General features: G+C 36.6%; 52 protein-coding genes, 1 pseudogene and 1 riboswitch (2 of these 54 running past the window's edge). Of the genes and pseudogenes, 33 read left to right on the forward strand and 20 right to left on the reverse strand.

The genetic code is table 11. The features are described from left to right. From NG809_RS06265 to dusB, 6 genes are all read left to right on the forward strand, one after another. Nucleotides 1-33, forward strand: partial view of a hypothetical protein gene (locus NG809_RS06265; protein ID WP_262149046.1) — the end only. The gene continues 3,189 nt to the left of window position 1, outside the view; the window shows 33 of its 3,222 coding nt (coding positions 3,190-3,222); the start codon falls outside the window, past its left edge; its stop codon occupies nt 31-33. A 691-nt stretch (nt 34-724) separates the two neighbouring features. Further along, a riboswitch (TPP riboswitch) is annotated at nt 725-813 on the forward strand. A 69-nt stretch (nt 814-882) separates the two neighbouring features. Further along, nucleotides 883-1,605: a class I SAM-dependent methyltransferase gene (locus tag NG809_RS06270; RefSeq protein WP_262149047.1), complete on the forward strand. Its 723-nt coding sequence runs from the start codon at nt 883-885 to the stop codon at nt 1,603-1,605. Continuing rightward, nucleotides 1,602-2,651 carry an AIR synthase family protein gene (locus tag NG809_RS06275; protein ID WP_262149049.1) on the forward strand — a complete coding sequence of 350 codons (1,050 nt, stop codon included), beginning with the start codon at nt 1,602-1,604 and terminating at the stop codon, nt 2,649-2,651. The genes NG809_RS06270 and NG809_RS06275 overlap by 4 nt, the downstream gene beginning before the upstream one ends. Next, complete coding sequence (locus NG809_RS06280; RefSeq protein ID WP_262149052.1) at nt 2,651-3,283, forward strand: thiamine phosphate synthase; 633 nt, start codon at nt 2,651-2,653, stop codon at nt 3,281-3,283. Before NG809_RS06275 ends, NG809_RS06280 begins: the two co-directional genes overlap by 1 nt. A gap of 4 nt (nt 3,284-3,287) precedes the next feature. Then, nucleotides 3,288-3,554, forward strand: a complete 267-nt coding sequence (locus NG809_RS06285; protein ID WP_262149053.1) for a Trm112 family protein — start codon at nt 3,288-3,290, stop codon at nt 3,552-3,554. A 60-nt stretch (nt 3,555-3,614) separates the two neighbouring features. After that, complete coding sequence (gene dusB, locus NG809_RS06290; protein ID WP_262149055.1) at nt 3,615-4,616, forward strand: tRNA dihydrouridine synthase DusB; 1,002 nt, start codon at nt 3,615-3,617, stop codon at nt 4,614-4,616. 218 nt (nt 4,617-4,834) lie between these two features. Here dusB and NG809_RS06295 read toward each other — a convergent pair whose 3' ends face one another. Next, nucleotides 4,835-5,149: a hypothetical protein gene (locus tag NG809_RS06295; RefSeq protein ID WP_262149057.1), complete on the reverse strand. Its 315-nt coding sequence runs from the start codon at nt 5,147-5,149 to the stop codon at nt 4,835-4,837. A 72-nt stretch (nt 5,150-5,221) separates the two neighbouring features. Continuing rightward, nucleotides 5,222-6,109 carry a mechanosensitive ion channel family protein gene (locus NG809_RS06300; protein WP_262149059.1) on the reverse strand — a complete coding sequence of 296 codons (888 nt, stop codon included), beginning with the start codon at nt 6,107-6,109 and terminating at the stop codon, nt 5,222-5,224. 98 nt (nt 6,110-6,207) lie between these two features. Between NG809_RS06300 and NG809_RS06305 the strand changes: the two genes are divergently transcribed. After that, on the forward strand, nt 6,208-6,843 hold the full coding sequence (locus NG809_RS06305) for a peroxiredoxin (protein WP_262149061.1): 636 nt from the start codon (nt 6,208-6,210) through the stop codon (nt 6,841-6,843). Between the two features lie 130 nt (nt 6,844-6,973). Here the strand turns inward: NG809_RS06305 and NG809_RS06310 are convergent. From NG809_RS06310 to NG809_RS06320, 3 genes and pseudogenes are all read right to left on the reverse strand, one after another. Beyond that, nucleotides 6,974-8,540, reverse strand: a pseudogene (locus NG809_RS06310) (IS1182 family transposase). Between the two features lie 109 nt (nt 8,541-8,649). Continuing rightward, a complete protein-coding gene (locus NG809_RS06315) occupies nt 8,650-9,243 on the reverse strand; it encodes a hypothetical protein (RefSeq protein ID WP_262149063.1) in 594 nt (197 codons plus the stop codon). Nucleotides 9,244-9,319: 76 nt separating this feature from the next. Then, nucleotides 9,320-9,835, reverse strand: coding sequence for a hypothetical protein (locus tag NG809_RS06320; protein ID WP_262149065.1), 516 nt, complete (start codon nt 9,833-9,835; stop codon nt 9,320-9,322). 148 nt (nt 9,836-9,983) lie between these two features. Here NG809_RS06320 and NG809_RS06325 point away from each other — a divergent pair, with 148 nt between their 5' ends. Then, on the forward strand, nt 9,984-11,045 hold the full coding sequence (locus NG809_RS06325; RefSeq protein ID WP_262149066.1) for a Gfo/Idh/MocA family oxidoreductase: 1,062 nt from the start codon (nt 9,984-9,986) through the stop codon (nt 11,043-11,045). Nucleotides 11,046-11,062: 17 nt separating this feature from the next. After that, complete coding sequence (locus NG809_RS06330) at nt 11,063-11,221, forward strand: hypothetical protein (RefSeq protein ID WP_157844476.1); 159 nt, start codon at nt 11,063-11,065, stop codon at nt 11,219-11,221. Nucleotides 11,222-11,356: 135 nt separating this feature from the next. Here NG809_RS06330 and NG809_RS06335 read toward each other — a convergent pair whose 3' ends face one another. Then, a complete protein-coding gene (locus tag NG809_RS06335) occupies nt 11,357-13,276 on the reverse strand; it encodes an ABC-F family ATP-binding cassette domain-containing protein (RefSeq protein ID WP_262149070.1) in 1,920 nt (639 codons plus the stop codon). Between the two features lie 67 nt (nt 13,277-13,343). Here NG809_RS06335 and NG809_RS06340 point away from each other — a divergent pair, with 67 nt between their 5' ends. From NG809_RS06340 to NG809_RS06355, 4 genes are all read left to right on the forward strand, one after another. After that, entirely contained in the window at nt 13,344-13,955 is a 612-nt protein-coding gene (locus tag NG809_RS06340; protein ID WP_262149072.1) for a hypothetical protein, read from the forward strand. Between the two features lie 105 nt (nt 13,956-14,060). Continuing rightward, the gene (locus NG809_RS06345; protein ID WP_317619146.1) at nt 14,061-14,579 is read left to right on the forward strand and encodes a DUF1761 domain-containing protein; all 519 of its coding nucleotides are present in this window, start codon (nt 14,061-14,063) and stop codon (nt 14,577-14,579) included. A 41-nt stretch (nt 14,580-14,620) separates the two neighbouring features. Next, on the forward strand, nt 14,621-15,751 hold the full coding sequence (locus NG809_RS06350; RefSeq protein ID WP_262149074.1) for an 8-amino-7-oxononanoate synthase: 1,131 nt from the start codon (nt 14,621-14,623) through the stop codon (nt 15,749-15,751). A gap of 128 nt (nt 15,752-15,879) precedes the next feature. Further along, a complete protein-coding gene (locus tag NG809_RS06355) occupies nt 15,880-17,526 on the forward strand; it encodes an alpha/beta fold hydrolase (RefSeq protein WP_262149075.1) in 1,647 nt (548 codons plus the stop codon). A gap of 1 nt (nt 17,527) precedes the next feature. Here the strand turns inward: NG809_RS06355 and NG809_RS06360 are convergent, their stop codons facing one another. Together NG809_RS06360 and NG809_RS06365 are read right to left on the reverse strand one after the other, a co-directional pair. Further along, nucleotides 17,528-18,391 carry a glycoside hydrolase family 25 protein gene (locus NG809_RS06360; RefSeq protein WP_262149076.1) on the reverse strand — a complete coding sequence of 288 codons (864 nt, stop codon included), beginning with the start codon at nt 18,389-18,391 and terminating at the stop codon, nt 17,528-17,530. A 233-nt stretch (nt 18,392-18,624) separates the two neighbouring features. After that, complete coding sequence (locus tag NG809_RS06365; protein WP_262149078.1) at nt 18,625-19,230, reverse strand: hypothetical protein; 606 nt, start codon at nt 19,228-19,230, stop codon at nt 18,625-18,627. 204 nt (nt 19,231-19,434) lie between these two features. Between NG809_RS06365 and NG809_RS06370 the strand changes: the two genes are divergently transcribed. The 5 genes from NG809_RS06370 (at nt 19,435) to deoC (ending at nt 23,782) form a co-directional block, all read left to right on the forward strand. Further along, nucleotides 19,435-20,697 (forward strand): NAD(P)/FAD-dependent oxidoreductase, encoded by a 1,263-nt coding sequence (locus NG809_RS06370; protein ID WP_262149079.1) that lies wholly within the window; start codon nt 19,435-19,437, stop codon nt 20,695-20,697. Beyond that, complete coding sequence (gene trmD, locus NG809_RS06375; protein WP_262149081.1) at nt 20,694-21,365, forward strand: tRNA (guanosine(37)-N1)-methyltransferase TrmD; 672 nt, start codon at nt 20,694-20,696, stop codon at nt 21,363-21,365. The genes NG809_RS06370 and trmD overlap by 4 nt, the downstream gene beginning before the upstream one ends. Before the next feature lie 220 nt (nt 21,366-21,585). After that, the gene (locus NG809_RS06380) at nt 21,586-22,518 is read left to right on the forward strand and encodes an endonuclease/exonuclease/phosphatase family protein (protein ID WP_262149083.1); all 933 of its coding nucleotides are present in this window, start codon (nt 21,586-21,588) and stop codon (nt 22,516-22,518) included. Nucleotides 22,519-22,564: 46 nt separating this feature from the next. Beyond that, on the forward strand, nt 22,565-23,035 hold the full coding sequence (locus NG809_RS06385; protein ID WP_262149084.1) for an Lrp/AsnC ligand binding domain-containing protein: 471 nt from the start codon (nt 22,565-22,567) through the stop codon (nt 23,033-23,035). A gap of 3 nt (nt 23,036-23,038) precedes the next feature. Continuing rightward, nucleotides 23,039-23,782, forward strand: a complete 744-nt coding sequence (gene deoC, locus NG809_RS06390) for a deoxyribose-phosphate aldolase (RefSeq protein ID WP_262149085.1) — start codon at nt 23,039-23,041, stop codon at nt 23,780-23,782. A gap of 65 nt (nt 23,783-23,847) precedes the next feature. On the opposite strand, the gene NG809_RS06395 is transcribed toward deoC, so the two are convergent. Together NG809_RS06395 and sucC are read right to left on the reverse strand one after the other, a co-directional pair. Then, nucleotides 23,848-26,043, reverse strand: a complete 2,196-nt coding sequence (locus tag NG809_RS06395; RefSeq protein ID WP_262149087.1) for a reprolysin-like metallopeptidase — start codon at nt 26,041-26,043, stop codon at nt 23,848-23,850. A gap of 294 nt (nt 26,044-26,337) precedes the next feature. After that, nucleotides 26,338-27,528 carry an ADP-forming succinate--CoA ligase subunit beta gene (gene sucC / locus NG809_RS06400; protein WP_262149090.1) on the reverse strand — a complete coding sequence of 397 codons (1,191 nt, stop codon included), beginning with the start codon at nt 27,526-27,528 and terminating at the stop codon, nt 26,338-26,340. A gap of 282 nt (nt 27,529-27,810) precedes the next feature. Between sucC and NG809_RS06405 the strand changes: the two genes are divergently transcribed. The 4 genes from NG809_RS06405 to NG809_RS06420 are packed head-to-tail and all read left to right on the forward strand — an operon-like array spanning nt 27,811 to nt 32,872. After that, nucleotides 27,811-28,485 (forward strand): TetR/AcrR family transcriptional regulator, encoded by a 675-nt coding sequence (locus NG809_RS06405; RefSeq protein ID WP_262149092.1) that lies wholly within the window; start codon nt 27,811-27,813, stop codon nt 28,483-28,485. Nucleotides 28,486-28,490: 5 nt separating this feature from the next. Next, the gene (locus tag NG809_RS06410) at nt 28,491-30,158 is read left to right on the forward strand and encodes a peptidase domain-containing ABC transporter (protein WP_262149094.1); all 1,668 of its coding nucleotides are present in this window, start codon (nt 28,491-28,493) and stop codon (nt 30,156-30,158) included. A 13-nt stretch (nt 30,159-30,171) separates the two neighbouring features. Next, nucleotides 30,172-31,485 (forward strand): HlyD family secretion protein, encoded by a 1,314-nt coding sequence (locus NG809_RS06415; protein WP_262149096.1) that lies wholly within the window; start codon nt 30,172-30,174, stop codon nt 31,483-31,485. Beyond that, a complete protein-coding gene (locus NG809_RS06420) occupies nt 31,469-32,872 on the forward strand; it encodes a TolC family protein (protein WP_262149098.1) in 1,404 nt (467 codons plus the stop codon). The genes NG809_RS06415 and NG809_RS06420 overlap by 17 nt, the downstream gene beginning before the upstream one ends. Nucleotides 32,873-33,136: 264 nt before the next feature. On the opposite strand, the gene NG809_RS06425 is transcribed toward NG809_RS06420, so the two are convergent. The 4 genes from NG809_RS06425 to NG809_RS06440 form a co-directional block, all read right to left on the reverse strand. Further along, entirely contained in the window at nt 33,137-34,414 is a 1,278-nt protein-coding gene (locus NG809_RS06425) for a chloride channel protein (RefSeq protein WP_262149099.1), read from the reverse strand. A 170-nt stretch (nt 34,415-34,584) separates the two neighbouring features. Further along, nucleotides 34,585-34,971 carry a DUF423 domain-containing protein gene (locus tag NG809_RS06430; protein WP_262149101.1) on the reverse strand — a complete coding sequence of 129 codons (387 nt, stop codon included), beginning with the start codon at nt 34,969-34,971 and terminating at the stop codon, nt 34,585-34,587. A gap of 28 nt (nt 34,972-34,999) precedes the next feature. Continuing rightward, nucleotides 35,000-35,662 (reverse strand): hypothetical protein, encoded by a 663-nt coding sequence (locus NG809_RS06435; RefSeq protein ID WP_262149104.1) that lies wholly within the window; start codon nt 35,660-35,662, stop codon nt 35,000-35,002. 7 nt (nt 35,663-35,669) lie between these two features. Further along, entirely contained in the window at nt 35,670-36,998 is a 1,329-nt protein-coding gene (locus tag NG809_RS06440; RefSeq protein ID WP_262149106.1) for a hydroxymethylglutaryl-CoA reductase, degradative, read from the reverse strand. Nucleotides 36,999-37,356: 358 nt separating this feature from the next. Here NG809_RS06440 and NG809_RS06445 point away from each other — a divergent pair, with 358 nt between their 5' ends. The 8 genes from NG809_RS06445 to recA all read left to right on the forward strand — a co-directional run bounded on the left by NG809_RS06445 (nt 37,357) and on the right by recA (nt 46,167). After that, nucleotides 37,357-38,616 (forward strand): putative DNA modification/repair radical SAM protein, encoded by a 1,260-nt coding sequence (locus tag NG809_RS06445; protein WP_262149108.1) that lies wholly within the window; start codon nt 37,357-37,359, stop codon nt 38,614-38,616. A 2-nt stretch (nt 38,617-38,618) separates the two neighbouring features. Further along, the gene (locus tag NG809_RS06450) at nt 38,619-39,050 is read left to right on the forward strand and encodes a hypothetical protein (RefSeq protein WP_262149109.1); all 432 of its coding nucleotides are present in this window, start codon (nt 38,619-38,621) and stop codon (nt 39,048-39,050) included. A 197-nt stretch (nt 39,051-39,247) separates the two neighbouring features. Then, nucleotides 39,248-40,006 (forward strand): TIGR03915 family putative DNA repair protein, encoded by a 759-nt coding sequence (locus NG809_RS06455; protein WP_262149111.1) that lies wholly within the window; start codon nt 39,248-39,250, stop codon nt 40,004-40,006. A 303-nt stretch (nt 40,007-40,309) separates the two neighbouring features. Then, nucleotides 40,310-41,296 (forward strand): 6-phosphofructokinase, encoded by a 987-nt coding sequence (gene pfkA, locus NG809_RS06460; protein ID WP_262149112.1) that lies wholly within the window; start codon nt 40,310-40,312, stop codon nt 41,294-41,296. A gap of 31 nt (nt 41,297-41,327) precedes the next feature. After that, the gene (gene gap / locus NG809_RS06465; RefSeq protein WP_262149114.1) at nt 41,328-42,338 is read left to right on the forward strand and encodes a type I glyceraldehyde-3-phosphate dehydrogenase; all 1,011 of its coding nucleotides are present in this window, start codon (nt 41,328-41,330) and stop codon (nt 42,336-42,338) included. 314 nt (nt 42,339-42,652) lie between these two features. After that, complete coding sequence (locus tag NG809_RS06470) at nt 42,653-43,426, forward strand: response regulator transcription factor (protein ID WP_262149116.1); 774 nt, start codon at nt 42,653-42,655, stop codon at nt 43,424-43,426. Nucleotides 43,427-43,668: 242 nt separating this feature from the next. After that, nucleotides 43,669-44,865, forward strand: coding sequence for an oxygenase MpaB family protein (locus NG809_RS06475; RefSeq protein WP_262149118.1), 1,197 nt, complete (start codon nt 43,669-43,671; stop codon nt 44,863-44,865). A 294-nt stretch (nt 44,866-45,159) separates the two neighbouring features. Further along, on the forward strand, nt 45,160-46,167 hold the full coding sequence (gene recA, locus NG809_RS06480; protein WP_262149121.1) for a recombinase RecA: 1,008 nt from the start codon (nt 45,160-45,162) through the stop codon (nt 46,165-46,167). Nucleotides 46,168-46,323: 156 nt separating this feature from the next. Here recA and NG809_RS06485 read toward each other — a convergent pair whose 3' ends face one another. The 3 genes from NG809_RS06485 to NG809_RS06495 form a co-directional block, all read right to left on the reverse strand. Further along, nucleotides 46,324-46,896 (reverse strand): hypothetical protein, encoded by a 573-nt coding sequence (locus NG809_RS06485; protein WP_262149123.1) that lies wholly within the window; start codon nt 46,894-46,896, stop codon nt 46,324-46,326. Nucleotides 46,897-46,987: 91 nt separating this feature from the next. Continuing rightward, the gene (locus tag NG809_RS06490) at nt 46,988-50,650 is read right to left on the reverse strand and encodes a hypothetical protein (RefSeq protein WP_262149125.1); all 3,663 of its coding nucleotides are present in this window, start codon (nt 50,648-50,650) and stop codon (nt 46,988-46,990) included. A 37-nt stretch (nt 50,651-50,687) separates the two neighbouring features. Continuing rightward, nucleotides 50,688-51,329, reverse strand: a complete 642-nt coding sequence (locus NG809_RS06495) for a hypothetical protein (RefSeq protein ID WP_262149127.1) — start codon at nt 51,327-51,329, stop codon at nt 50,688-50,690. Nucleotides 51,330-51,990: 661 nt separating this feature from the next. Here NG809_RS06495 and htpG point away from each other — a divergent pair. After that, complete coding sequence (gene htpG, locus NG809_RS06500) at nt 51,991-53,886, forward strand: molecular chaperone HtpG (protein WP_262149128.1); 1,896 nt, start codon at nt 51,991-51,993, stop codon at nt 53,884-53,886. Between the two features lie 416 nt (nt 53,887-54,302). On the opposite strand, the gene NG809_RS06505 is transcribed toward htpG, so the two are convergent. After that, nucleotides 54,303-54,599, reverse strand: a complete 297-nt coding sequence (locus NG809_RS06505) for an MGMT family protein (RefSeq protein WP_262149130.1) — start codon at nt 54,597-54,599, stop codon at nt 54,303-54,305. Nucleotides 54,600-54,810: 211 nt separating this feature from the next. Between NG809_RS06505 and NG809_RS06510 the strand changes: the two genes are divergently transcribed. Both NG809_RS06510 and NG809_RS06515 read left to right on the forward strand, forming a co-directional pair. After that, a complete protein-coding gene (locus tag NG809_RS06510; RefSeq protein WP_262149132.1) occupies nt 54,811-55,602 on the forward strand; it encodes a glucose 1-dehydrogenase in 792 nt (263 codons plus the stop codon). A gap of 245 nt (nt 55,603-55,847) precedes the next feature. Further along, complete coding sequence (locus tag NG809_RS06515; RefSeq protein WP_262149134.1) at nt 55,848-55,994, forward strand: hypothetical protein; 147 nt, start codon at nt 55,848-55,850, stop codon at nt 55,992-55,994. Nucleotides 55,995-56,173: 179 nt separating this feature from the next. Here NG809_RS06515 and NG809_RS06520 read toward each other — a convergent pair whose 3' ends face one another. After that, on the reverse strand, nt 56,174-57,262 hold the full coding sequence (locus NG809_RS06520; RefSeq protein WP_262149135.1) for an acyltransferase family protein: 1,089 nt from the start codon (nt 57,260-57,262) through the stop codon (nt 56,174-56,176). 67 nt (nt 57,263-57,329) lie between these two features. After that, nucleotides 57,330-57,671: the 3' end of a deoxyhypusine synthase family protein gene (locus NG809_RS06525; RefSeq protein WP_236853006.1), read on the reverse strand. The gene runs 630 nt beyond the window's last position; only the last 342 of its 972 coding nucleotides appear in the window; its start codon lies off the right edge, out of view; its stop codon occupies nt 57,330-57,332.

A 57,671-nucleotide genomic window follows, 5' to 3' on the forward strand; every position in this document is an offset into this window, starting at 1 on the left:
ATCGGAAGCATGCAGGTGAAGGCGAGTTTTTGAGTTGGAGAGGATTGTGCCTTCCCATGTGTTCTTGAGTTTTTTTTATATAGGCAAATCTATTATTGATAATTTTTGAAATGATTTGTGAGGAATTTAAAAGTGATTTCCGACGAGTTTTGAAATGCTTACTGATGAGTTTAAAATTGCAGGCGTGCATTTTCAAAATGCAGGCGAGGATTTTTGAAATGCAGGCGAGGATTTGCTGAAGTGTACGCCAGCATTTGCTTTAAAGGTCTCGTAGATTATTTTTTTTTCCGAATTTTAGACTTTATTCTTTTCCCATTTACCTTGGTTCTTCCCCATGGGTTTCACCCACGGCTACTAAAATTGAACCACTTCGTGGTTCGCAAAACTTTAATGTATTCTTACCCTTGTATTTAAACTTGGTTCTTTTTCCTTTTACCTTGTTTCTTCCCCATGGGTTTCACCCACGGCTACTGACATTGAACCACTTCGTGGTTCGCAAAACAGCAAAACTTTAATATTTTATTACCCTTATCTTTAAAATTGGGTCATTTTCCTTTGACCTTGGTTCTTCCCCATGGGTTTCACCCACGGCTACTAACATTGAACCACTTCGTGGTTCGCAAAACTGCAAAACTTTAAATATCTTCTTACCCTTATCTTTTACCTTGGCTCTTTTTCCTTTTACCTTGGCTCTTTAAAATCCTTTTCCCTATATTTGTTCAGTAATAAATACACGGGGTGCCGCAAGGCTGAGATCATACCCGATGACCTGATTTGGATAATGCCAACGTAGGGATGTCTGCTTAAAATATTTTCATTTTATGCTTTATTCGTTCGCATGCTTATCTGTGGTCTGAACTGAATAAATCAACATAAAATAAAATGGAAGTAACAAAGTATTCCGGAGAACTTATCCCCCAACAAGACAAAAACTGGCAGGGAAGACCCGAGTGGTTTTTCAACCGAGAACATACCGACACCTACGAACTGTGGTACGAAGGCAGATACAAACGTGCCGAAATCTGGCAGAAAAAAGTAATGGAACAGCTCGTTTCCAAAGATCAGCGGGTCAAAACGCTTTTAGAATTTGGTTGCGGCACTACCCGATTTACCCGTTGGTGGAAAAACATCGGGATTGAAGCTACGGGTGGAGACATTTCGCCATTGATGCTCTCTCAGGCAATTCATCTTTTTGAAGGCGATCTGGTAATGGCAGATTCTCATTTTATGCCTTTTAAAGATCATACTTTCGATTCACTGGCATTTATCACAACATTTGAATATTATAAAGATCCTGTAAAAGTCATTCGGGAAGCAGCGCGTGTTGCGAAGTATGGAATCGCCATGGGAATGATGAACAGAAATTCTCCAAAAGTTGCAAGAAGAAGAGTTCAGCAATTGTTTGGAAAGAATCCTTTCTACGTGACGGCGACTTTCTATACTCCAAAAATGCTGACTGAAATTATCGAAAAGGCTTTGATTGGAAGAAAATATACGATCGAATGGACCTGTACCGGACTGCCAAAATGGTTCCCCGTTCAGCAGTGGAATGTTCCTGTGGGTGATTTTTTTGGGCTTTACATTCAGTTAAATGATGTGGAATGAGGGAGACATTAGGCAAAATAAATCATTCTCAATTTGAAGATTTTCTAAAGCAGCGATGCGGAAAAGAACGTAGTGAAGTGTCCATAGGTCCCAATTTTGGCGTCGATGTTTCGGTTGTAGATCTGCATGACGGAAAAGCAATGGCTATGACGAGCGATCCGCTTTCTCTGATTCCGTCTCTGGGATTGGAAGAATCTGCGTGGCTTTCGGTGCATCTGATGGCGAATGATATCGCGACGACGGGCTTTGCACCGATGTTTGGGCAGTTTGTATTAAATCTTCCGGCACAACTTTCAAAAAACGATTTCGAAATCTACTGGAATTATGTTCATCAGTTTTGTAAAGACATTGGCGTAAGCATTACGGGTGGACATACCGGATTTATTGAAGGTCAAAACTCTACGATTGCAGGTGGAGGAACTTTTGTTACCATTGCTCCAAAAGATAAAATTTTAGTTTCAAAATATGCAAACGCAGGAGACTCAATTTTAGTAACCAAAACCAGTGCACTTTCATCGGCAGCCATTTTAGCGATGAGTTTTCCTGAGACCGTTAAAAATAAAATCGGAAAAGAATTTTACTATTCGGCCTCTGCCTCATTTTTTGAAACATCATCTTTAAAAGACGCTTTGACTGCAGTTCAAACTGAAAACTCAAGAGTCACAGCAATGCATGATGTGACGGAAGGCGGCGTTTTAGGAGCTATTTACGAATTGGCAGTAGCATCAGGAAACGGTGCTGAGATTTTTAATGAAAAACTTCCGATTGGAGAAGTACAGTCGGCGGTTTGCGAACTGCTTTCTTTGGATCCGAGATATTGCATCGGCGCCGGTTCGATGATTATTACCTGTAAAAAAGAGAATGTTTCTGAGATTATTTCAAGATTAGAATTAAATCTAATTCCATGTGTAGAAGTGGGAACGATTACAGAAAAATCAAATGGAATTAAATTAATTGAGAACGAAAAAGAAAGCGATTTAGTTTATTTCGATGAAGATCCATATTGGAAGGCATTTTTTAACGCTTATAAAAAAGGGTGGAAATAATGAGAATAAATACAACCATAGATTCGGGAATTTATCTGATTATTGATCCTTCAATGGACGAGAAAATTCTTTTATCTAAATTGAATTTAATTGTAAAAGAAAAAATAGCAGCAATTCAGATTTGGGACAATTTTAAAGACAATCAGAATATTGAAGAACTGCTTTTAAAGATTTATGAAAAAACTTCTTTAAACAATATTCCTTTAATCATTAATAATCGCTGGGAATATTTAAAGCAAATGCCTTTGAACGGAATTCATTTCGATGAAATTCCTGAAAATTTTAAATCAATTAAAAAAGAAATCAATCGTGATTTTATCATCGGAATCACCTGTAACAATAAGCTTTCAACTGTTAAATATGCTGAAGATCATCATTTCGATTACGTTTCTTTCTGTTCAATGTTTCCCTCTACAACTGCAAACAGTTGCGAACTTGTGAATTTTGAAACCGTACAGCAATCAAAAAGTATTTTCAGTGGGAAAATTTTCTTAGCCGGAGGAATTGATTTAAATAATATTAAAAATTTAAATCAATTAAATTACGACGGAATTGCTGTTGTTTCAGGAATTATGAGCTCAGAAAACCCATCAGAAACCATTAAAGATTACCATCAAAAAATAAAAAAGTAAAACAATGAGAATAAAAACCATAGAAAAATTATGTTGTCCGTTTGACAAGTCAGATTTAAATTTAACCATCATTTCACAAGTTGAAACCGAAAATATTATGGAAGGTTTATTAATTTGTGACAACTGCAAAAGACTCTACCCGATCATCAGCGGAATCCCGATTATGTCACCTGACGAATACCGTGAATTCAAGCTTGAGCAACCCGTTTTAGAACGCTGGGAAAAACATTTAGATGGAAAAAAAGTGGAGAATTTCAGACTGATTTCGTAACGATAACAGCAATAGATAATTTCAAAATGCTGAAAGTTTAGAATTTCGTAAATTTGCGCCATGATAAAAATTGGCAACATAGAACTGCCGGAATTTCCGCTTTTGCTTGCTCCAATGGAGGATGTCAGCGATCCTCCATACAGAAGACTGTGCAAACTGCACGGTGCAGATATGATGTATTCAGAATTTATCTCTTCTGAAGGCTTGATTCGTGATGCGATGAAGAGCAGAAAGAAGCTGGATATTTTCGATTATGAAAGACCCGTAGGAATTCAGATTTTTGGTGGTGATGAAGAAGCGATGGCGATGTCTGCAAGAATTGTGGAGACTGTAAACCCCGATTTGGTGGACATCAATTTTGGTTGTCCGGTAAAAAAAGTGGTTTGTAAAGGAGCCGGAGCGGGAGTTTTGAAAGATGTTGATATGATGGTTCGATTGACGAAGGCTGTGGTAAGCTCAACAAGCCTTCCTGTAACGGTGAAAACCCGTTTGGGATGGGACAGCAACTCAATCAACATTGATGAAGTGGCTGAACGTCTTCAGGAAACCGGCATTAAAGCGTTAACAATTCACGCAAGAACCCGCGGACAGATGTACAAAGGTGAGGCCGATTGGGAACACATCTCAAGAATCAAGCAAAACCCGAATATCGAAATTCCAATTTTTGGAAACGGTGATATCGATTCTCCAGAAAAAGCTTTGGAATATAAAAATAAATATGCCTGCGACGGCATTATGATTGGTCGTGCTGCAATCGGTTATCCGTGGATTTTTAATGAAATCAAACATTTCTTTGCCACCGGAGAACATCTTGCTGCACCAACAATTTCAGACCGACTATTGGCAGTTCGTCAACATGCAGAATGGAGCGCAGAATGGAAAGGCGAAAAATTGGGATTGATCGAAATGAGACAGCATTACAGCAATTACTTCAGAGGAATTCCTCATTTTAAAGATTTCAGAAGGAAGTTTCTTGAGGTTTATTCTTTGGTTGAAATGGATGAAGTGATTAAAGAGACGCAGGATTTTTACGAGGAGTTTCAAGTTAAGGCTGAGGTTTAGATCTAGGTTTAGGTTTAGATTTAAGTAAAATTAAATTAAAAAAGTTTGATAATTAATTGAGTTTCGCTTCAAAAAAATATCTGAACTGAAATTTATTTATTTATCTTTATAATATAGAATCCTGCCAACGTTTTGAACACTGGCAGGGTTAGAGGATCAAAAACAAACCCATCAAGATTTTGATGGGTTTGTGCTTTTCTAAATTGTTTTCAGGAAAATTATTTCTTGATATCAGTTTTTACATCCTGATAGGTTTTTTCTACAGCTTTTGCACCTTTTTTAGCAGTTTTTTCTGTCCAGTTTGCTCCTTGCTTCACTCCTTTTTTAGTTGCATCAGCGCCTTTTTTGGCTGTTTTTTCTGTCCATTTTGCACCTTGCTGAACTCCTTTTTTGGTTGCGTTTGCGCCTTTCTTAGCAGTATTTCCTACAGCCTGAGCATCTTTTTTTACTGTTTCTTTTACAGTTTGTTTTTCCTGTGCACTGGCAGAGAATGTAATCATTAAAACTGCCAGAATTGAAATTAAATTTTTCATCGATTTAAAATTTTTAAATTTTACTGAAGGAAACACAGCATTTTTTAAGCCAAATTTAAAAAATCAACAGTCCTATGATTCGCCGGATAATGAAGTAATATCGGTATTTGGATTGGAAATCTGAATGCTGGTGGGCGTTACAAGATGTACCCCATCTGCATCGAATCGGTCTTTTATTTTTGTTAAAACTTCGTTTTTTACCAAAAGCATATTTGATCCCACCTTCATCCAGAATCTCACCTGCAGATTGAAAACACCCTGTTTTAAATCTGTGTAGACCACATCTACATTTTCAGGGCGGTCGAGTTCTTCGATGTTCTGCACGATTTCTAAAATTCCTTGTTTGGCTTTGCTAATGTCTTCATCTGCCGGAATTTCAAAATTCAAAATAATTCTCCGCTGTGGCGAAGCTGTAATATTATAAAACGGAGCATTAAAAATAACCTGATTGGGTATGAAAACTTTCTTCCCGTCGTCAGTCGTCATTTTTGTAGTAAGAAGTCCGATGTCGAGAACTGTTCCGGAATGATTTCCTATGGTAATATAGTCGCCCACTTTGAAAGCTTTATCGATCCCAATCAGCATTCCGGAAAATATACTTGATACTAAATCTTTCAAGGCCACCCCGGCAATCACCCCTGCAACTCCCAAACTTCCGATGAATTTCCACAGGAAACTGCTGAATCCCATAATTTCAAGCGTAATGAAAATTCCGATGACCAAAATTAAAAATCTAAAAACAGCAACGGTGGTAGTAACCGAAGCTTCCGCAGTACTTTTTGGAAAAAATTTATGAAAAAGTTTAACGGCAATTTTGCTTAAATACTTACTCGTCAAAAGAAAAAATGAAAATACGATTGCGCCGACAATAAGTTTTGGGGTGAGCCGTGCAAAAGCAATATACCAGTTTTCAAGCACTTTGGTGATTGTATCGATGTACCCGTCAGGATTAAATTCCATAGAAATATTTTAATTTAAATTTAAACATATTTTTTTAACAAAAATTTTGCCAGTTGATAAAAGTCTATTAAATTTGTAGACTAATAAAACAAAATATTATGTCAATAAAACTGGGAGACACCGCACCGGATTTTAAAGCAGATTCATCTTTGGGGGAAATTAATTTTTACGAATTTCTTGGAGATTCCTGGGGAATTTTATTCTCGCATCCTGCAGATTTCACACCGGTCTGCACCACAGAATTAGGTTTTACCTCCAAACTGAAATCAGAATTTGAAAAGAGAGATACAAAAGTGATTGCGCTGAGTGTTGACAATGTAGAAGATCATAAAAAATGGATTTCAGATATTAATGAAACTCAAAATACCGATGTACAATTTCCGATTATTGCAGATCACGAAAGAAAAGTGTCAGAACTGTATGATTTTATCCATCCAAATGCTTCTGCCACGGCTACTGTAAGATCTTTACTGATTATTGATCCAGCAAAAAAAGTAAGATTAATTATCACTTATCCTGCTTCTACCGGAAGAAATTTTGATGAAGTTTTAAGAGTTTTAGATTCTCTGCAACTCGTTGATAATTACAAAGTGACTACTCCGGCGAACTGGAAAAATGGTGATGAAGTGATTGTGCCACCAGCAATTTCTACGGAAGATGCTAAAGAATTATACCCTAAAGGTGTGAGAGAAGTGAAGCCCTATCTGCGTTTTACACCTCAACCCAATATTTGATTTTGGATTTTTTATTTATTTATATAGTTTAGTTTAATTGCAAAGAATCCGTCTCACAACAAAATTTGAGGCGGATTTTTTATTTCAGTAAAATGTATATTATTTTGGAAAATAGAAAAAGTTGTCCTCTTTAGGCAACTTTCTTTCTTAGATTGTGTGCTAAAGCGTGTAAACCGAACTCCAATTCTACTTTTTTCAGACCTTTGAGGGTAAACCGCTTAAAATTATTGCAATGTTTGAGATGTGCAAACACAGGTTCTACTTCAACCGAGCGTTGTTTTCTTTTTTTAATGCCTTTTTCACTGTTTAAAAGCTTTCGTATTTTCTCTTTGTAATCTTCCAAATGATGGTTCCGTTCGATGCTTCGGTTTTCTTTGGAACTGTGGCAAACGCCTCTAATTGGGCATCCATAGCAGTTTTTAGCCTGATAATGGGAGAGCTTTTGAGGATAACCGGTCTTGGTTTTGCGCGTGCTTTCGTGCGTTTTTTCCATCTTTTGTCCCATCGGACAGATATAAAAATCGCCTTCCCCGTTGTAATGCAGATTTTCTTTGCTGAAAGTCTTGTGTTTCGCCTGATAATGGGCATTCTGCTCTTTGTCGAAAGTATTGTATTTTACAAATGGTGTAATATTGTTCTGTTCCAATAATTCGTAGTTCTGCTCGCTTCCGTACCCCGCATCGGCAGTGAGTTCTTCCAACTCTTCCATTCTTTTTTTACCAAACAATTTCTCAAAATTTTCCAAATGACGCTCCAAAGTATTGATATCATTGGTTTGCTGATGGATGGTATAATTGACGATGATTTGATTTTGACTTCGTCGAATCTTCGATTTCTGTGGAAATCTGTGCATTATAAGCCGGTTTGAGCTGTCCATTCATCATGTGATCGTCCTTCATTCTCATGAAAGTAGCATCTTCATCGGTCTTGCTGTAGGAATTCCGCTCTGCTAAAATAGCTTCCTGAGCTTCGTATTTATCGAGGTTTTTCTCAAAATTGTTTTTAATGTAATTCAGTTTGGCTTTGGCTTTTTTGTCGGAATCGGTTTTACCCCCGCTGCCTTTTAATTTGGCATTGATATTTTCTGCCGTTTGCCGGATTTTTTCTTTGCTGATCTCTTTGAACTCCGGCGGTTCAGGGTCTTTATCTTCTTCCTTTGCCACACTTTGAGCGTATTTCCAGAGCTCTTCCAGTTGACGAAGCATTTTTTCTTTGTTGGTTTTGATGGAATTTGCCCAGACAAAAGTGTAGCGACCCGCCTGTGCTTCAATTTTGGTTCCGTCTACAAACACCTGTTTCAGGCTCACCAAACCTTCTTCTGCCAAAAGCAAAACCACCTGGGAGAAAATATTTTTGAAGGCGGCTTCAAGTTTATGGGCACGAAAACGGTTCACGGTATTGTGATCTACAATACTCATGTTGGAGAGCCACATGAAGTTGATGTTTTCACGAAGCGCTTTTTCGATTTTCCGCGATGAATAAATATTGTTCATATACGCAAAAACCATCACCTTGAGCATCATCACAGGGTGATAACTGGGATTTCCTTCTTTACTGTAAGCTTTCAGGAGCGGGTCAATGTTTACCTTCTCCAAAATATCATTAACGATCCGAACAGGATGATTTTCGGGAATCAAATCCTCAAAACTATAAGGAAACAAAACCAACTGATTTTGATTATAATGCTTGAAATTCATAAACAACTATCTGATTATCAGATATAAATATACGAAATCCTGCAATAATTACCAAAAAAAACCGCCTCAGTTGTGAGACGGATTCTTTATATTTGTTAAATTGTACAACTTAGTTTTTAACGTCATTGATCACTTCTCTACCTTTTGAAGTTGGTAAGAAAATACTGAAACCTACGTTAAAAGTAATTGCAGAATTCAAGCCTTCGTTCCCGAAACCTGCCTGTCCTTGGTATTTTACTAAACCTTCAAGACCAATATTTGGTGTGATGAAGTAAGAATAACCAGGTCCAACACCGAAGTCAAGACCAGTAGTTGAGTTAGAGTTTTCAACATTTCTACCTCCGATACCTACGTTACCTTCGAAGAACCAACGACCGTGGTTTAACAAATTATCCACTCCTTTTTCACCTGGAGAAAGATAATATCTTCCCAAACCACCTACTCCATAGTCAAATGCTGTAGGACTTCCGTTTGTAACTTTGCTAATTCCTAAATTTACGTATCCACCCACTGCAACATTGTCAGCAACAAAATATGCAGCCTTTGGAGTAAGTTGGATATTGTAACCACCACCAGTATTCAGTCCGAAATTACTTGAAAGTAGACTACTACCTACTAACCAGTTTCCTTCCTGTATTTGCGCATTGGCATTTGATGTAAGACCTGCAACTGCCAACAGTCCTGTAAAGATCAGCTTTTTCATAATATTATATTTAATAGTTAATTTTTGATTATAAATTAGCTATTCCAATAAATATGCCATGAGAAGTTAACATGTTTTATATCATGGTCAGGATAATTGCAATGATCAGGCCTGCAACTGCAAATTTCACTCCCCTTTTAAAAGCTTTTGTCTTTGGATTAAACATCCAGAAACTTGATACCACAAAGAAGAAAAGGCAAAATCCAAAAAAAGTATTTAACGGAGAAAGTGTATCTGCAGATTTTGCCTTATGAAGTTTTGCCATTTTATCTAAGACAAAAGGCAGTTCCATTTTAGAATATTTTGCCACACCCGTGGAAGCATTGTAAGTTCCTTCTTTAAAATGACTTATATTTCCGACCGTTTTTATGATTTCAAAGTTTTTCAGTTTCAGTTCTTTTTCAATTCCTTTTTCGTCGAGATCTTTGGCAATGGTCTTTTCATATTTCTTTTCCTGCTTCAGAAAATCGGTATCTCTGTAAACGAGCAGCATTCCGCTCACGGCATAAACCGCCATGATTCCAGCCATAAAATAGCCTAAATAGCGGTGAATGATTCTCATAAAACTGCGTGTATCTTTGATTTTGTCCATGTAAAAATTATAAAGTGCAAAAATGCGATAAAGCAACAAATTCTGAAAGCTTATTTTTATTAATTCTTAATTAAATTTTTATGTTTTAAATAGAATTAATGACTTACCGAAAGAAAATTTAAATCTTATATTTGATAAAAATTAAATTATGCAACTTGTAAAAGTAGGTTTATGCGCCTTCGGAATGAGCGGAAAAGTATTTCATGCACCTTTTCTGAAGCAACATCTTGGTTTTTTTCTCTCTGCAATTGTAGAAAGATCCAAAGAAGAGTCTAAAGAGAAATATTCTGATGCTGTAATCTATCGCTCAGTAGAAGAAATGCTGCAGAATGCAGAAATTGATTTGGTAGTAGTCAATACTCCGGTTCAGACTCATTTTGAATATGCAAAACTCGCTTTGGAAGCCGGAAAAAATGTTATTGTAGAAAAACCTTTTACTGTGAATGCCACAGAAGCTGAAGACCTTGCAAAACTGGCAGCTGAGAAAAATCTTTTTATAAGTGTCTATCAAAACAGGAGATTCGACAGAGATTATATTCAGGTGCAGAAGATTTTGAATGAAAAAGTTTTAGGAAATATAAAAGAAGTCGAAATTCGTTTTGACAGGTTCAGAACTGAAGCAAGTGCGAAACTTCATAAGGAAGATCCCAATCTTTCAGGTTCAGGCTCAGTACACGATCTTGGTGCACACCTCATCGATCAGGCGGTTCAGCTTTTTGGTCAGCCTGAAAAAGTTTTTGCCGATGTATTTTCGATGAAGGGAAATGATTTTGCCAATGATTATTTTGAAATTCTTTTCTATTACGAAAATGAATTACGACTTCGTTTGAAATCTTCAGTTTTCACAAAAGAAGATCATTATGCCTACAAAATTTTCGGGGACAAAGGTTGTTTTCTACAGCAAAGATCAGATGATCAGGAAAATCAACTCGTTGCAGGAGCAGTCCCTGAATACGGAAAAGAATGGACTGCCCCACTCGGTTCTGCAGACGGAATTTTAAATATTTTTAATGAAAATTTAGAAACAGAAAGGGTTTTGACTTCAAGTGAGGCTGGAAATTATATGAATTACTATCAGAATATTTACGAGCACATTGTTTTCGGATATTACCTGCCATCACCAGCCGAAGAAGTTGTAGTCAACATGAAAATCATCGACGCAGCTATGGAAAGCTCAGAGCAGGGAAAAATTATTTATTTAAATTTTTAATATCTTAAAATTAAAGTATGCAAAAAAGAAGTTCAAGTTTCACAGTGCTCGGTTTACTGTTTGTCATCATCGGAATTACACTGATGGAGGATAATATTTATTTAAAGTATGGATTTTTAGTTCTTGGAATTGCATTTCTTTCATACAGCATTTTTACGATGGTTAAAAAGAAATAACAAGTATAAAAAAGAGCTGTTCATCAAATGTTCAGCTCTTTTATCTTATTTTTTATGAAGCATTCTTAAAGCAAAGCTGATCTTAACCATCCTTCAATACTTATAAGCCTTAATGGTTCAAATTAAAAATTCTGATTATTCTTCCTGAAGCTCAAGCCATCTCATTTCATGATTCTCCAGTTTTTGAGAAACATGTTCCAGATTGGCTGAAAGTTTTGAAATCTTATCGTAATCAGATTCGTTGCTCAGCTCATCCAGAATGGCCGCTCTTTTAGATTCCAGTTCAGGAATTTCTTTTTCGATCGTTTCCAGTTCGCGCTGTTCTTTAAAAGAAAGTTTCTTTTTAACGGGAAGCTGGGAGCCGGGAGCTTGAAGAATCGTCTCAACTTTTTTAGCAGGTTCCTGTTTCTGAACAGCGGCTTCCGTCTTCTTGCTTCCCTCTTCCTGCTTCTTACTTCCCTCTTCCATCTTCTTATTTTCTCTGTATTCTGAAAAGTTTCCAATGAAATCTTTGATTTTACCTTCTCCTTCAAATGCCAGAACATGGTCAACAATTCTGTCCATAAAATACCTGTCGTGAGAAACGATAATTAAACTTCCCTGAAAATTCAAAAGAAAATTCTCCAAAACCGTCAATGTAGGAAGGTCAAGGTCATTAGTAGGCTCATCAAAAATCAAGAAATTAGGATTTTGATATAAAATATACATCAAATGCAGTCTTCTTTTTTCTCCACCTGAAAGTTTAGAGATCGGCGAATACTGCGTCTGATCATCAAATAAGAATAATCTCAAAAACTGAGATGCCGTAATAGTTCTGCCGTTTGCCAAAGGGAAATTCTCTGAAATATCTTTAATGAAATCAATGACACGTTCTTCCTCTTTATATTTTAAACCTTTCTGAGAAAAATATCCGAATTTAATGGTTTCACCAGTTTCAATCTCTCCGGAATCTTTCGGTTCAAAACCTTGGATAATATTTAATAAAGTAGATTTTCCGGCTCCGTTTTTCCCTACAATTCCTACTTTTTCGCCTCTTTGGAAAGAATAACTGAAGTCTTTCAGCAACAATTTATCTCCATAACTTTTAGAAATATCTTTCAGTTCCAGAATTTTATTGCCCAACCTTTTCATTTCAAAATCAAGCTCCAATTTTTCTTTTCGGGTATCGGTTTTTGCGACTTTTTCGGTTTCATAGAAATCTTCCTGTCTGGATTTTGATTTTGTAGTTCTTGCTTTCGGCTGTCTTCTCATCCACTCCAATTCTTTTCTGTAAAGGTTTTGAGCTTTGTCGATCGTAGAGTTCATATTATCCTCACGAATCATTTTATTCTCCAGATAAGTTGCATAAGCACCTTGATGAACGTATAGATTCTGATCTTCCATTTCCCAGATAATTCCGCACACAGCATCGAGGAAATAACGGTCGTGAGTAACGAGAAGAAGTGTGATTTTTGCTTTATTCAAATAGCTTTCAAGCCATTCTACCATTTCCACATCGAGGTGGTTGGTAGGCTCATCCATAATCAAAAGCGTGTGACGGTGCTCGGCTCTGGTTTCTGTTAAAAGTTTTGCCAATGCAACACGTTTGATCTGTCCACCGGAAAGCATTCCCATTTTGGCGGTCAAATCTGTGATTTTAAGCTGAGAAAGAATCTGGCTCATTTCATTTTCAAGATCCCACGCTTTGTGAATTTCCATTTCAGCCAATGCTGTTTCCATTTCATCCGGATCTCCCGAAAGTAAGGCGTGATGGTATTTTTTTAAAGCTAAAATAGGAGCAGAATCTAAAGTCATCATGAATTCCTCAATCGAGAGATCAGATTCAAAATCGATTTCCTGATCAAACAAAACCACCTGAATATCTTTATTGATCACAATATTTCCGCTGTCTGCAATCTCTTTTCCCATCAAAATCTTGAGCAAAGTAGATTTTCCACTGCCGTTTTTGGCAACGATGGCTATTTTGTCACCTTCATTGACGTGAAATGAGACATTTTTAAACAAAGTTTTGATGCCATACGATTTGGTAAGGTTTTCGACAGAAACGTAATTCATTATAATGTGAAGCTTTTGATTGAAGTTGAATCGAGCGGCAAAAGTACAAAATTTAAACCTTAAAAATATGATAGCAAAATTACGGGCTGTTCCCAGAAAAAGATATTGGGATTATTTCATTTTAGTATCAAGATTTCTTTTGGCTTACACGTTTATTCACTATGGTTATAGCAAATTCACAAATGGCGGTCAGTTTGGAATTACAGCTGCAGAAATGAGCAAGCCTCTAAAAGATTTACAACTGTTTCAGGTAATGTGGTATCTTTTTGATCATAATCCATTTAAAATAACTGTAGGAATTCTCCAAATTGTGACAGGGTTGCTGTTGCTTTTTGAATCTACTGCAATCCTTGGCGTTATTTTTTTTATTCCTATAGCAGCAAATATTGTATTAATGGACATCAGCTTTATGAATAGTGCGATGGGAAATGCCTTTACTTTCAGATTTGCATTTTATTTTATTCTCTGTTTTGCTATTTTTTGGAATGATAAAGAACGGATAAAAATCATTTGGACTGCAATGATCAAAAAATTTGCCTGGAAACGCAAATTTCCTTGGATCATGTATGCTTTGGTGCCGGTTTTTGCTATTTTACTTTCGATAGTATCTGCTGTTCCCAACGTGATATATTACTACATTATCTTTCCTGAAGATCTTCTTAAAATTTTTGATTTTTAAAATAAATTCATCTTTAATTTTAAAGTTTTAAATATTCTGATCAAATTTTTCACCGTATAAATTTTTAATGTAGATTTATGCGACAGATTTTTAAAACACAAAACTATGTTGCCAATCAATTTTTTCGCAATTATTACTGCTGCGCTTGTTCCTCTGATAATGGGATTTATCTGGTATCATCCAAAAGTTTTCGGAACAGCTTGGATGAAGATTGCAGGGATCAGTGAAGATAAAATAAAGAAATCGAATATGGGTTTGATCTTTATTCTATCCATATTTCTGTCAATTCTTATCGGAATGTTTCTGCAGTTTGTAACCATTCATCAGTTTGGAGCTTTGGGCATGATCGGTGGTGATGAAACTCTTGCCAAAACTTCTTACACTACATTTATGAATGAATACAGAATGGCCTTCAGATCCTTTGGTCACGGTGCTTTGCATTCTTTTATGACAGGGATTTTCTTCGTTTTTCCGCTTTTCGGAATCAATGCTGCATTTGAAAGAAAATCATGGAAATATGTTTTGTTGAATGCCGGTTACTGGACGATTACAATTACCATCATGGGCGGAATTATCTGCGGCTGGTATGCTGTTGACGGATTTAATCTTACCTCTCCGAAATAATTTACAATTAAAATAAAAGGTTACTTTTGTAGCCTTTTTTTATGGATTACACTTTTAAAATCTATCAGTCAGCAAAAGAGCTTCCCATGGATTGGGAAAACATTATAGCTCAACACAATACACTTCTTTCAAGACCTTATTTTGAAGTGCTTGAAGATGCAAAACCGGAAAATATGGAGTGTTTTTTCGCTGCATTTTTTTCCGGTGAAATTCTGATTGGTGGAGCGTTATTCCAATATTTAAGTTTTACGCATCATCAGACTTTTCAAAAAGGCGAAATCTATTGTGATGTTAAAAATTATTTAGCCAAAAAATTCAGTAAAGACGTTTTATTTGTAGGAAATAATATGCTTACCGGACAGAATGGTTTTTATTTTGACAGCACAAAAATCAGCACAAAACAGGCATCTTTTTTACTGGGCGAAGCGACAGAATATATGCAGAAGACTTACAGAAAGTCGTCTTTGATCATTTATAAAGATTTCCAGAGCAAGTTTATCGAACTTTTTCAGAGTAAAAATCACGACAAATATTTCAGGTTTTCTGTACAGCCGAATATGATGTTGAAACTTAAAGATTCATGGGGAACTTTCGATGATTATTTAAATGATTTTTCAACCAAATACAGAAGCAGAGCCAATACGGCGAGAAAAAAATCAAAGGAAATAGAAAAGAAAGAATTAGATTTAAATGAAATTAAAAAACACAGCGAACGAATCAATTTTCTCTATCAAAATGTAGCTGATAACGCACCCTTCAATACATTTTTTCTTCCTGAAAATCATTTCTACAGACTCAAAGAATCAATGGAAGACAATTTCAGAGTTTTTGGATATTTCCTTCATGGTGAAATGATTGGTTTTTATACTTTAATTCTGAATAATGATGATGTTGATACTTATTTTTTAGGTTACGACAAAAACCTTCAGAAAGAAAAGCAAATCTACCTGAATATGCTTTTGGATATGGTAAAATTCGGGATTGATGAGAAGTTTTCAAGAATTATTTTCGGCAGAACAGCTTTAGAAATAAAATCCACCATCGGCGCCGAACCCTTTGAAATTTTCGGATTGATAAAACACAATAATTTCATGATCAATCCTTTTATGGAAAGAATTTTTCCTTCAATATCTCCAAAAACAGAATGGGTTCAGAGAAAACCATTTAAGTAAAATCAAAATACACGCGCTCACTTTGATGTGATTTTTTAGATTTTATTTAACGAAAACTCCTATAAATTTAATATCGTATTAAGAGCATTTCTAAACTGGAATATTGATTTTTGCATCAAACTTTTATTATGAAGAAACTCAATATTTTAATTCTGCTGTTGTCTGCGTTTTGGCTACAGGCTCAGATCGTTTCCGGAACTGTTTTGTCTAAAGAAGAAAACACTCCGATCCCTTACGTAAAAGTAGGTGTTGAAAAAGAAAACATTGGAATCATCAGTGATGAGAAAGGTCGGTTTTCTATTGATTTTTCAAAGGTAAACCCTTCTGCCAAAGTAAGAATTGATGTTGCAGGTTACGAAACTTATACAGAAAGTGTTGAGAATTTTCTAAAACAAAACGACCGAAAAATTTTTCTGAATGAAAAAATCAAAAATATTCAGGAAGTAAAGATTACACCTAAAAAATTCGTTGATAAAAACTGGGGCGTGAATACGAAAACGAAGAGTGTCATGTATTCTGTAAATCCAGAGTTAAGCAAAGATAATTTTTTAGGTGAAACCGCTCTGGAATTTAAGGCAAGCAAGAAATCCAAGATTAAAAACATTCATCTGAATATCGCAAGCATCACTGCTGACCGTCCCATCATCATGCGCTACACCATTTATAGTGAAAAAAATGGCATGCCGGGAGAAAGTATATTAGATGAAGAAATTACTGTCGAACTGACGAAGGATAAAATTATAGATGATACCTTTACTTTGGATGTCAATGACCAGAATATTTGGGTTCAGGGTAAATTTTTTGTCGGAATTCAGTTTTTAAAAGAATTTGAGGGAAGACTGAATATCAGTGCTGCACTTTTCAGAACCGGTTATCTCAGAAAATTTTACGGCAACTGGGAAAAAATAACTATGGCTGCCCCCGCGATTAACATTGATGTAAAAGTAGACAAAAACGGAAAAAATGAAATGCAGGAATCTGATGAAAATGATGGCCATCTTTCAAATCTTATTCCTGATGTAAGCAAATATCACATGGAAGCAGAACAGTCAATTTACGGGAAAAATACTTCTTCAGGAAAAGTTTTGAAACTGAAAGATGCAGATTTGTACTACGAAACTTATGGTGAAGGCGAGCCTCTGCTTTTGCTCCACGGAAACTCAGGGAGCATCAGGGATTTTTATCAGCAGATTCCTGAACTGTCGAAGTATTTTAAAGTGATAGCCGTTGACACCCGAGCGCAGGGAAAAAGTACGGACAAAACAAAAAAAGACTTTACGTACAAACTTTTCGCTGATGATATGAAGGCTTTGGTGGATGATTTAGGATTAAAAAAAGTAAACATTGCCGGCTGGAGCGATGGTGGAACTACAGGACTTGAGTTTGCGTTGAAATATCCTGAAAATCTGAATAAACTGATTACCATCGGAGCCAACGCCACCGTTGATGGAATCGATGATGAACTGATCACAACATTCAAATTGAATCTTAAAGCAATGCAGTTTGAAAATAATCCCCAGAAATTCAATGAACTGAGATTGCTTAAACTGATGTTGAAAGAGCCGAATATTTCGACCAGGGATTTAAATAAAATTCAATCTGAAGTTCTGGTGATTGCCGGAGAAAGAGATGTGATCAAGCCTGCCCATTCAGAGCTGATTTCAAAGGAAATCCCTAATGCAAAACTGAAAATCTATAAAGATGCCACGCACATGATTCCATTTGAAAATGCCGATGAGCTTAATAAAGATATCATTGAATTTCTGAAGAAATAATTCAATCCAAAGTCAAACTTTTCAGTGACCACAGGCTTCCGTTGTACAGATCCAGATCAACTTTGGTGTTGATGCCGTGCACGATTCCGTTTTCTGTAAATTGCCAGAAATCAAAATGATCATCGGGTGACGGTGTAGGAACATCGTTGTAATTGGCTAACCACAGCGGATAATCATCAAATTCACCTTTCAGAAAATCTTTGTAATAATGATAGTAGGTGTAAATAATGGGCTTTTTGCCGTACGTTTCTTCCACTATTTTACACCAGACTTTCAAATCTTCAACCAATTTTTCCTTAGATTTTTTCCTCGGAATTTTTTCAATATCTAAAATTGGAGGGAGATCGCCTGCTTCAAGTTTCACATTTTCAAGAAAGTTGTTCGCTTGTCTTACAGGATCTTCATCAGCGCGGTAAAAATGGTAAGCCCCACGGATCAGTTCATGCTTTTTAGCCTGCTCCCAAAAATCATTGAAATGTTTATCAGCATTGCGGTTTCCCATCGTAGCTCTCATCACAACAAATTCTAAAGGAATGGTTTTATTGCCAATACTTAAACTGTCCCAAGTAATATCTTCTTTGTTTTGATAGTGCGAAATATCAAGCCCGTAAGTTTTATCTAAATTTTCGCTGATGATTTTCTGAATTCTCGCTGCTTCACGCTCAGAATTTTTAAGTTTTTTGTGAGCCGTTTTATTAAAATACAGAGCATAATAATAAGAGATTTTCTGTTTTAGAAAAAAACCGGTTCCCAAAAGCGTCAACACAAGCACAGCCAGCACCATAATCCTGCGGAGATTGGCTCTTTTTCGGGTATTTTTATGACGTTTTGCGGCAACTTTTCTGGTGTATTTTTTTCTTTTCATCAGAGTACAAAACTAAGTTTTTTTGAAACTGAAACTATGCTTTGCAGTTCTAAAAAGTAACAAGAGTTTTCAAAGTGCAGAAATCTTTTTTTATTATGCAAAGTTATAAACTTGCACAGCGGATTATATTTATTTTTCATCAAGCAACTATGCAATTGAAGAAGGACTATTAATACCTGAATTGGCAGTAGATAAGCAATTTATGAACAAAAAAATCACTCATTCAAATAATTTTATTTGAAGTCTACAAAACTATTATCCCAAAGATCTTTATTAAGATTAAAAAAAAGCATTTTAACTTCCAAATGAAATCTCTTATTATTAGCATCTTTTTCATTCGGGTTGTTAATATTAATAAATCTAATAACGCCGCTATCACATTCTCTATAAATATCAACAACATCAAATTTTCCAAAATGGTAAGTGTATAAGATACCATTTCCTAAATTTATATCTGGTGCTTTATTATTCTTAATCTCTTGTAAAGATGTATTTCTATAATAAAAACCTAATAGATTATTATATATGCTCATATTAGTGTACATAAATAAAAATTGCTCATTAAAAGGTTTGTTAATAGTAGATGTTAGAATTTTATTAATATCTTTTGTTTTAAAATAAATATAATCCTTTTTTACCTTATTATACCTATAATCTCCTGGAGTAATAAATTGTAAATTCTCATTAGAAAATTTCAATTGATAAGCGTAATATTCTCCTTCATGAATGATGGGAGGAGTTTGTTTTAAATAATAATAATTCTTACAGTTTTGCATCAAAAAACAAGAAATAATTATTATTGATTTGATTAGGATTTTAAAAATTCTATTATCGTTCATTGGCGTGTATAATTTTTGTACACTTGTATACATAACACTGCTAATATACAATTTCCACTCATTGTGACCATTTTATTAGAGGAGAAAATTTTGTAAAATCTCATATAAAAAGTTACAAGCAAGTAAAAAAACAGATTGTTAAATTATTGATTTTTCAGCCAAAATCCAAGCTCAAAAAGCAATTAAATCAGTACATTTGTTAGTATGGAAACAAGGGAGAAAATCATCATCATTGGAGGAGGTTTTGCCGGATTGCAATTGGCTAAAACACTGAACAACAAAAACAAAAAGGTCATCGTTCTCGACCGTGTAAACCATCACATGTTTCAGCCGCTCTTTTATCAGGTGGCGTGTGGGAGGATAGAACCTTCCAATATCTCGTTCCCTTTCCGTAAAATTTTTCAGCAGTCGAGAAATACCCAGTTCAGGCTGACTGAAGTGAAAGAAATTATTCCTTCTCAAAATAAAGTGATTACCGACGGAGCAGAATTCAGTTATGATAAACTGATTATTGCTACAGGCTGCAAAACCAATTTTTTCGGCAATAAAGAAATGGAGTCCAGAGCTTTTGGGATGAAAAATACGCAGGAAGCCATCAGCATCAGAAATCATGTTCTGATGACTTTTGAAAGATTAATTCTCGAAAAAAGCCGCAGCGACGATGGTGACTGGAACATCGTTATCGTAGGAAGCGGGCCCACCGGAGTTGAACTGGCAGGCGCTTTTTCTGAAATGAAAAAAGAGATTCTTCCCCGAGATTATCCTTACATGAATTTTGATAATCTTAAAATCATCCTCGTAAGTTCTACCGAAAAACCTTTGGCTGTGATGAGCGAGGAAGCTCAAACCCAATCTGAAAAATACCTCAAAGATCTCGGCGTAGATTTCCTGAGCGGCGAATACGTTACCGATTACGATGGCGACAGGGTTCACATGAAAAGTGGAAAACAGATTGCTTCCAATAACGTCATCTGGGCGGCCGGAGTTACCGGAAATATCATCGACGGATTTGAGCAGGAAAAAATCATCAGAAACAGATACATTACAGATAGATTCAATAAGATCAAAGGCTTTGATAATATTTATGCGATTGGTGATATTGCCTATATGGAAACGCCGAAATATCCGCAGGGGCATCCTCAGGTAGCGAATGTGGCAATCAATCAGGCAAAAAATTTAGGAAAAAATCTTCTGAAAAAAAATCAATCAGAATGGACTGAATATGAATACGATGACAAAGGTTCACTTGCGACAATTGGTAAGCACAGAGCTGTTGTAGATCTTCCGTTTATCAAATTTCAGGGTTTTCTTGCGTGGTATTTTTGGATGTTCCTTCACTTAATGCTAATTTTGAGCGTTAGAAATAAGCTTGCCGTCTTTTTTAACTGGATGTGGAGTTATTTTAACAAAGATTCGTCTCTAAGACTGATCATTTTATCCAATAAGAAAAACGGAACATTACAATGAGAATTGACATTATAAGCGTACTTCCCGAGCTCATGGAAAGTCCATTTCAAACATCTATCCTGAAAAGAGCTGTGGATAAAGGCATTGCCGAAGTTCATTTTCATCAGCTCCGCGACTGGTCAATCAACAAACACCGTCAGATCGACGATGAACCTTATGGCGGCGGTGCAGGAATGGTGATGATGATTGAGCCTATCGACAAATGCATTTCTGAACTGAAAGCTCAGCGTGATTACGACGAAGTAATTTATCTCACTCCGGACGGCGTTACTTTAAACCAAAAAATCGCCAATACACTTTCCATTAAAAACAATCTGATTTTTCTGTGCGGCCATTACAAAGGCATCGATCAGCGCGTGAGAGAACTTCATATCACCAAAGAAATCTCCATCGGTGATTACGTTTTGACGGGAGGGGAACTTGCTGCCTGCGTTTTGGCTGACTCTGTAATAAGACTACTTCCCGGTGTTTTGAATGATGAGCAAAGTGCGTTAACAGATAGTTTTCAGGATAATCTTTTGTCTCCGCCAATTTACACCAGACCCGAAGTTTATAAAGGTCTTGAAGTACCGAAAATTCTGTTGAGCGGGAATTCTAAAATAATTGAAGACTGGCGCTACGATGAGGCTGTACGCATCACCACAGAGAAAAGGCCTGACTTACTGTAGATTGCAAAATTCAAAATTTCAACAAGGTTTTAGTGTGAATTTTTTCATGCATTTATTTTACACCCTATTTTTTTGTGAATCAATGAAATATCATTATGCTTGCAATAGTTAACGTTAAAATATCAATTAAAATGACAATTCATCAAAAAAGTATTTGTATTTTTAACCACACAAATTTTTGAAAGGCTCAATAGAATATTAATTTTTTGCAAACAAATCAATGGAGATTTTTGCATTCTATAACGTTGAAAATTTGTTTTTACCGGATTCTAAGCCCAGCCACAAGTCTGAGAAAACCCAAAGTGGTCTTTTCAACTGGGATTTCAGGAAGTATCAGTATAAACTTAATAAAATTGCACATGCTTTTCGGCTGATCGAAGAGCAACATCATCAATTGCCTTTTATGATTGGTCTGGCCGAAATTTCCGGAGACCGTGTTCTGAAAGATCTGCTTCAGACAGAGCCCTTGCAGGGAAAATACGGAATCCTGCACTACAAATCTCTGGATGAAAGAAATGTAGACGTGGCACTTTTGTACGATCATTCAAAGATTAAAATTTTAGACTCCGAACCCATCACATTTTTCTTTGAAGAATCGGGTCTTGATGAAAAATATTATGATACTACGCGGGATGTGCTTTTCGCCAAAGTAAAATTTGAGGAAGAAATCATCAATGTTTTTGTCCTTCATCTCCCCTCAAAGAGAGAAAAAGACGTCAACAAACCAAAGCGGTCTTACATTTTGCAGGAATTAAAAAACAGAATTGATCAAATTTTTGAAAATTCGGGTGAAAAAGTAATTGTCTGCGGAGATTTCAATGAAAATCCGGATGATGAAGTGCTGGAAATCCTTTCAGGAAAGACCTTTCAGGAGAATGCGCTTACAAATCCTTTTCTGGAATTATTTTTTAACAAAAAATATTCTACCTTTCATTACAAAAGTGGTTTGCTATTTGATCAAATTCTACTATCAGGGAATTTTTTCAATCAGCAGGATCAGCTGCAGTTTGAGATGGCAGAAGTTTTTGATCATCATCAGCTGACAGTGAAATCCAGAACCTTTTCGGGAAGACCATTCAGGACTTTTGCCGGAACACGGTATCTGGGCGGTTACAGCGATCATTTTCCCGTTATAATTAAACTAAAAAACTAAAGTATAAATTAACATCATTTCTTAAAAACATTAAACTAAATCAAAAATGAAGAACGCTAACAATACAGACTACTATCTGGATGCCATCGACAAGCAGATTATTTATATGCTGATGGATAATTCCAAAACGTCGCTTGCACACATCTCGTCAAGAGTTGGGATTTCCACTACCGCAGTTCACCAAAGAATCAAAAAACTGGAGCACGCAGGTGTAATAGAAAGTACGATTTCTTTTTTAAATCCAAAAAAAATCGGTTTTAAAGTAGTTTCCTTCATTGGAATATTTTTGGATCAGCCAAGTCACTACGCAGATGTGGTAAAAGCACTGAAAGAAGTGAACGAAGTTGTGGAAGCACATTACACTACAGGAAATTATGCTGTGTTTATTAAATTGCTGTGCAAGGACAACGATCACCTGATGCAGATTTTAAGTAAACTACAGAAATTCAAGGGAGTAACACGTACTGAAACCTTTATTTCTCTTGAACAAAGCATCGCAAGACAGCTAAAAGTATAATTAATGAATATTGCAGATTTTTTAGATTCCACTTATCTTAAAACACCTCAGCAATCTGGCCTTTCTGAAGAAGAAACTCTTCAAAAAGATCTGGAACTTGCTGCAGAAGCAGTAGATAATGGCATTTTTGCCGTGATGATCAGACCCGAATACGTTTCAGAAATTAAAAAGTTTCTGAGCGATAAAAGTTCTGATGTAAAAGTTGGCACCGTAATCGGCTTTCATGAAGGAACGAATTCAGTTGAAGAAAAACTCGCTGAAGCCCGAAAAGCCATTGAAGATGGTGCCGATGAGCTTGATTTTGTGATCAATTACTCAGAATACATCAAAGCTAATTTTGATTTGGTGAAAACTGAATTTTTAGAATGCACAAAACTTTGCCTTCAACACGGGAAGATTACCAAATGGATTATAGAAATCGCAGCATTATCTGACGAGCAGATTGCAGATCTTACGAAGAGAATTTCAACATGGGCGGACGATAATTTTGACGAAAACAGTCTTTCAGCAATTTTTGTAAAATCTTCTACAGGATTTTTTGAAACCAAAGACGGAAAACCTAACGGCGCCACGTTTGAAGGCATCAAAATCATGCTTGATAATGCGGGAAAACTTCCTGTAAAGGCTGCCGGAGGAGTGAGAACTCATAATGACGCCGAAAAAATGATTAAGCTGGGCGTTCAGAGAATCGGAACCTCTTCAGCTTTGAGTTTGCTTAAAGACGAATCTTCCGAAGAAAATTACTAATGTTTATTTTAAAGATAAAGCTCCGAAGTTTAGATACTTCGGAGCTTTTTTATAGAATTTAGTTTCTATTTTTTGATAATAAATTTCTCTGAAATCTTTTCGCCATCGTCTGAAATCATTGTAAGTAAATAATTTCCATTGGTCAGAGTTTTTACATCAATTTTAGTTTCTCCGGCAAAGTTTCCTTTTAAAATTAATCTTCCTGAAGCATCGTACATTTCGTATTCTGCTTTTTGAGACGTCTTTTTTAAAGAAACATTAATAAAATCTGAAGCCGGATTAGGATAGATTGAATAATTTTTAATCGCAGTTTCAGTTGTAGATAGACCATTTTGGATACTGAAATTGGAAGAGTTCAAAGCATAGTAAATATTATTGTCGGCTTTAACCATAATTCTAGCAGAAGCAACATTTTCGTTAGGAATTGTCACACTCGCCGCTCCATTATTTGGAATGCCTGATGCCAAAACATTATTGAAATTCAAACCGCCATCCTTTGATAGATATATTGTAACAGTTTGGGTATTAATTGCACCAGCGTTTGTTCCTGCAACATTCCACGTTACATTAAGCGGATTTGAGGAACTGTACTGCGTGTTTATCGATTGAGAAGTCACAGTAAACGGCCCGTCGTTAGTCACATTGATGAGCATCGCATCATTTGCAGCCTGATTACCTGTTACTTTATTATCATTCACCAGTAATGAAAAATTAAGTGTTCTTGCAACATTTGGAGTCACTTCCCAGGTAGGCGTTAAATTATTTGCAACTACACTTGCCAAAGCTGGAAAATATCTTACCGGAGAAGCAGAAGGAGTACGTGAACGATATAGTGGTCCAACCGTGGAATTATTTACCGGAGGCTGTGTACTACTTTGATTATCATACTGTTCCCATAGGTACATGATAGGATCGTTATTCGGATCGCTACCTACTCCTGTAAGCATAAATGCTGTACCTTTCGGAATCGTGTAATCCAATCCTGCATTTGAAGTAGGAACACCATTGCCATTTGAAGTTTTTGCAGCACAGTCAGTAGATCTCGTGATCACAGCATACATCTGAACTACACTTGCAGCATGAAAATAAGGATCACTGTTTGCCTGGATATTGTTTGCTCCACAAATCCCCGCATACGCCATAATCGTGGTTCCACTGCCCGGTTCGTAAGCTGTGGGAGTACTTGCATTACCTGAGCAGGCACCGGTAGCTCCTCTGAAGGTATGCCCCGCACCAAACTGATGACCAAGTTCATGTGCTACATAATCAATATCAAAAGGATCTCCGATCGGTGCACCAGATCCTGTAACGCCGCGTGCTTTATTGCCAGCAACACAGACAACGCCTAACCCCGCCAGACCTCCGCTATTTGTACCAAACACATGACCAATATCGTAATTTGCTGAACCGATAACTGTATTTGTATTGGTCTGATTTTCATTAATCATCGTTCCTGGATTTCCGTTTGTAAATGGATCTGTAGATGCGTTGGTGTAAACGATAAGATTATTATTGCCAACCATCGTCATCGTTGTGGAAATTGTTTTTTCATAAATTCCATTTACCCTTGTCATTGTGGTTACCATAGCTGCCATTGCCAAAGGAACCGTTCCGCCATGAAAAGCTGTGTACTCACCTGTTGCTGATATTGCAATTCGGTAATTTCTGAATTGACCGTCAGCGACCAGCGCCGCTTTTTTTTCAGATGGATTGTTTTTTAGATTATCCAGTTCGTCTTCAACATGACATTCAAAAAGTCTGTTGTTGGCCGGAAGATCTGTTCTTTTGTATAAAATAAAGCTTGAAAGATCTTTTGTGTAGGGATCCAGATAGCTCACTTCACTTCCATCAAAATACATGATATTGATTCCTGTAGATGGTGAAACACTGAATCTGATCGAGTTTGACGGATTTTTTTTATCCCAGCCAAGATACGATCTGATTTCCGGAAATTTTGCCTGCAGCTCCGGTTCCATTACAGAAGCTTCCTGCACTATGTAATCTCTGATTTTCCCTTCAGAGTCAGGAAATTTAATGATCAGACTTTCATTTTCTGAAAAGCGTTGAGGTGCAATGGCTAAATCTTTTTTGAGTCGGTCAATATCTAAATTATACAGCTCATAACTCTTGGGCGTAACCCATCTTGGAGAAAGATTTTCTTTCGGAACATTCTCAATCCGTGATTTTGACCAGTAATTCTGCTGTGCGAAAACCGTGGAACCGGCAAAAAGGCACAGATTAAAGATAAATTTTGATTTCATATTTATTCTATAAAAGGTAATTATTAATTTTGAAAGACTAGAAAATAATCACAAAATTAATAAAATTTAACTAAAATTGTTTAAATATTTATAGAAATAGATTAAAATTTCATAATACACAACTCTTTAGATAATAATCTGCTTTTTTTTGATTATTATCACTTGTCTGGAGTTAAATTATTATTACTGAACTCAGAAATCCATAATCGAAATTTACAGTAAAGTCTTAGGTTAAAAAAAGAAAAAAAACCGCTTCAAAAATGAAACGGTTTCTGTTATTTTAAAATTTTAGTATTAAGCTAAAACTTCTTTTACTTTGTTTGCAGCTTCTTCCAAAGTAATTGCAGAGTGAATTGGCAATCCAGCTTCGTCAATTAATTTTTTAGCTTCTACAGCGTTTGTTCCCTGCAATCTTACGATCAATGGAACCGGAAGGCTTCCCATTGCCTTGTAAGCATCTACAACACCCTGAGCAACCCTGTCACATCTTACGATACCACCAAAGATGTTGATCAAAATAGCTTTCACGTTTGGATCTCTTAAAATAATTCCGAAAGCAGTCTGTACTCTCTGTGCATCAGCAGTACCTCCTACGTCAAGGAAGTTTGCAGGGTTACCACCAGATAATTTGATGATATCCATAGTTGCCATTGCAAGACCAGCACCGTTTACCATACATGCAACGTTACCGTCTAATTTTACGAAGTTAAGACCAGCTTCACCAGCCTCAACATCCAAAGGATCTTCTTCTCTTGTATCTCTCAACGCTTCAAGATCTTTGTGACGGAACAGTGAGTTACCATCCAAAGTTACTTTAGCATCTACAGCGATAATTTTGTTATCAGAAGTTTTCAAAACCGGGTTGATTTCAAAAAGAGAAGCATCAATTCCTACATACGCATTGTATAAAGAAGTGATGAATTTTGTGAATTCCTTGAAAGCATTTCCTTCAAGACCTAAATTGAAAGCAATTTTTCTTGCCTGGAAACCCTGAAGACCCAAAGTAGGATCAATCAATTCGTTGTGGATTAAGTGAGGTGTTACTTCTGCAACGTGCTCAATATCCATACCTCCTTCAGTAGAATATACAATTGTATTTTTCCCTTCAGCTCTGTCTAAAAGAATAGAAACATAAAATTCTTTAGTTTCTGATTCTCCAGGATAATAAACGTCTTCTGCAACCAATACAGAGTTTACCAATTTACCTTCAGCAGAAGTTTGTGGAGTGATCAACTGCATTCCGATGATGTTTCCTGCGTTTTCTTTAAGCTTATCCATGTTTGGAGAGAACTTTACACCACCACCTTTACCACGGCCACCTGCGTGAATCTGCGCTTTTACAACCCAAGCCTGAGCTCCGGTTTCAGCAGTCAATTTTTCTGCAGCTGCTACAGCTTCATCTACGTTGTTTGCAACGAAACCACGTTGGATAGCTACTCCATACTTTGATAAAATCTCTTTTGATTGATACTCGTGAAGATTCATATTATTTTATTATTTTATTTTAATATTTAAAGGTTGACAAATTTAATAAAAATGAACAAGGAAGGAAAATAAATTATGATACTTTTAAATGATTTAATTCCTTTGCCATCAAATTTATCTCATTTTAAAGATAAATCTACGGTTTAAACTGATCTCAAAAATATAAACTTTTCCAAATTAAAAAATTCTAATCATATTTTAATACTATTTTAATGTATAGTAATACTATCATTTAAAATAGTTGTGTATTTTTGTGGCATTAAAAACCGCAAAACATTATACATGAATTTTCAACTGAAATTCAAAGTAAACGACAAACTTTACCTGAAAGATCCCGAGAAGAGCGAGATCGGAAAATCTATTATTAAAAATGCCATTGAGCTTATTTTTGACATGGGCTTTGAACATTTTACATTCAAAAAACTGGCGGTAAAAATCAATTCTACAGAAGCCACGATTTACCGGTATTTTTCATCCAAATACAAACTGCTCACCTACATTCTCAACTGGTACTGGTCTTATCTTGAGTTTATTTCTGAACTTAAAACTTCGGAAATAAAAAAACCGCTGGAAAAACTTGAAAAAATTCTCGAAATCATCACGCATCACAACAACTCGTGCGATGAGGTAGATGATTATGACATTTCCAAACTTCACTCCATCGTTATTTCAGAAAGCAGCAAATCTTACCTTGTAAAAGAAGTAGACGAAATAAGCAAAGAAATGATTTTTAACCCTTTGGAAAGCCTCTGCAAATGCATTTCAAACATCATCATTCAGGCAAAACCGGATTTCCCCTACCCGCTTTCCATGGCAAGCACACTTCTGGAAACCGCCCACGACCAGCATTTTTTCAGTGAACATTTGCCTAATCTGACAGACAATCATCAGAACGCTGAGCATACTAACTACGTTCTCGGATATTTAAAACACATCACATTTAACCTTATTAAATAAGAAAGATGGCATTACGATCAGCAAGCGACCACAGCAAAAAACTGTTTCGCTACATCACGAAAGAAAAAAAAGACGTTTCAAACATATATTTTTACGCCATTCTCAACGGTTTGGTTTCACTGAGTATCCCGTTGGGAATACAGTCGATTATCAGCTTTGTCATGGGAGCCACGATGGCAACTTCCATTTATTTGCTCATCTTTTTTGTGGTTTTGGGAACTTTTCTGGTAGGACATTTCAGACTGAAGGTTTTCCAGATCATTGAAAAAATTCAACAGAAAATCTTCGTTGAATTTTCTATGGCTTTTGCAGAAAAACTGCCGCGAATTAACCTTTCAGAAACCAGAAAGTATTATTTACCTGAACTGGTTAACCGATTTTTTGATGTACAGAATCTTCAGAAAGGAATTTCAAAAATTTTACTGGAAATCCCGACAGCGCTTATCCAGATTGTCTTCGGAATTTTGCTGCTTTCCTTTTACCATCCGTGGTTTTTAGCATTTGGAGCATTGGTCATTATTTTGGTCGTTTTAATTTTCATTTACAGTATGGAAAGCGGAATTAAATCCAGCCTCGAAGAAAGTGACAAAAAATACGAAACCGCCGCGTGGATTGAAGATATTGCCGCATCTGTCAAGACTTTCAAAATGCATTCGGGTAAAAAAACGCATCTTCAGGGTACAGATTCAAGAGTTGTGGAGTATCTGGATCACAGGACTTCTCACTTCAAAATTCTTGTTTTTCAGTATAAAACAATCATCGCCTTCAAAGTGATTATCACGCTGGCAATTCTGGTTATCGGAACTTACCTGATGATTAACCAACAACTGAATATCGGTGCATTTATCGCTGCAGAAATCGTGGTACTTACGATAATGGCAGCAGTTGAAAAACTGATTGTAAGCCTTGAAAGTTATTACGACCTCATCGCCTCATTTGCCAAACTCTCGAAAGTGACAGAACTGAAAGAAGAAACCGACGGCGACATTGTACTTTCCCAAAAAGACAGAGGAATTGAAATTGAATTTAAAGATGTTGATTTCGCATTCAATGACACGCCTGCAATTTTATCAGACATCAATTTCAGGCTTAAAGAAAACAGTCTTACCGTCATCACCGGAAAAATGGGTACAGGGAAATCTTTGCTTCTCAATATGCTCGCAGGTTTTTACAAACCGAGTTCGGGAACGATACTTTTCGACAAAATTCCGCTGAAAAATTTAAATAAAACAGATTTCAGAAGCAATATCGGTCTGTACCTTGAAAACATGAAAGTTATTCAGGGAAGTGTATTAAAGAATATTCTTCTCGGAAATACTGACAGCAATACCGAAAGTATCCTTCAGCTATCGGAAAAACTCGGAATCGAGAGTATTTCAAGCAGCTTCAGCAACGGTTTTACAACGGAAATCAGCGATACAGATTCTGAACTGACCTTCAGTTCCAAAAAGAAAATCTTAATGCTCCGCTCTTTATTGGGCGAAAAACGACTGATCTTACTTGAAAATCCTTTGGCAGGAATGTCTGAAAATTTTCAGGAAAAACTCAGCGCATATCTTCAGGAACTTAAGCAAACCTGCACCATCGTCGTTGTTTCACCGGATAAAAATATGATCTACAATGCCGATCAGCACATTCATCTTGAAGACGGAAGTTTAAGTATTATTTCATAAAATTCAGCACAAAATGAAACTACAGTCATACGAAAAAATATACCACATCAACAGAAAATCACGGGTTAAAAGATGGTTTTTATTTATTCTCATTGCCGGAATCATCACACTTTTTCTACCGTGGACGCAGAATATCAAGGTCAAAGGAAATGTTTCCTCACTCTATCAATCTCAAAGACCTCAGCAACTGAACTCTCCCATCCCTGGAAGAATCATCAAATGGAATGTGAAAAACGGTGATTATGTAAAAAAAGGTGACACGCTTCTTCAACTTTCCGAGATCAAGGAAGATTACATGGATCCGCTTTTAGTACAGAGAACCGAACAGCAGGTGGATGCCAAAAAAGGCGTGCGGGACTATTACGAAGCCAAAGTGGGAACGGCAAAAAACCAATTGGAAGCTTTGAATGCGTCGAGGGATTTAAAATTAAATCAGGTTAAAATTAAAATCATCCAGCTCAACAGCAAATTGGTGGGCGAACAGGCAGAACTGGAGGCAGCCAAAAACGAGCTCAAACTTTCGGAAGACCAGTTTGAAAGACAGAAAAGAATGTACGATGAAGGTTTGGTTTCGCTTACGCAGTTTCAGCAGAGAAGTATCTCATACCAGAATTCGATTGCCAAAAAAACAGCCTCCGAAAATAAAGTTGCCCAGACTCAGCAGGAAATTCTCAATACTCAGATTGAGCAAAATGCTGTTACACAGGATTACAATGAGAAATTAAGCAAAATTGAGGGCGAACGGTTTTCAAGTATGGGACAGATTGAAGGGAGCGACGGTGATATTGCCAAACTTCAGAATCAGGTTGCGAATTATAAGGCAAGACAGGGATTGTATTTCATTCTCGCCTCTCAGGACGGGCAGATTGTTCAGCTCAACAAAGCCGGAATTGGTGAAGTCTTGAAAGACGGTGAAAATATCGGAACTGTAGTTCCAACAACGGTAGATTACGCTGTGGAAATTTACATCAAACCGGTTGATTTGCCTTTGATCAAAGAGGGACAGCGTGTGATGAGTATTTTTGATGGTTTCCCCGCGATTGTTTTCTCAGGCTGGCCTGATTCCAGCTACGGAACTTTCGCAGGAAAAGTGGTTGCCGTGGAAAGTAATATCAGCGCAAACGGAATGTTTAAAGCTTTAATTGTAGAAGATAAAAACGAAAAAAGATGGCCACCAAAAATCAAAATGGGAACGGGAGTTCAGGGCATTGCAATTTTAAATGACGTCCCAATCTGGTATGAATTATGGCGAAACATCAATGGTTTCCCGCCGGATTATTATGAAGTTACGAATGCAAAATCAGCTAAAGATGAAAAGACAAAATAAATTTTTTCTTCTGTTTTTTCTGTTGCTGTTCAGCTTAAATTCTGCTCAGGATTCGTTGAAAATTTCCGCTTCTGAATTTATCAATGTTGTTAAAAACTATCATCCTTTAGCTTTAAAATATCAACTGCAAAACAGATTGGCAGAACAGGAAATCAGAAGGGCACGGGGAAATTTTGACCCCGTTCTTGCAGGAAAATTGGGCGAGAAAAATATTGACGGAACGCAGTATTATCAACAGAAAAATATTGAACTCGGAATTCCTACATGGTACGGAATCGATCTCCACGGAAGTTACAATCATATCGACGGACAGAAACTGAACAACAGCGATACCCGAGGCGGACTCTACCAGTTCGGAATCACGGTTCCTTTGGCGAAAAATCTGTTGTATGACCAAAGAAGAGCAATGCTCGATCAGGCAAAGTTCGGATTGAGAATGACCGAAGCTGAGCAGGCAGTTTTAACCAATGATTTATTGCTCGAAGCCGAAAATACCTATTGGGAATGGGTTCAAAACTATGAAATTTACAAGCTTAAATCTGAGATTGTTGAAATCAATAAAGACCGACTTGAATTCACAAAAAAAACTTTTGAGTATGGAGAAAAACCTGCGATTGATACTATTGAAGCCCTTTCACAGCTCCAAAGTTTCGAACTTCAGCAACGGGATGCTTTTTTAAGTTTCGTAAAAAGTACACAACAGCTGCAACTCTATCTGTGGGAGGATAATCAGCAGTTTTACGAGTTGTCAGAGATGATTTATCCATCAGACAGACTTGCGGATAATCCTGCATATTCAGATTTTGAATTCCTCATCAACGAGGTTGATTCGAGACCGATTAATTCTCATTTATCTGTGTTGTATTACGATCAGAAGCAGAATATTCTGGAGAGCGAAAGGCGTTTAAAATGGCAAAGTTTCCTCCCCAAACTTGATTTTACCTACAATTTTTTCAATAAGGAAAATTACAGTCCGGATTATCTACCGCTTTTCGATAATAATTTTCAGTATGGTTTAAAACTTGAAATTCCTGTTTTTCAGCGGCAGGCAAGAGCAAATTATCAGATGGCGAAGATTAAACTGAATCAAAACCAAATCGACACCAATCTGAAAATAAGGGAACTCGACGTAAAAATTGAAACTTACAAAAACGAAATTCAGAATTATCACACTCAGATTGATTTGTCGAGAGAAAATCTTCAGAATTACAGAAGACTTTTGAGTGCTGAAGAAATGAGGTACAGCAACGGTGAAAGCTCGCTTTTCCTGATCAATTCAAGGGAAAATAAAGTGATTGAAGCTCAGGAGAAATTTATTTCGATCAGAACAAAATTCCTGAAAAGTTTTAATAAACTGAAGTGGATGAAAGAGAATTTCACACTTTAAAATTTTAATTTGAACCATTAAGTTTGGTAAGTTTTTAAGTTCGGTTAAGTTGAGCTTCGCTTTAAGCAGTCTGCTTAAAAATCTGTTTGATTTTCCTTGATCAATCTTACTTTTTTAATAATCTTAATGGTTTACATTTTAATCTCACGCAGATTTGGCAAATTGAGCAGATAGAAATCCGCATAATCACCTAATTCTGCGTGAGATTTTAAAAGCAAAAAGTTCAGGCAAAACCTGAACTTTTCTTATTGTATTAAAATGCGTTTACTCTTCAATTAATTTCTCAGACTGCGAACCGATAAAAGGAATTTTTGGAGCCAAAAAATACCCTGTTAAACTCGCAAAAAGTATCGGAACAAAATATGTAAAACCTGTTAAAGTTCCCAGAATAATAGTCGTGCTCATCGGCGTTCTCGTCACGCAGGCATTGATGGCAGCCATACAGCTCACAATCGCCAAAGTCGTGTCAACCGTTGGAAATAAATGATGAATAATCAATCCCAAAGTCGTACCCACAAAGAAAAGCGGAATAATAAAACCACCTCTCCATCCTGAAGTTACCGTGATGGCAATCGCTAAAATTTTAAATATTAAAATGATGATTAAAAAATTCAAAGTGTAGCTTCCATTGATGAGTTCATTCACTTCATGATGCCCGAAATATCTTGTTAATGGAAAATAAAATGCAATAATTCCCAATAAAATTCCACCTACCAAAGTTTTGATGTAAATCGGGAATTTTCTGTATTCAAAAGCTTTTTTGAAAAATTTAACGATGAAAATAAAAATCCAGCCGAAAAGTGTTCCTACAATTCCAAAAAGAGAAGCGTAAAGGAAATCGTAAACACCGGTGTAACGATAAGCTTTCAAATCCCACGTCGCTCCGATGCCCAAGTGAATAATCAAAGCAAACATCAGATAACTGAAGCAACTCGCCACCAAAGCCGGAATTATCGCTTTGTAATATTCTACAGCGTGTTTGTGATGAAGAATTTCGAGAGAGAATAAACTTCCGCCAAGCGGAGCACCGAAAAGTGCGGTAAAACCTGAAGCCATTCCGGCGATACTCAAGGAACGCAATTCTTCGCCTTTCAGCCTGAATAGTTTTCCTAAATATGTTCCTGTAGAACCCGTTACTTGTACCAAAGGTGCTTCAGGACCTAAGCTTCCTCCGGATGCCACGCAAAAAAGCGATGACAGAATCATAGAAGGATTATTTTTAGGTTCCAGTTTTCCTTTATTGAATCTGATGTTGTTGACGATCAAATGGATTTCTCCTGGATCGCCAATAAAATGAATGACCAAACCCGCCAGAAGTCCGGCAATTGCCATGGTTGGAATAACCATCCACCCGTGAAACTGATGTAAAAATTCTGTGAAATGTTCTAAGACAATCCAGTATAATCCGGCGATAATTCCGCCGACCAAACCAGTGATTGCCCACATAAAAAAAGTACGGCTGAATACGAAAGGATTGAACCTGATGGGTTGATCCAAAAGATTGAAAGTTCGTATCAAGCGGCGTCTTCTGTTGATTTTCATTTTAATTTAGTTTAAAATTACAATCATCATTTGTTGAGAGAGTGTTTTATTTTTGAAGGAAAAGGAATTTCGCCAAACATAAGAATGCTTCGACAGGCTCAGCATGACAACTTTAGTATTAATCGTTATTATTGACGTGTCAGTCTGAGCCTGTCGAAGACTTTTTGTATTTATATTTTATTCTTCACAAAGTAAAAAATCAGCATCATCCAGCTTAGAATCATAAACAATCCTCCAAGTGGTGTGATTGGTCCTAAAAATTTTAGATTTAAACCAAAATGATCCTGTAAGCTCAGACCGTAAATACTGAAAGAGAACAACATTGTTCCTACAATCATTAGGATAGAAATCCATTTTTGAGATGAAGTGTCAAATTTTAAAATATAGCCTGCGATCAATAAAAAGAAGGCGGCATACATTTGATATCTTACGCCTGTCTCAAAACTTTCCAGTCTTTCCACAGATAAAATTTTCTTTAAAGCGTGTGCTCCAAAGGCGCCTAAAATAACGGATAACATTCCGAAGGCGGCTCCGAATACGAGGGTAATTGTTTTCATTTTATATTATAAATTATTTTTAGCCGCTTTAGTCAAGTCCGATCATTACAAGTGGCATCGTGTACATTTCTTTTACTGCTTTACCGTTGGATTCCCTCGGTTTAAACACATCTGCAACCGAATAAAAAGTCAGAAGAACTAAAAGTTTTATTTCTTCATCATCCGTTCCCGTAATTTTAGCCTTTTTTGTCTGACCGTCAGTATCTAAAACAAATGTTAATTTAAGTTTTAAAGTGCTCTCTAAATTTTCAAAAAGTGAATGACCGACTAACCTATCTGATAATTTTCCACGAATGACATCTTGAGAAAAAGCCTCCGGAACCGATAGCATTGTATTTTTTGGTGGTGTATATGCCTTAATATTCTCCTTCTCAACTTTTGCCAGCAGAAGTTTCAATTTTTCGATTCTTATCGGTCTACCTTCATCCAGGCATTCAAGATAAGATTTTTGCAGAGCATCAAACTCCTTTGAATATTCTTCTCGATCCTTCTCTGAAATCTTTTTGTCTGGTGATTTTGAAACTATCACTTCGTACTTTGCAACAAGCAATCTGATGTCTCTACCACATTCAGTTTCTAAGTCCGAATAAATCTTATTAAGTTTTTCCTGTAAAGTAAATCTGGTATTTTGCGCAAATGAAATGGCAAAACTAAAAAAGGCAAAACCAATAAAATATTTTTTGAAATTCATATTTAATTTATTTACTTCTCAATTTCTCCAACTCCGCAATCACCTCATGATGACTCACCGTTTTATCTTTAAAATAAGTCACAAAATGTTGCTTTTCTGCCTCCGTAGCTCCAAATTGATTTAAAATATTAAACAGATGCATTTTCATGTGACCTTTCTGAATTCCTGTGGTTACCAAAGATCTCAAAGCTCCAAAATTCTGAGCCAATCCTGAAACTGCCAAAATACTCATCAGTTCCTGAGCTGAAGGTTTTCCTAAAAGAGCCAAAGAGAATTTTACCAAAGGATGAAGATTCGTTAAACCTCCCACAACACCTACAGAAATTGGAAGATCAATCCAGAATCTGAAAATTCCGTTGTCGATGGTGCAATGGGTTAATGAAGAATATTTTCCGTTTCTCGCTGCGTAGGCGTGTGCACAGGCTTCAGTGGCTCTGAAATCATTTCCGGTAGCGATCACAACGGCATCTACCCCATTCATAATTCCTTTATTGTGGGTTGTCGCACGGAAAGGTTCAATTTCAGCAATCGTAACGGCCTGTTTGAATTTTCTTGCAAATTCTTCGTTTGAAATTCCGCTGTCGTCTTTAAGCTCTTCAATTTTACATGAAACTTCTGCTCTCACGATACAGTCCGGAGTGAAATTGGAAAGAATATTCATCACCACCTGCAGAGAATTCTTTTCTTCCTGAGAAAAATCCTCGCTTACGGCAATTTCCTGTTTCAAAGTTTTACCAAACTGCTCCAGACAGGAATTGATAAAATTCGCTCCCATAGAATCCACTGTATCGAAACTCGCTTTCAGCTGATAATAATTCGGCATTTCCGCAGTCTTGTCGATGAGTTTTATATCTAAAATTCCACCGCCACGATTTCTCATGTTTGCTGTGATACTTTCTGTTGCCTCAAACAATTTTTTCTTTAAATTAAAATTAAAAAAATGCTGAAGCTTATGAGATTCTACATCAATGATAAAATGAGTATGACCCAATTTTTCGGTGTTGATGATGGTCGTTTTAAAACCTCCTTTATCAATCCAGAATTTTGCTGCTTTGGAAGCTGCTGCAACTACCGAACTTTCTTCCACAGCCATCGGAAGGGCAAATAATTTTCCGTCGATCAGGAAATTTGGGGCAATTCCGTAAGGCATATAGAAATTGGAAATTGTGTTTTCAGAAAACTCGTCGTGAAGTTTCTGAAGATCTGCATTTTCGTTCCAGTATTGATTGAGTATATTTTGATAATCGGTATTTCCTTCAAGATATTCGCTAACGAGCCAATCGATTTTCCCTTGTTTTGTCAATTTAGAAAAACCTTCAACGGGTTTATGATTCATAATGTAATTTTTCGATTCTTAAATAGGATAATCGTTGCTTTACGATTTCACGCATAAATTAATGACCGTAAATATAGTAAATTTGTTAGTCTAAAATGTGGATAAGTTGGCTTAAATAACACTGACATTTCTCAATTTTGGACTTACTTTTGGAATACTGAAAAGACTTAACAACAAATGAAAAATTTGGCAGATTAGATTAGCACAAACTTTAATCGACACATAAGTTACAGAGAATTTTCCTTAGTTTGAAAATATTTGAGATCACTCGAGAGTTAAAAAGCAAAGATTTTTTTGAACTGGATTATCAGAGTTATTTCAAAAAAAATTTGAATTTGAATTAAACACATGTTGGAGTATGAATTTTGATCGTGTAAAAGAAAAACTTGAAATACTGGCTGATGCTGCGAAATATGATGTTTCGTGCTCGTCTAGCGGTGGTTCGAGGAAAAATAAGATCGGCGGCCTGGGCGACAGTTCTGCAAGCGGGATTTGTCATACCTATACTGAAGACGGGCGATGTGTTTCTTTGCTAAAAATTCTATTAACCAATCACTGTATTTACGATTGTGCCTACTGCGTTTCCCGTAGTTCGAACGATATCAAAAGAGCCGCTTTTACGGTAGAAGAAGTAGTTGATTTAACCATCAATTTTTACAGAAGAAATTATATTGAAGGCTTATTTTTAAGTTCAGGAATTTTCAAAAATGCCGATACGACGATGGAAAGATTGGTTCGTGTCGCAAAAAAACTTCGGTTGGAAGAAAATTTCAACGGATATATTCATTTAAAATCAATTCCTGGAGCAAGTGACATTCTGATGCAGGAAGCTGCTTTGTACGCCGACCGATTGTCTATTAACATTGAAATTCCGACTGAAAGTGGTTTAAAACTCCTGGCTCCGGAGAAAAACCGTGCTGACATGCTGAATCCGATGAAGTATATTCAAGGTGGAATTACTCAGTATAAAGAAGAGAAGAAAATTTTCAGAAAAGTTCCGAAGTTTGCTCCTGCAGGTCAGTCTACTCAGATGATTGTAGGTGCGACGAATGAAAATGATTTGCAAATTATTAAAGTCGCGGATCATTTTTATAAAAATTACAGTTTAAAAAGAGTGTATTATTCAGGGTACGTTCCCGTTTTGGAGGATAACAGATTGCCGGCTTTGACGACAGCAGTTCCGATGCTCAGAGAAAACCGTCTGTATCAATCGGATTGGCTGATGCGTTTTTATGGTTTTAAAGCTGATGAAATTTTAGATCCACACATGCCGTTTCTTGATTTGGAAGTTGACCCAAAATTGAGCTGGGCGTTGAGACATTTAGATCAATTCCCCGTTAATCTTCAGACTGCAGACTATCAAATGATCCTCAGAATTCCTGGAATTGGGGTTAAAACAGCAAAGAAAATCGTTTCAGCGAGACGTTTTCAGGTTTTGACGATTGAGAATTTACAGAAATTAGGAGCAGCAGTGAACCGTGCTAAATATTTTATAGACTTTAATGCAGGAAATGTTTTTCTGAGACATTTGACGGATTTAAATTTGAAAAAACTTTTAGTAAGCGGAAGCAGTTCTAAATTTCAGGATCAGTTTTCGCAGCAATTGACTTTGTTTTAATTATGAAAATTCAAAAAGCTTCGAACGACGAAGAGCAGAAAAATAGAGAAATTGACAAAGCTGTCGCCGGTTACTCTCAACATTTGATATCAAACTCCAAGTGGATTCGATTAATAAAAGGAATTGTGGAAAACGCTGATGACTTCAAGAAAATTCAATTCAAGAAAATTCAAAATAATAATATTGGACAATTATTCATCAATGAAGATAGTACTTTTGAATTTGATTATTGGCAGAACGGATTTGAAGGAAATAATTCTTTAAGTGGATGGCTTGAATACAGAGAAATTGAATATTTAGTTTTCGCAAAAATTGTCAGTTCTGAAAACGATATTCAAGATTTAAATCAAATAAAATCAATTATCGAAAAAATCGGACAGTTTGATATTGAAATCAATGACGTTGAATTAAAATTGATTTGTTATAAAATTTAAAATAACATGATTTTTTATCACGCATTATTTCTAAACACAGACATCGTCTTTGTTATCCTGAAAGAATCTTAATTTGCAAATAAAATCATTTTTCTAATACTATGCTTAGATGCTTTCAGCATGACAAACTGATGAAATAAACTTTAGATTATTACCATTTTCAAATTATCCCATTTCAAAATTTTCAAATTAAAATAATGACCACCCTCCTCTACGACGGTAGTTTCGACGGACTTTTCACAGCAATATTCGAGGTTTTTGAGTATAAGTTTCGTGATGTGGAAATTGTAAGCAGGGAAAGATTTCATCAGGAAAATATTTTTGCAGAGATTCATGAAGTGATTACCCAGGAAGCAAAATCTGAAAGGGTTTTAAATAAACTGGAAGAAAATATTGGCAAATCTGGAATTCATGAATTGGTGAAAGTTTTTTTGTCGGAAGAGCTGGATTTGGAACAGATTATTTTATCTGCTGTGAGACAGTCGATTCAATATCCAAAGGAAAATATTCTGCAGAATTATGCAAATCAGGATATTCTGAGGATTGCTAAAATCTGCAAATCCGTAAGCCGTGAACGCCACAGGATGACAGCTTTTGTCCGTTTTGAAAAAATGCAGGATGAAGTATTTTTTGCTAAAATAGATCCGGATTTTAATGTTTTGCCATTAATCAGAAAACATTTTAAAAACAGATATCAGGATCAGAAATGGATGATCTATGATTTAAAACGCAATTACGGACTTCTGTATGATCTGGAAACCTGTGATTTCTTTTATCCTGATGAAAAAATAGATTTAAAAAAGTATCAGGAGAAGTTTCATGATGAAGAAAATCAGTATCAGAAGCTGTGGCAACGTTATTTTTTCAAAACTAATATTGTGGAAAGAAAAAATATAAAACTGCATCTTCAGCACGTTCCGAAGAGGTACTGGAAATATTTGACAGAGAAGAGATGAATTTTCCCGCAGATTTTCGCAGATTTATTCTACAGAGTGGATTATGCCGCAGATTTTCGCAGATCTTTTATTAAAATATTAAAAAAAATAATTCAGCTGCGAATAAATCAAATTTGCACAACCTTGTCAGTAATTTAAATCTCCACCATCTTTTTTTTTGTACCTGCCTGCACCAGTTGGCTCTTTTCACTTTAAACTTGGTTCTTCAAAAAAAGCAGGATACTAAAGGATGAAAAGTATTGTGAAGACACTGCCGTTATCTGAACTTGTTTTTGTAAATTTGTGTTTGAAATTTATTATTAAATGAAAGAAAGTGCTGTAAAAAAAATTGCAGTTTTAACCTCAGGAGGAGATTCTCCGGGGATGAACGCAGCATTAAGAGCGGTTGTAAGAACTGCCAATTATTATCATATTGAATGCTATGGAGTGAGAGAAGGCTACAATGGCCTTATCCACGATGATTTCCTGAAAATGGGTCCTCGTTCTGTAAAAAATATAATCAATCAGGGTGGAACTATTCTAAAATCTGCCCGTTCCAAAGAGTTTATGACCAAAGAAGGTCGCCAAAAAGCTTACGACAATTGTGTAAAACACGGAATTGAGGCTTTGGTGTGCATCGGCGGCGACGGAACTTTCACCGGGGCAAAAATCTTCAACGAAGAATTTGGTATAAGAACCATCGGCGTTCCGGGGACAATCGACAATGATATTTTTGGTACAGACAACACGATTGGCTATGATACAGCTTTAAATACCGCAATGGATGCCATCGATAAAATCCGAGATACGGCAACATCTCACAACAGGGTTTTCTTTGTTGAAGTGATGGGTCGCGATGCGGGTTTTATCGCCCTAAACAGCGGTCTTGCAACAGGAGCTTTGGATATTCTTATTCCTGAAAAGAAAGACAGCATGGAAGACCTGTTTGCCAACTTCAGAAAGGCCGAAAAAACAGGAAAAGCATCAAGCATTGTTGTAGTGGCAGAAGGTGAAGAACTGGCCAATATCTATGAGCTTTCAGAGCAAACCAAGAAAGAGTTTCCGGATTATGATATCCGTGTGGCAATTTTGGGGCACATTCAGAGAGGTGGTTCGCCAAGCTGTGCAGACAGAGTTTTAGCCAGCAGACTCGGTTTCGGTGCGGTCGTAGGTTTAATGGAAGGCCAAACCAATGTAATGGCGGGAATGCGTTCCAACGACATTGTGTATACTCCAATCGAGGAAGCTATTAAAAAACACAACGAGATCAATAAAGATCTTCTTTTAATATCAGAAATTTTAGCAATCTAATAAATTATATAATTAATAAATCAAAACAATTATGTCAACAATCAAAGTAGGTATTAACGGGTTTGGTAGAATCGGTCGTCTTGTTTTCAGAGCTATGACTGAAAGAGACAACGTAGAAGTAGTAGGAATCAATGACCTGATTAATGCAGAATACATGGCTTACATGCTGAAGTATGATTCTGTACACGGTATTTTCCCGGGAGAAGTTTCTGTAGACGGAAATGACCTTGTAGTAAACGGTAAAAAAATCAGAGTTACTGCAGAAAAAGACCCAAGCAACCTGAAATGGGACGAAATCGGAGCTGACTACGTAGTAGAATCAACCGGTTTGTTTTTAGATAAAGAAAGTGCTGCGAAACACCTTGCAGCTGGCGCTAAGAAAGTAATTCTTTCCGCTCCTTCAAAAGATGATACGCCAATGTTTGTAATGGGTGTAAACCACAACGAACTAACTGATGATGTGAAAATCTTATCAAATGCATCTTGTACTACAAACTGTTTGGCTCCTTTGGCAAAAGTAATTCACGATAACTTCGGAATTGTTGAAGGTTTAATGACTACTGTACACGCTACAACAGCTACTCAGAAAACGGTTGACGGTCCTTCAATGAAAGACTGGAGAGGTGGTAGAGCTGCATTAAACAACATTATCCCTTCTTCTACAGGTGCTGCAAAAGCAGTAGGAAAAGTAATCCCTTCTTTGAACGGAAAATTAACAGGTATGTCTTTCAGAGTACCAACAGTTGACGTTTCTGTAGTGGATTTAACAGTTAGACTCGAAAAAGGTGCTTCTTACGAAGAAATCTGTGCTGTGATTAAAGCTGCTTCTGAAGGTGAATTGAAAGGTATTCTTGGATACACTGAAGATGCTGTGGTTTCTCAGGATTTCATCGGAGACAAAAGAACTTCAATCTTCGACAAAGACGCTGGTATTTCACTTTCTCCAAACTTTGTAAAACTTGTTTCGTGGTATGACAACGAGATGGGTTATTCAAACAAATTGGTAGATATGTTGATCCACGCTTCAACTTTATCTAAATAATTTAGAATTTAGCTTAAAATATGAAACCTTCCCAATCAGGAAGGTTTTTTTAATGCACAAAAAAACCACTTATCTTTCTGAAAGTGGCTGCTTTAGAGGGTTTCTTTAATTCTTTTTTTCATCACCGGTGCTTTTACCTTCCTGCTTTTAAAGTTTCAGGGGACGCAGTGAAACTTTAAAATTAACTCCAGTTTCGAAGCAGAGTTTTCATGATTATTGTTTCTACAAAAATTGCAAATTATTTAACATAAAAAAATAGCCCTTTTGGGGTATTTTTAACAAAATTTTAAGTATTTTCGTTTCAAATCTAAAGAATGGGAAATCCGGAGGATAAACATTTACTGTCAAAAATATGGGGAAACTTCGCAGGAGAAGACAGATCACGTGCTCTCACCACACCCTCCATCGAGAAGATTATCGGCGAAATGTTTTCCATCGGAAACTTTTATTATTACGTAATAAATCTCGCAGATTCCAGCATTTCGCATCACCATAAAAACATTCTTAAGATTCACGGTCTTCCAGAATACCCTTCACAACTCAACGAAATTTTCAATCTGATTCATCCTGATGATATTCCTTTTGTTGTAAAAGCTGAAAATATTGTCGTCGAAAAAATAAAGCAGATTGGCGTTGAGCATCAGCTTTTACTGAAACCAAGTTATTGTTTCAGGATGAAAACCAAAAAAGGAAAATACGAACTTTTCCATCATCAGGCCATTCACACTTTGATGGACGAAAATAACCGTTTGTTTCAATCAATTAATATTCACACCAATATTCAGCACATCACACCTCAGAATCCTTACACCGTTTTACTTACAGGCATCTCACCAAGAAAGGATTTTCATCAGTTCACCGTGCAGCTAACTGATGACAGGAAAAGCTCTGATTCTCCCAATCTTACCAAAAGGGAAATAGAAATTTTAATTTTGATAGCCAAAGGATATTCCGGTAAAGAAATTTCTGACATGCTCATTCTCTCCGAACACACCATCAGAAGCCACCGCAAAAACATCCTCAAAAAAACCGACTCCCGAAATAGCAAAGAACTGATCAGGAAAGTGTTTGAATGGGGACTTGTTTGATGAGTAATGAGTGATGGGTAATATTAAAAATGATTGATGATTGATGATTGATGATTGATAAAAAAATATTTAATAAAAATTCTAAGTTAATCTCAATCCTAAATTTCGAATCCCGAATCTCGCGCCCCGATTCTCAAATCTCAAATCTCAAACCTCAAATCTCAAATCTCAAATCTCAAATCTCAAACCAACTGACAAATCTCACAGTGGCTTTCATTTAAAATTCCTTAACTTTATCCTTAATGGAAAAGCAGATTTTACAGCCGAGATTCAAAGATTCAAAACATTTCATAGATTTCTGGACGACTGGAAACGGGAAACAGCTGACTGATCTTTCCGGAGCTCAGCTGAATTTTAAAGATTTTGATAAGTTCTCAAAATTCTATTATCACGTTGATGAAATCGGTGACGAAGTGGTAAGAGAAGTTTACTTTAAAAAAAGTTATCCTGAAGCCTCAAGAGAAATTGAAAGTTACATCCGGAATGGTGTTTCGGAAAATGATGAAGTTCCTGAAAGCGTAAAAAAACTTTTCAGTCAGACCCAAACTATACCCGATTGGCTGGATTTACATTTAATAAAAAGTGGTGCCGAGCTTTGCATGAGAAGCAACCTCGACTCTTTAATTTCACTGAGAGATTATTGTCTTATTGGCGGTTACGATTACGCTTTCCTCAACAAACCTCTGATTGCCACCGAAGCCCTGAAAAAAGGCGCCGTAAAAAGACTTTCCGAAACACTGGATTTCTGGGTGAATGTTACCCGTTACGACGCTTTGGAAGTTCATAAAAAAGGTTATGAATTTGCCATAAAAACAAGATTAATTCACTCTTACGCCAGACTATCAATCCGGAAACATTATAAAAACTGGGATACAGAAAACTGGGGCGAACCCATCAATTCATGGGATATGATGGCGACCTACATTGGTTTCAGTCTGGTTTTTATGCACAGTCTTAAAAAATTAGGAAATACCATTTCTGAAGAGGAAGAAAAAGGTCATTTTCATCTTTGGAAATACGTCGGATATCTGTTGGGAATTCCGGTAGAGCTGCTTCCCGACAATAAAAAACAGGCAACGGAATATTTTTATCTGTGGACATCCATTCAGCCTTCTTCAGACAAAGATTCGGTTTTGCTGGCTCACTCTCTTTTAAATGAATCTTTAGAAAATCCTATTCTAAAATATAAATTTCAGAGAAAAAATCTGCGATACCTGCACATTTGCTGTACTTGGTATTTATTGGGTGAAGACGTTTGCAAAAGGCTCAGGATTCCGGAAGTTTCGTTAAGAAAAGGATTTCCGGTAACGAAAAAGATTCTCAACAAAATCTATGATTCTACGGTGAGCCGTGAAGCGAGAATTAAAAAAGGGAATAAAGATCAGATGAAAGTTTTACAGGATTATTTGAACATAACCCAGAATTCAAATTTTCACTAATTTTCTCAGGAGCTTAATCCCGCTTTCTGCTATATCTTTTTCGCCAGTGCATTTTTTCAAAGCCAATCCAGAAAAAGGATGCCGCGACAATCGGGGCTAGTTATCAATGTCTTTTCAGAAACAAAGTATCACACTCAAACAAATGACACCAACATGAAAGATAAGTCAAAAAAATTTTGAAGGGGGTTTACAAATTTTATCATTTTTTTAACGCTAAAAACAATTTTCAGAAACAAAATATATTAGCTTTTGAACTTAAAATTATGTAATTTTGATAAATTATTTTAATACTATATGAGCAACATAGATGATAAGAAAAAAGCACTGGCGCTGGTGCTTGATAAATTAGATAAAACATACGGAAAAGGAACTGTAATGACGTTGGGCGACAGTGCAATCGACACTACCATCGAAGTTATTCCTTCCGGATCTTTAGGATTAGACATCGCTTTGGGCGTTGGCGGATATCCGAGAGGAAGAATTATTGAGATCTACGGACCTGAATCTTCAGGTAAAACAACTTTAACTTTACATGCCATCGCAGAAGCTCAAAAAGCAGGCGGAATTGCAGCATTTATCGATGCTGAGCACGCTTTCGACAGAGGCTACGCAGGGAAACTGGGAATCGATCTTGAAAACCTGATTATTTCTCAACCTGACAACGGTGAGCAGGCTTTGGAAATTGCCGATAACTTAATCCGTTCAGGTGCAATCGACATCGTAGTGATTGACTCCGTGGCTGCATTGACTCCAAAAGCAGAAATTGAGGGCGAAATGGGTGATTCTAAAATGGGTCTTCACGCAAGATTGATGTCTCAGGCTTTGAGAAAATTAACGGCGACAATTTCAAGAACAAAGTGTACGGTAATTTTCATTAACCAGTTGAGAGAAAAAATCGGTGTAATGTTCGGAAACCCTGAAACTACTACTGGTGGTAATGCTTTGAAATTCTACGCTTCGGTAAGAGTTGATATCAGAAAAGCATCCGCACCCATCAAAAATGGCGACGAAGCTGTTGGTAGCCGTGTGAAAGTGAAGATTGTAAAAAATAAAGTTGCTCCACCTTTCAAAATGGCTGAATTTGACATTATGTACGGTGAAGGAGTATCTAAAACCGGAGAAATTTTAGATACTGCAGTGGATATGGGAATCGTGAAGAAAAGCGGTTCATGGTTTAGCTACGGTGAAACTAAGCTTGGTCAGGGTCGTGACGCTGTGAGAGATTTGTTGAAAGACAATCCGGAACTTGCTGAAGAGCTTGAAAACAAAGTAAAAGAAGAGATCATCAACAAGAAAAACTAATTTGTTGATTTGAAATACAGAAGGCAGCTGAGAGGCTGTCTTTTTTTTGTTCAATCCTGAAAAGTACGCAATCAATTTTCCTCATTCTATTGAGTCCCATAAAAAAAACCGCTCCTTTTCAGAAGCGGTTGTGAAATTTCAGGTCAAAATCAGTTTTTATGGTCTCCAAAAAGTCCATTTCTGACCATTAAAAACAATCAGACGGTGCTTTGTAGAATCTGTCGGATGCTGCAAAAACGCCATCATTCCCGGTGATGGATTTGGGATGGCCGTATAATCTGACACAATAGGTAAAACCATCGCTTTATCTGGAGAATCCAAAACCAAAACACCATCGGTGGTTGTCGTCTCATTACCGATTACTGATTTTGAAGCAGCTTGGTCAGTTAAAGGCAAAGCTTGCGTTGGTTTTACAACTGCTTCTACCGCTGATGAATATCCAGACTGGACGCTTAGATCTTTCCATCCTGTATTTTCGTTTTTCACTTTTATTTTATATTCCGTATTTGCTGAAACATCAAAAATAATCGTTCCGCCTTTTGCGGTGTTAACACCCGTAGGTACTGTTTCTACATAGGGAAGAATAATTCCCTTATTATTATCTGTTCCGAATTCCAACAGAACAGACGTATTCGTTACATCTCCTGCGGAATTGGTCGCTCCGATTCTGACTTGCGAAAACGAAAGTACAGAAATGGAAATACTTAATATGATTGCTATTTTTTTCATTTTTTAAGATTTTAAATTAACTCTTCATTAAAACCTTCAGGGATATTAAAACCCTGAAGGTTTAAGATTTAACTGAATAAAATTTATTCCGTTACGGACAACCCTGAGTACTAAAACACTTCCAGCCTTCTGTGGATCCCGGTCCTGTATAAATTTTCAGACATCCGGCTCCTGCATTTTCATCTGTATCAAAAACCATCATTCCCACAACAGGAATAGTAATTGTCGTTTCAGGACTTGAATTTCTAGTCACTACGAAACCTTTAGTTTTAGATTCCAAAACAGTATATGCAGAATTTTTGTTCATAGGCCAGTCGCTCACACCATTTGCAGGTACAGCACTTATTTTCCCCGCTCTTCCGAGTAAAGTAATACCATGTTTCACCGGATAGGTTGCTCCTGCAACTAAAGTAGGATCTTCATAGCACACGCAACTGTTCACCAACGAATTTGCTGAATCACCCACACCCTGTCCTGTTCCGGCAATTGACGGAACTCCATAGCTTGGCGACGTTGGAGTAGTATCCACCGAATTCCCTAAATTCTGTATTACAGGTTGATTGTAGTTTCCGCTGGTCGCTCCGGTGTTCCCGCCCGGCATAGATGAGTTGACTAAATTTGCGTTTGTGATAGTCGTGGAAGAGCCTTCAATAGCGTCAGAACAGCCGTCGTTATCAGAATCTAAATCTAAGTCATTAGGGATCCCATCTCCATCTGTATCGCAAGAAGAAAGGGCAAAGAATGAATATGATATTGAATCTCCTGTGCCCAGGTTTAATCCTGTGATCCGTACCGCTTTCACTAATCTGTTTCCTGCTCCTCTCAGATAAATATCCTCTCCTACAGGATTAGGTAAATCCTGAAACGAAGGTACACCCGTTATAGGATTATATCCAACACCACTGTTGCGTCCCGCTAAGGTCTTCACAAAAGCACCTTGAGGATTTACAAATCCGGATCCAAAATCTACATCTATCTTGTACGTTGCTGAAGGCGAGAAACCAGAACCAACATTCACATCATCAATCATCAATCCTATTTCGCTTGCCGGTACTGGTGTGGAAAAGGTGAGAACGTAGGAAACAGATGTTGAGGCATTTCCAAATCTCTGATCTCCTCCATTTTGGTTGATACTGTAATTCACCTGTGGATCCGTTATTACAAATATTGAATTGGATTGTGTTGTACCAGGATTAGCTGTGACAGTTATATTTGACGCAGTTCTTCCCTTCCAGGGTCCGCTTACATTATTAGCGATAAATCCAATACATTCGTTTTTATTCAGAATACCATCATTGTCATTATCTAAATCCTGCCAATCCGGAATTGTATCACCGTCTGAATCTAAACAATCATTTCTGAAAGCATCCTGAGACTGCCCTATTGGCTGACCAAGCGTGCCTTCTGTAGAACTTCCAGTGTCTGCAGCACCTCCTGAATTCACCAAATTTGGAACTCCATTCGCATCTACACCCCCTGTAATTCTTCCGTTTGAGTCTACATCAGCGGAAGTAACGTTTTCACCACCCTCCACAGCATCAAAACAATTGTCGCCATCAGAATCCGGATCCAAATGATTAGGTATTCCATCAGAATCCGTACTGAATGTACAAGTAATCGGCTTTGGATTTGCTGATGGTTCGTACGCTAATAAATTGTAGACTGCAGTAATTTCCTGAATATTTGCAGTTCCCAAAGTTCCATCAGTTAAATTACCAGCTGCTACAGTTCCTACATATCTTATCTCGTAAAAACGATAAGATGTTGTAGAAGTTACGGCAAATGTAACAGTGGCCGAATTTAAAGCAACTCCGTTAGAAATTGCGGTAAAATTCACCCCGTCATTCGACCCAAATAATCTACCAAATCTGTTTGCAGGTGCCATTCCACTCGCTGCCTGATTGACACTTAATGAAGTCAAACGAATAATAGCTGGGTATGAGATTGTAAAAATAGGACTGCCCGACGTAATGGTTTGTCCTGTAAAATTAAATGGATTGGCATCTGAAGTATTTCCGTTATACAATGTAGCAATAGAATTTCCAGCTGTGGGATCTCCTGCAGCGCCAATAAACGGAGAAGTTATATTTTCAATAACAGAAGACTCTGCGGCTGAATAAAAACAGGGCGGACTTTCTACTGCATCGAGAATGCCATCATTATCATCATCCCAGTCGTCATAATCATTATAAGCATCCCCATCGCTGTTTGGCGACACTCTAAATTTAACTTCGATAAAATTTGCCTCATTAATTAACGTACCTACATCAGGATCAGTATCAACTAATTTATAATAATAAGTGTAAATTCCAGGAGGCACACCGGCAGGTATTGTAAGAGTACCATTATCATTGATAATTGCATTGGAAGGGGTCCATAATTCATAGTCAAAATCTGCGGTTATTGTAGATATATCTGCGATTGCAAGACCATTATAACTGTCATTGGCAAAAATGGAAGGCAACGTACCTCCAACCCCTGCAGTAATCGGTATGCTGGTAAAATCGTTATTTCTACCACAAATAGGAGCAAAAACCACAATTTCTTTCGTTGGAGAATAGCAGTTTGCTACCGAGTCGAAAAATGAAGCGTAGTATTTATTTGTTCCTGTTAAGGCCGTTGGTGCCAATATTTTATTAGCCGTAGTAGCAGGTGTCCCCGTATGCCAGGTTAATGTAACGGTAGCGGGAGTCGGTTTATTACTTGATGTAATTGTACTCAAATTAGCTGTTGTAGATCCACAAGGAATTCTGTAAGCCGAGTTTGTAGCATCATAAAATCCACCCGCAACCAATGTCGGAGGTGCCGTTCCGGCCTGACAAGTCAGTACAGTAAGACTTACTGTTGCAGTTGTACAAAAATTGGTTTGGTCAGTCGGTGAGCATATTCTGTAAGTCAATGTATAATTACCGGGTGTAGCATTAGCAGGAATATTGATCGTCCCATTTGCATTAATAGTTGCACCCGTAAGACCTCCGAGATTAATTAACGTAACGTTTGTATTGGCAGCGGAAGCTGTTACACCTGTTGACGACAAATCGTTTGTAAGAACAGATGAGGCGGTTGCAGTACCAAGCTGTACACTACCAAAACTGTCATTTTGCGCACAAAGGGACGCCCCTGCAATGTTTGCAATAGTGTAAGAACCGCTTGAATTAGTATCATAATACTGCAAAACAAGTCTTGAGACATAAGAGCTGTTAAAATTTATAGCTATTCTTGCAGTCGTATTACTGTTTGATGATGATACATCCACAGCAGCAGATGAAAACTCTTTGTCTGGAGATGCTGTATAGGTGATAACCGTTCCGCTGCTTAATGTAAAATTACTTGTTCCAAAATTTATCAAGTTATTATTCTGATTGTAAGCAAGAATTCTAATTCTGTCCCCCGCATCCAAATCATTAATGTTAAAGTTTAAATTATAAACCGGTTGTGAAAATGTTAGTATTGTTTCCACTCTGTTATTAAATGTGCTTGCAGATCCAGAATGACCAATATTGATACTGCGCTCTGTCTGATGACTGGTATTGATTACATTGGTAAACGATACCGCACTGCTGTTTTCAATTGTCATCTTAGAACTTCCTATTCTGAAGTCTCCATTATTGATTACCGTGGTCGCCACACTTCCATCAGCTGATGCAGGATACACAATACTTGTAGGACATTGCGAATACCCACTCACAGAAATAAAAAGCATAAAAAGAAAGAAAAAATCTCTCGGATAAATATTAAAATATTTAAAAATCATAATTTTAAAGTTTAAAGTTTAAATTTTAGTTACAAAATCAAACTTTAAAAGGAGGAGGACGGGTGTAAAATACGGAATAGAATGTATGTTTATTAAAAAAATCTACACTTAAAATTTTAGTTTTTTGTAACGAAAAATCTTTTAAGCGTAAAGCCAAATGTTGCGTAACCTCTACAACTTTTGACGGATGCTCCGAGGGAAGATTAAAGGTTTTAAAATAATGCTTAGAGCCCATAAACCGGTCAGGATTGTCGAACGGTTTGTAGTGAATAATGCGTTTCTTAGAATTTATTATTTTTTTTGACTGTGACAGTTTTTCTTGTACGGCAACTTGTTTTTTGAAATTAACCGACTTCCGCATTGCAATCTTCGCCTGATGGGGCGTATTTTGTAATTTTTTTACAATTACAAGCTGACCGTAATTCGTAACAGATGCACCCTCAGTTATATAAATCACTGCCGATCGGTTTGCAATAGTTTCTATCTTTTTCTCACCAGTAGAAATATATTCTTTTCCCACCATTTGAGCACTACCGGATACATAAATCTGCGCATTAGATAAAAATAAGAAAAACAATGTAGTCAGAAAAACAACTTTAGACAAAAAATGTAAACTTACAGATTTCAAATCATCTGTAACTCCCTTTTGAGCATTAGTATGGAAAAGTAACTCTCTCAACAGTGTTTTTATTATATAAATGTAATAAAAAATATATAGATACCACAAAAAGAATAATAATAATTAATATATGCAGCTTAATTTTTCAATACTTATTAATGCATGATAAAATATATTGCTATATTCATATTATGAGAAAACAATAAATAAAATCCGTAAAAATATTCTTAAAAATTTTCAAAGAACAGAATACATATATTCATTAAATTTATGATAAGATATCTTGAAAAACTTTAGATACGAAGCGATTAAAATTGTGAAAAAGTTGTAAAACTGAGGAATTTAAACGCAGAGAAACCGCATTTCTGATAAATTGAATTTTCATTTAATGTTTTTTTTATACTAACGAACGAAACTTTATCATTTCTGATGTCCGGCAAAAGCTTCGATTCAAACTCATCATTTATTCATGATAAGCGGATGCAAAAATATAAAAAAATTACTTATTTTAATGATTATTAAGAAAAATATTAATAGGCAAAAAATCCCGAAATTTCCAATACTTAAACTTCAAAACGTCTTAGCCTATTAAGCTATTATTTTTAAACCGTTTACCTGATCAAACACCTGAAAGGCTATCGTTGAAATCCGACATTTTGTCACTTTCGCGGCAATGGTATTTCTTTTGAGAATTAATCATCAAATTTAAAAATCCAAAAAAATGACAAAAGGAAATATCAATGTTTCGGTGGAGAATATTTTTCCGTTGATTAAGAAATTTTTGTACAGCGACCACGAAATATTTTTAAGAGAATTAATTTCAAACGCAACCGATGCCACTTTAAAATTAAAACACCTTACCAACATCGGTGAAGCAAAAGTAGATTACGGAAATCCGAAAATCAAGGTGAAAATCGATAAGGAAAACAAAAAACTTCACATCATCGACCAAGGTTTGGGAATGACTGCCGAAGAAGTTGAAAAATATATCAACCAGGTTGCATTTTCCGGAGCTGAGGAATTCTTAGATAAATACAAAGATTCTGCAAAAGATTCAGGAATTATCGGGCACTTTGGTTTGGGCTTCTACTCGGCTTTTATGGTGGCAGAAAAAGTAGAAATCCTCACTAAATCTTATCGTGATGAAAATCCTGCCGTTCGCTGGATTTGCGACGGAAGTCCCGAGTTTTCATTAGAAGAAACTACTGACAAGACCGATAGAGGAACAGAAATTATCCTTCACATCGCTGAAGATTCATTAGAATTTTTAGAAGAAAGCAGAATTCGTGAACTGTTGACTAAATACAACAAATTCATGCCCGTTCCAATTAAATTCGGAACAAAAACTGAAACGCTTCCTTTGCCTGAAGATGCCGCAGAAGATGCAGTGGCAGAAACAGTTGAGGTAGACAACATTGTCAACAACCCAACTCCGGCATGGACGAAAGCTCCAAGCGAATTAAAAGATGAAGATTACAAATCTTTTTACCACGAGTTGTATCCAATGCAATTCGAGGAGCCTTTGTTTAATATTCATTTAAATGTAGATTATCCTTTCAATCTGACGGGTATTTTATATTTCCCGAAGCTGGCGAATAATTTAAATATCGAAAAAGATAAAATCCAACTCTATCAAAACCAAGTTTTTGTAACTGATGAGGTCAAAGGAATTGTTCCAGACTTTTTAATGTTGCTGAGAGGTGTGATTGATTCTCCGGATATTCCGCTGAACGTTTCGCGTTCGTATTTGCAAGCTGATGGTGCTGTAAAGAAAATTTCTTCGTACATCACCAAAAAAGTAGGCGACAAAATGGTTTCATTAATCAATGAAAACCGCGATGACTACAACAAAAAATGGAACGACATCAAAATCGTTATCGAATACGGAATGATTTCCGAAGACAAATTCTTCGAAAAATCTGACAAATTTGCACTTTATCCAACAACCGATGGAAAATATTTCCTTTGGAATGAATTAGAAGAAAAAATCAAACCAAATCAAACCGACAAAGACGGAAATTTGGTGATTCTTTACGCTACAAATGCCGATGAACAGCACTCTTACATTCAGTCTGCGAAAGATAAAGGGTATGAAGTGATCCTTTTAGATTCTCCGATTGTTCCGCATTTAATCCAGAAATTAGAATCTACAAAAGAGAAAATTTCTTTCGCTCGGGTTGATGCAGACCACATCAATAATTTAATTAAAAAAGACGAACCTGCTATTTCTAAATTAAATGAAACTGAGAAAGAATCATTGAAGAAAAACATTGAAGAGTCAATTAACGACACTAAATTTACAGTTCAATTGGAAGATTTAGACAGCGCTGATGCTCCTTTCACAATCACCCAGCCAGAATTTATGCGTAGAATGAAAGATATGCAGGCAACCGGCGGTGGCGGTATGTTTGGAATGGGCGGCTTCCCTGAAATGTACAATTTGGTAGTCAACTCCAACAGTGAATTTGCTTCAAAAATTTTAGCAAATGAAAACGCAGAAGACAAAAATTCTCAGATTAAGTACGCTTTGGATTTGGCGAAATTATCACAGAATTTACTGAAAGGAAAAGAGCTTACAGACTTCATCCAAAGAAGTTATAAGCAGTTAGAGAAATAGTTTTTCTACCAAACCTAAACCTTTAAGGTTTAAAATACCATAAATTATCGGCGAAGTTTTTAACAACGCCGATTTTTTTTGTTAGAAACCTACTCATCAAAGATTACTCATTACAGATTACTTATTACTCATATTCAGGAGCTTTTTGACTTCGTCGAAAAGCAATTTTTAATTTTTTATTTGAAGCTTTTTCCCGCTATCCACTATATCTTTTTTGCGGTGGTCTCCACTTCGTTGCGTCCACCACAAAAAAGGATGCCGTTCCTATCGGGGCTAGGAAGTCTTCTTGCAAACAACATGGTTCTCAAACGGACAACAATTTCCAATCAAAAACACCAACATCTATTACTGAAAAATTCAAAGCTAGAAGCTAAAAACAAAACGCCATTCGCCATCGGCCGACTGCCGACCGCCATCTAAAGTTCCTCCAAAGGATTCCAAAACAACTCTTTGAAATTCTTAATCCGGAAATTCTCCACTTCAATTCCTTCCGCTTCCAGCCTCTCCTGAAATACCGGAACAGACAAGGTGCCTGAGCTCGAAATCACACGATGCGCCGGAACATCTTTCGGGCAACCGCCCATCGCTTTTCCAACGTGTCTGGAATGATTGGGAAAACCGACCGCTTTTGCAATCGCACCATAAGAAGAAACTCTTCCTTTTGGAATCAGTTTAGAGATTTCCCAGACTTGTTTTTTGAAAATTTCGTTCATTTTTCAGTTTAAAAGTATATCAAATGTATGAAATAATCTTTTTCAGTTTATGAGGGATACAAGACCTTGTCATTTTTAAAACAATTAGGGTTTAAACTCAGAAAAAGTTTTTGAATTACATCTACCGATTTTAACAAAAAATTACCATACAATAATACCACAAAGGCATCATTGTTGTAAATTGAAACATTGAAATAAATAACTTTATAATATGTCAAATTTTAAGGGAAAAGCAGTAATCGTAACCGGTGCCGCAATGGGATTAGGATACGCAGCAGCCGAAGCTCTGGCAGCAAAGGGTGCCAATCTTACACTGGTAGATTTTAACGGCGAAGCTTTAGAAAAAGCAAAATCAGAATTGCAGTCAAAATATCCGGAAAGTAAATTCCTGACTGTCACAGCTGATGTTTCAGTGGAAGAAAATGTAAAAAATTACGTTGACCAAACCGTAAAAGAATTCGGAAAAGTGGACGGACTGTACAACAATGCGGGAATCGAGGGCAAACAGGCTCCTTTGATCGATTATGATATTGAAGTTTTCAAAAAAGTAATCGACATCAATCTTTTGGGCGTTTATTACGGAATGAAATATGCGATTCCTGCAATGCAGAAAAACGGAAGCGGAAGAATCGTCAACGTCGCTTCTGTAGGAGGAATCAGAGGTGTTTTGAATCAGACAGCTTACGTTGCCACCAAACACGCCGTTGCCGGAATGACGAAAAACGCAGCTCTGGAATACGGGAAAGATAATATTTTGACTAATGCCATTGCTCCCGGAGCGATTTTGACACCGATGGTTGCGGAAGCTTTCAATCAGGTAAATCCTGCAGACCCGAAGGCGGCTGAAAAAGAATATGCATCGAGAAATCCCACCAGAAAATTAGGTGACCCGAAAGATGTGGGAAATTTAGTTGCTTATCTTTTAAGTGATGAAAATGGATATGTTTCTGGGCAGGTAATAGCGATTGATGGAGGAGAATCTAATATGTACGGAAACCCATGATCTTCGGTAATGAGTAATGAGTAATCAGCAATTAGCAATTAGCAATTAGCAATTAGCAATTAGCAAAATTAGTTGTTTAAGTATTTAGGCGATTAATTTTATTCTATTTAAAATTGTCTTCATCTCTGAGGACAATTTTGTTTTTTTAAACGCCTATAAATCCCAGCTTCCCTCACCCAGCTTCCAGCATCCCAAAAACTGCACAATTTTTGATTTTATTTGATTAATCTCAAAAGTTTCTACCAATGAAAAAGTCTGTTTTTAAATTTTTAAATAATCTCAACAAGAAAATTTTACCGAAATTGAGTGATAAAGACCCGTTGAAACTGACGAAGTTTCAGAAAGGAATATTGGCATACAGATACTTTGTGCTGATTAATTCTATGGATTGATTTTTTTGCTCACGCAGATTTTGCTGATTTAGCAGATTCAAAGCGTTTGACCTAATAAATATTACCAAAATCAATTTAGTAATTCTTAAAAAAAAGGATGCGAATTTCAACTTAAATTATTCAAAAACTTAATTTTTAAGAAATCTGCGCTTTCGGCCAAATCTGCGAGAAAAGAATTATTAAATTTTCGTAATTCCCTTTCTGCAAAGCTCGTACAATGGTTTTTCAATCAATAGATAGATGATAATCGAGCAAATCCAAAGCAGAACAAAATTTTTATCGGGTAGATAAACGTGAGATTTCAGTTTCATGTTGAAATAACTGAGGTGAATCAGGTAAAAAACAAAGGAAGCATTTCCTAAAAGGATAAAGAATTTGGTAGAAAGAACTTTAGAAACCCATGTTTTCTCCGTCATCAATCCCCAAAAGAAAACTATAATTCCAACCGGTAAAAACAATTCATGTATCACTCTTCCTTCCCAACGTTCAACACCGTGTACAAAATTGTTTCTGGCGAAAAATCTGATGGCGAAAATCATTATTAAAATAGCAAGTCCACCCCAAAGTGTTGGTTTTTTAATCTTATTTAAAAACTGAATTCCATTTTCTTTTTTCATTAAATAAGCGAGCAACATTCCGAAGAAAAACTCCAGGCTTCGTCCGAAAAATGTGCTTCCAGCCATAAATTTTAAAGGGTACAGAAAACCTTTCGGGTTGCCATTAAATTCTTTCAGACCATATCCAATCCCCCATCCCAAAAGAAAAAATCCGAGCAAAAATAAGATGCAGTATTTCCAGCTTTTCTTTAAAAGTAAAAAAAGTAGTGGCGATAACAGATAAAAGAAAAATTCTACCGTCAGAGACCACGCCTGCACAATTCCCGAAACGGAATATTTTTCAAACAGAGAATAGAACAGTGAATATTGTAGAAAATAGGTTTTTACATCTTTGGAATAAGCTGTATCAAGAAAAAAAGCACTCAGCAAAATCCAGTACAAAGGGAAAATTCTGGCAATACGAAGCAGAATATATTTTAAATAAGATTTTCCGGATTCTAAAGGTTTCTCTTCATACCGGTAAGCCAAAAGAAATCCACTCAAAACAAAAAATACGGTAACGCCCACATGCCATTCACTGATGAAACGCATCACTTCAAAAGGAAGATCATTTCGCCAGTATTTTCTGTTGTGATAAACAAAAACCATGATGGCGGCGATGGCGCGCATTCCGGTTAAAGCATCGAACTTATTTTTATGAAGAGTTTCCAAGGTCTTAAAACAATAAAAGGCTTATTGCTAAGCCTTTTAAATATAATTAATTTTTTAACTGTAAAAATTAGTTTTCCAAAATGTACGAGAACATCAATGGTGCACAGATCGTGGCATCACTTTCAACGATGAATTTCGGTGTTGTGATATCCAGTTTCCCCCATGTAATTTTCTCATTCGGAACTGCTCCAGAATACGAACCGTAAGAAGTAGTTGAATCTGAAATCTGACAGAAATAAGACCAGAACGGAATGTCATGCATTTCCATATCCTGATACAACATCGGAACCACACAAATTGGGAAATCTCCTGCAATACCACCGCCAATCTGGAAGAAACCAACACCTTTTCCTGCTGAATTTTTAGTATACCAATCCGCCAGATACGTCATGTATTCGATACCGGATTT

The sequence above is a fragment of the Chryseobacterium foetidum genome (genome assembly GCF_025457425.1).
Taxonomy (GTDB): domain Bacteria; phylum Bacteroidota; class Bacteroidia; order Flavobacteriales; family Weeksellaceae; genus Chryseobacterium; species Chryseobacterium foetidum.

What these genes read in the sequence shown, in the direction of transcription:
- NG809_RS06280 (WP_262149052.1), top strand. Translation starts at nt 2,651, where the DNA reads ATGAGAATAAATACAACCATAGATTCGGGAATTTATCTGATTATTGAT.
- pfkA (WP_262149112.1), top strand. Translation starts at nt 40,310, where the DNA reads ATGAAAGAAAGTGCTGTAAAAAAAATTGCAGTTTTAACCTCAGGAGGA.
- NG809_RS06420 (WP_262149098.1), top strand. Translation starts at nt 31,469, where the DNA reads ATGAAAAGACAAAATAAATTTTTTCTTCTGTTTTTTCTGTTGCTGTTC.
- NG809_RS06350 (WP_262149074.1), top strand. Translation starts at nt 14,621, where the DNA reads ATGGATTACACTTTTAAAATCTATCAGTCAGCAAAAGAGCTTCCCATG.
- recA (WP_262149121.1), top strand. Translation starts at nt 45,160, where the DNA reads ATGAGCAACATAGATGATAAGAAAAAAGCACTGGCGCTGGTGCTTGAT.
- NG809_RS06340 (WP_262149072.1), top strand. Translation starts at nt 13,344, where the DNA reads ATGATAGCAAAATTACGGGCTGTTCCCAGAAAAAGATATTGGGATTAT.
- gap (WP_262149114.1), top strand. Translation starts at nt 41,328, where the DNA reads ATGTCAACAATCAAAGTAGGTATTAACGGGTTTGGTAGAATCGGTCGT.
- NG809_RS06430 (WP_262149101.1), bottom strand. Translation starts at nt 34,971, where the DNA reads ATGAAAACAATTACCCTCGTATTCGGAGCCGCCTTCGGAATGTTATCC.
- NG809_RS06335 (WP_262149070.1), bottom strand. Translation starts at nt 13,276, where the DNA reads ATGAATTACGTTTCTGTCGAAAACCTTACCAAATCGTATGGCATCAAA.
- htpG (WP_262149128.1), top strand. Translation starts at nt 51,991, where the DNA reads ATGACAAAAGGAAATATCAATGTTTCGGTGGAGAATATTTTTCCGTTG.
- NG809_RS06470 (WP_262149116.1), top strand. Translation starts at nt 42,653, where the DNA reads ATGGGAAATCCGGAGGATAAACATTTACTGTCAAAAATATGGGGAAAC.
- NG809_RS06320 (WP_262149065.1), bottom strand. Translation starts at nt 9,835, where the DNA reads ATGGACAAAATCAAAGATACACGCAGTTTTATGAGAATCATTCACCGC.
- NG809_RS06360 (WP_262149076.1), bottom strand. Translation starts at nt 18,391, where the DNA reads ATGAAAAGAAAAAAATACACCAGAAAAGTTGCCGCAAAACGTCATAAA.
- NG809_RS06395 (WP_262149087.1), bottom strand. Translation starts at nt 26,043, where the DNA reads ATGAAATCAAAATTTATCTTTAATCTGTGCCTTTTTGCCGGTTCCACG.
- sucC (WP_262149090.1), bottom strand. Translation starts at nt 27,528, where the DNA reads ATGAATCTTCACGAGTATCAATCAAAAGAGATTTTATCAAAGTATGGA.
- NG809_RS06300 (WP_262149059.1), bottom strand. Translation starts at nt 6,109, where the DNA reads ATGGAATTTAATCCTGACGGGTACATCGATACAATCACCAAAGTGCTT.
- NG809_RS06270 (WP_262149047.1), top strand. Translation starts at nt 883, where the DNA reads ATGGAAGTAACAAAGTATTCCGGAGAACTTATCCCCCAACAAGACAAA.
- NG809_RS06475 (WP_262149118.1), top strand. Translation starts at nt 43,669, where the DNA reads ATGGAAAAGCAGATTTTACAGCCGAGATTCAAAGATTCAAAACATTTC.
- NG809_RS06405 (WP_262149092.1), top strand. Translation starts at nt 27,811, where the DNA reads ATGAATTTTCAACTGAAATTCAAAGTAAACGACAAACTTTACCTGAAA.
- NG809_RS06315 (WP_262149063.1), bottom strand. Translation starts at nt 9,243, where the DNA reads ATGAAAAAGCTGATCTTTACAGGACTGTTGGCAGTTGCAGGTCTTACA.
- NG809_RS06455 (WP_262149111.1), top strand. Translation starts at nt 39,248, where the DNA reads ATGACCACCCTCCTCTACGACGGTAGTTTCGACGGACTTTTCACAGCA.
- deoC (WP_262149085.1), top strand. Translation starts at nt 23,039, where the DNA reads ATGAATATTGCAGATTTTTTAGATTCCACTTATCTTAAAACACCTCAG.
- NG809_RS06450 (WP_262149109.1), top strand. Translation starts at nt 38,619, where the DNA reads ATGAAAATTCAAAAAGCTTCGAACGACGAAGAGCAGAAAAATAGAGAA.
- NG809_RS06370 (WP_262149079.1), top strand. Translation starts at nt 19,435, where the DNA reads ATGGAAACAAGGGAGAAAATCATCATCATTGGAGGAGGTTTTGCCGGA.
- NG809_RS06325 (WP_262149066.1), top strand. Translation starts at nt 9,984, where the DNA reads ATGCAACTTGTAAAAGTAGGTTTATGCGCCTTCGGAATGAGCGGAAAA.
- NG809_RS06435 (WP_262149104.1), bottom strand. Translation starts at nt 35,662, where the DNA reads ATGAATTTCAAAAAATATTTTATTGGTTTTGCCTTTTTTAGTTTTGCC.
- NG809_RS06345 (WP_317619146.1), top strand. Translation starts at nt 14,061, where the DNA reads ATGTTGCCAATCAATTTTTTCGCAATTATTACTGCTGCGCTTGTTCCT.
- NG809_RS06410 (WP_262149094.1), top strand. Translation starts at nt 28,491, where the DNA reads ATGGCATTACGATCAGCAAGCGACCACAGCAAAAAACTGTTTCGCTAC.
- NG809_RS06295 (WP_262149057.1), bottom strand. Translation starts at nt 5,149, where the DNA reads ATGAAAAATTTAATTTCAATTCTGGCAGTTTTAATGATTACATTCTCT.
- NG809_RS06355 (WP_262149075.1), top strand. Translation starts at nt 15,880, where the DNA reads ATGAAGAAACTCAATATTTTAATTCTGCTGTTGTCTGCGTTTTGGCTA.
- trmD (WP_262149081.1), top strand. Translation starts at nt 20,694, where the DNA reads ATGAGAATTGACATTATAAGCGTACTTCCCGAGCTCATGGAAAGTCCA.
- NG809_RS06515 (WP_262149134.1), top strand. Translation starts at nt 55,848, where the DNA reads ATGAAAAAGTCTGTTTTTAAATTTTTAAATAATCTCAACAAGAAAATT.
- NG809_RS06330 (WP_157844476.1), top strand. Translation starts at nt 11,063, where the DNA reads ATGCAAAAAAGAAGTTCAAGTTTCACAGTGCTCGGTTTACTGTTTGTC.
- NG809_RS06305 (WP_262149061.1), top strand. Translation starts at nt 6,208, where the DNA reads ATGTCAATAAAACTGGGAGACACCGCACCGGATTTTAAAGCAGATTCA.
- dusB (WP_262149055.1), top strand. Translation starts at nt 3,615, where the DNA reads ATGATAAAAATTGGCAACATAGAACTGCCGGAATTTCCGCTTTTGCTT.
- NG809_RS06510 (WP_262149132.1), top strand. Translation starts at nt 54,811, where the DNA reads ATGTCAAATTTTAAGGGAAAAGCAGTAATCGTAACCGGTGCCGCAATG.
- NG809_RS06415 (WP_262149096.1), top strand. Translation starts at nt 30,172, where the DNA reads ATGAAACTACAGTCATACGAAAAAATATACCACATCAACAGAAAATCA.
- NG809_RS06425 (WP_262149099.1), bottom strand. Translation starts at nt 34,414, where the DNA reads ATGAAAATCAACAGAAGACGCCGCTTGATACGAACTTTCAATCTTTTG.
- NG809_RS06365 (WP_262149078.1), bottom strand. Translation starts at nt 19,230, where the DNA reads ATGAACGATAATAGAATTTTTAAAATCCTAATCAAATCAATAATAATT.
- NG809_RS06385 (WP_262149084.1), top strand. Translation starts at nt 22,565, where the DNA reads ATGAAGAACGCTAACAATACAGACTACTATCTGGATGCCATCGACAAG.
- NG809_RS06440 (WP_262149106.1), bottom strand. Translation starts at nt 36,998, where the DNA reads ATGAATCATAAACCCGTTGAAGGTTTTTCTAAATTGACAAAACAAGGG.
- NG809_RS06380 (WP_262149083.1), top strand. Translation starts at nt 21,586, where the DNA reads ATGGAGATTTTTGCATTCTATAACGTTGAAAATTTGTTTTTACCGGAT.
- NG809_RS06445 (WP_262149108.1), top strand. Translation starts at nt 37,357, where the DNA reads ATGAATTTTGATCGTGTAAAAGAAAAACTTGAAATACTGGCTGATGCT.
- NG809_RS06275 (WP_262149049.1), top strand. Translation starts at nt 1,602, where the DNA reads ATGAGGGAGACATTAGGCAAAATAAATCATTCTCAATTTGAAGATTTT.
- NG809_RS06485 (WP_262149123.1), bottom strand. Translation starts at nt 46,896, where the DNA reads ATGAAAAAAATAGCAATCATATTAAGTATTTCCATTTCTGTACTTTCG.
- NG809_RS06505 (WP_262149130.1), bottom strand. Translation starts at nt 54,599, where the DNA reads ATGAACGAAATTTTCAAAAAACAAGTCTGGGAAATCTCTAAACTGATT.
- NG809_RS06490 (WP_262149125.1), bottom strand. Translation starts at nt 50,650, where the DNA reads ATGATTTTTAAATATTTTAATATTTATCCGAGAGATTTTTTCTTTCTT.
- NG809_RS06285 (WP_262149053.1), top strand. Translation starts at nt 3,288, where the DNA reads ATGAGAATAAAAACCATAGAAAAATTATGTTGTCCGTTTGACAAGTCA.